Source organism: Streptomyces sp. NPDC003247 (assembly GCF_042888135.1).
Taxonomy (GTDB): domain Bacteria; phylum Actinomycetota; class Actinomycetes; order Streptomycetales; family Streptomycetaceae; genus Streptomyces.
In genome coordinates this window covers 692,077-733,479 of the sequence record NZ_JBIAPF010000001.1, presented here as the reverse complement: position 1 = coordinate 733,479, position 41,403 = coordinate 692,077, and the positions used below count along the sequence as shown (strand labels likewise).

Annotated in this window: 37 protein-coding genes and 1 pseudogene; 28 read left to right on the top strand and 10 right to left on the bottom strand. The window is 73.2% G+C overall.

Translation table 11 applies throughout. From position 1 onward, the window contains the following. Positions 1–644 precede the first annotated feature (644 nt). From ACFYWQ_RS03105 to ACFYWQ_RS03095, 3 genes are read left to right on the top strand one after another with little or no spacing between them, the layout of a single operon-like run. A complete protein-coding gene (locus ACFYWQ_RS03105; protein WP_385065081.1) occupies positions 645–998 on the top strand; it encodes a histidine triad nucleotide-binding protein in 354 nt (117 codons plus the stop codon). 6 nt (positions 999–1,004) lie between these two features. Next, positions 1,005–1,910: a ribonuclease Z gene (locus ACFYWQ_RS03100; RefSeq protein WP_389512237.1), complete on the top strand. Its 906-nt coding sequence runs from the start codon at positions 1,005–1,007 to the stop codon at positions 1,908–1,910. 20 nt (positions 1,911–1,930) lie between these two features. Then, positions 1,931–2,920 (top strand): adenosine deaminase, encoded by a 990-nt coding sequence (locus ACFYWQ_RS03095; RefSeq protein ID WP_389512235.1) that lies wholly within the window; start codon positions 1,931–1,933, stop codon positions 2,918–2,920. 63 nt (positions 2,921–2,983) lie between these two features. On the opposite strand, the gene ACFYWQ_RS03090 is transcribed toward ACFYWQ_RS03095, so the two are convergent. Continuing rightward, entirely contained in the window at positions 2,984–4,051 is a 1,068-nt protein-coding gene (locus tag ACFYWQ_RS03090) for a hemin ABC transporter substrate-binding protein (protein ID WP_389512233.1), read from the bottom strand. 83 nt (positions 4,052–4,134) lie between these two features. On the opposite strand from ACFYWQ_RS03090, the gene ACFYWQ_RS03085 reads away from it, so the two are divergent. The 4 genes from ACFYWQ_RS03085 to ACFYWQ_RS03070 all read left to right on the top strand — a co-directional run bounded on the left by ACFYWQ_RS03085 (position 4,135) and on the right by ACFYWQ_RS03070 (position 9,410). Further along, on the top strand, positions 4,135–4,938 hold the full coding sequence (locus ACFYWQ_RS03085; RefSeq protein ID WP_389512231.1) for a hypothetical protein: 804 nt from the start codon (positions 4,135–4,137) through the stop codon (positions 4,936–4,938). A gap of 32 nt (positions 4,939–4,970) precedes the next feature. After that, a complete protein-coding gene (locus ACFYWQ_RS03080; RefSeq protein ID WP_389512229.1) occupies positions 4,971–5,984 on the top strand; it encodes an HtaA domain-containing protein in 1,014 nt (337 codons plus the stop codon). A 182-nt stretch (positions 5,985–6,166) separates the two neighbouring features. Then, a complete protein-coding gene (locus ACFYWQ_RS03075) occupies positions 6,167–6,703 on the top strand; it encodes a hypothetical protein (protein ID WP_389512227.1) in 537 nt (178 codons plus the stop codon). A 91-nt stretch (positions 6,704–6,794) separates the two neighbouring features. After that, the gene (locus ACFYWQ_RS03070; protein ID WP_389512225.1) at positions 6,795–9,410 is read left to right on the top strand and encodes an immunoglobulin I-set domain protein; all 2,616 of its coding nucleotides are present in this window, start codon (positions 6,795–6,797) and stop codon (positions 9,408–9,410) included. Between the two features lie 79 nt (positions 9,411–9,489). On the opposite strand, the gene ACFYWQ_RS03065 is transcribed toward ACFYWQ_RS03070, so the two are convergent. Then, a complete protein-coding gene (locus ACFYWQ_RS03065; protein ID WP_389512223.1) occupies positions 9,490–10,836 on the bottom strand; it encodes an MFS transporter in 1,347 nt (448 codons plus the stop codon). 184 nt (positions 10,837–11,020) lie between these two features. After that, positions 11,021–11,812: an IclR family transcriptional regulator gene (locus ACFYWQ_RS03060; RefSeq protein ID WP_389512221.1), complete on the bottom strand. Its 792-nt coding sequence runs from the start codon at positions 11,810–11,812 to the stop codon at positions 11,021–11,023. 163 nt (positions 11,813–11,975) lie between these two features. Here ACFYWQ_RS03060 and ACFYWQ_RS03055 point away from each other — a divergent pair, with 163 nt between their 5' ends. The 8 genes from ACFYWQ_RS03055 (at position 11,976) to ACFYWQ_RS03020 (ending at position 19,891) form a co-directional block, all read left to right on the top strand. Continuing rightward, positions 11,976–13,265 (top strand): glucarate dehydratase family protein, encoded by a 1,290-nt coding sequence (locus ACFYWQ_RS03055; RefSeq protein WP_389512218.1) that lies wholly within the window; start codon positions 11,976–11,978, stop codon positions 13,263–13,265. 78 nt (positions 13,266–13,343) lie between these two features. Continuing rightward, positions 13,344–14,756: an MFS transporter gene (locus ACFYWQ_RS03050; protein WP_389512216.1), complete on the top strand. Its 1,413-nt coding sequence runs from the start codon at positions 13,344–13,346 to the stop codon at positions 14,754–14,756. A gap of 213 nt (positions 14,757–14,969) precedes the next feature. Next, positions 14,970–16,106, top strand: coding sequence for a carbohydrate kinase family protein (locus ACFYWQ_RS03045; protein WP_389512214.1), 1,137 nt, complete (start codon positions 14,970–14,972; stop codon positions 16,104–16,106). A 123-nt stretch (positions 16,107–16,229) separates the two neighbouring features. After that, on the top strand, positions 16,230–17,303 hold the full coding sequence (locus tag ACFYWQ_RS03040) for a PhoH family protein (RefSeq protein WP_389512211.1): 1,074 nt from the start codon (positions 16,230–16,232) through the stop codon (positions 17,301–17,303). A gap of 13 nt (positions 17,304–17,316) precedes the next feature. Beyond that, entirely contained in the window at positions 17,317–17,814 is a 498-nt protein-coding gene (ybeY, locus tag ACFYWQ_RS03035; protein ID WP_389512209.1) for an rRNA maturation RNase YbeY, read from the top strand. Further along, complete coding sequence (locus ACFYWQ_RS03030) at positions 17,811–19,115, top strand: hemolysin family protein (RefSeq protein WP_389512207.1); 1,305 nt, start codon at positions 17,811–17,813, stop codon at positions 19,113–19,115. Before ybeY ends, ACFYWQ_RS03030 begins: the two co-directional genes overlap by 4 nt. Next, entirely contained in the window at positions 19,112–19,471 is a 360-nt protein-coding gene (locus ACFYWQ_RS03025) for an MmcQ/YjbR family DNA-binding protein (RefSeq protein ID WP_389512205.1), read from the top strand. The genes ACFYWQ_RS03030 and ACFYWQ_RS03025 overlap by 4 nt, the downstream gene beginning before the upstream one ends. Positions 19,472–19,537: 66 nt before the next feature. Continuing rightward, positions 19,538–19,891 carry a cytidine deaminase gene (locus tag ACFYWQ_RS03020; RefSeq protein WP_389512204.1) on the top strand — a complete coding sequence of 118 codons (354 nt, stop codon included), beginning with the start codon at positions 19,538–19,540 and terminating at the stop codon, positions 19,889–19,891. 76 nt (positions 19,892–19,967) lie between these two features. Here ACFYWQ_RS03020 and ACFYWQ_RS03015 read toward each other — a convergent pair whose 3' ends face one another. Next, positions 19,968–20,306, bottom strand: a complete 339-nt coding sequence (locus tag ACFYWQ_RS03015) for a P-II family nitrogen regulator (RefSeq protein WP_389512202.1) — start codon at positions 20,304–20,306, stop codon at positions 19,968–19,970. After that, the gene (locus ACFYWQ_RS03010; RefSeq protein ID WP_389512866.1) at positions 20,303–21,622 is read right to left on the bottom strand and encodes an ammonium transporter; all 1,320 of its coding nucleotides are present in this window, start codon (positions 21,620–21,622) and stop codon (positions 20,303–20,305) included. The genes ACFYWQ_RS03015 and ACFYWQ_RS03010 overlap by 4 nt, the downstream gene beginning before the upstream one ends. A 162-nt stretch (positions 21,623–21,784) precedes the next feature. On the opposite strand from ACFYWQ_RS03010, the gene era reads away from it, so the two are divergent. Then, the gene (era, locus tag ACFYWQ_RS03005) at positions 21,785–22,738 is read left to right on the top strand and encodes a GTPase Era (RefSeq protein WP_389512200.1); all 954 of its coding nucleotides are present in this window, start codon (positions 21,785–21,787) and stop codon (positions 22,736–22,738) included. Between the two features lie 198 nt (positions 22,739–22,936). Here era and ACFYWQ_RS03000 read toward each other — a convergent pair whose 3' ends face one another. Both ACFYWQ_RS03000 and ACFYWQ_RS02995 read right to left on the bottom strand, forming a co-directional pair. Continuing rightward, positions 22,937–23,203 carry a protealysin inhibitor emfourin gene (locus tag ACFYWQ_RS03000; RefSeq protein ID WP_389512198.1) on the bottom strand — a complete coding sequence of 89 codons (267 nt, stop codon included), beginning with the start codon at positions 23,201–23,203 and terminating at the stop codon, positions 22,937–22,939. Positions 23,204–23,250: 47 nt separating this feature from the next. Further along, on the bottom strand, positions 23,251–24,321 hold the full coding sequence (locus ACFYWQ_RS02995) for a M4 family metallopeptidase (protein WP_389512196.1): 1,071 nt from the start codon (positions 24,319–24,321) through the stop codon (positions 23,251–23,253). 319 nt (positions 24,322–24,640) lie between these two features. On the opposite strand from ACFYWQ_RS02995, the gene leuA reads away from it, so the two are divergent. The 5 genes from leuA (at position 24,641) to ACFYWQ_RS02970 (ending at position 31,347) form a co-directional block, all read left to right on the top strand. Then, on the top strand, positions 24,641–26,362 hold the full coding sequence (leuA, locus tag ACFYWQ_RS02990; RefSeq protein WP_389512194.1) for a 2-isopropylmalate synthase: 1,722 nt from the start codon (positions 24,641–24,643) through the stop codon (positions 26,360–26,362). A gap of 184 nt (positions 26,363–26,546) precedes the next feature. Further along, the gene (locus ACFYWQ_RS02985) at positions 26,547–27,242 is read left to right on the top strand and encodes a TerB family tellurite resistance protein (RefSeq protein ID WP_389512192.1); all 696 of its coding nucleotides are present in this window, start codon (positions 26,547–26,549) and stop codon (positions 27,240–27,242) included. Positions 27,243–27,384: 142 nt separating this feature from the next. Beyond that, a complete protein-coding gene (locus tag ACFYWQ_RS02980; protein WP_389512190.1) occupies positions 27,385–29,454 on the top strand; it encodes an MMPL family transporter in 2,070 nt (689 codons plus the stop codon). A 46-nt stretch (positions 29,455–29,500) separates the two neighbouring features. Continuing rightward, on the top strand, positions 29,501–30,670 hold the full coding sequence (locus ACFYWQ_RS02975; RefSeq protein WP_389512188.1) for a sensor histidine kinase: 1,170 nt from the start codon (positions 29,501–29,503) through the stop codon (positions 30,668–30,670). Next, positions 30,667–31,347 (top strand): response regulator, encoded by a 681-nt coding sequence (locus tag ACFYWQ_RS02970; RefSeq protein ID WP_389512186.1) that lies wholly within the window; start codon positions 30,667–30,669, stop codon positions 31,345–31,347. Before ACFYWQ_RS02975 ends, ACFYWQ_RS02970 begins: the two co-directional genes overlap by 4 nt. Positions 31,348–31,598: 251 nt before the next feature. Here the strand turns inward: ACFYWQ_RS02970 and ACFYWQ_RS02965 are convergent, their stop codons facing one another. Then, positions 31,599–32,525, bottom strand: coding sequence for a dihydrodipicolinate synthase family protein (locus ACFYWQ_RS02965; protein WP_389512184.1), 927 nt, complete (start codon positions 32,523–32,525; stop codon positions 31,599–31,601). Between the two features lie 90 nt (positions 32,526–32,615). Beyond that, entirely contained in the window at positions 32,616–33,293 is a 678-nt protein-coding gene (locus ACFYWQ_RS02960; RefSeq protein ID WP_389512182.1) for a hypothetical protein, read from the bottom strand. Between the two features lie 260 nt (positions 33,294–33,553). On the opposite strand from ACFYWQ_RS02960, the pseudogene ACFYWQ_RS02955 reads away from it, so the two are divergent. Beyond that, positions 33,554–34,039, top strand: a pseudogene (locus ACFYWQ_RS02955) (protein-tyrosine phosphatase family protein); the annotation flags it as partial. Positions 34,040–34,058: 19 nt separating this feature from the next. On the opposite strand, the gene ACFYWQ_RS02950 reads toward ACFYWQ_RS02955, so the two are convergent. Further along, the gene (locus tag ACFYWQ_RS02950) at positions 34,059–34,592 is read right to left on the bottom strand and encodes a GNAT family N-acetyltransferase (RefSeq protein ID WP_389512180.1); all 534 of its coding nucleotides are present in this window, start codon (positions 34,590–34,592) and stop codon (positions 34,059–34,061) included. Between the two features lie 191 nt (positions 34,593–34,783). Between ACFYWQ_RS02950 and ACFYWQ_RS02945 the strand changes: the two genes are divergently transcribed. The 6 genes from ACFYWQ_RS02945 to ACFYWQ_RS02920 are packed head-to-tail and all read left to right on the top strand — an operon-like array spanning position 34,784 to position 41,403. Beyond that, a complete protein-coding gene (locus ACFYWQ_RS02945) occupies positions 34,784–35,557 on the top strand; it encodes an SCO2525 family SAM-dependent methyltransferase (protein ID WP_389512177.1) in 774 nt (257 codons plus the stop codon). A 50-nt stretch (positions 35,558–35,607) separates the two neighbouring features. Further along, a complete protein-coding gene (locus ACFYWQ_RS02940; RefSeq protein ID WP_389512175.1) occupies positions 35,608–37,470 on the top strand; it encodes an SCO2524 family protein in 1,863 nt (620 codons plus the stop codon). A 3-nt stretch (positions 37,471–37,473) separates the two neighbouring features. Then, positions 37,474–38,394: an SCO2523 family variant P-loop protein gene (locus ACFYWQ_RS02935; protein ID WP_389512173.1), complete on the top strand. Its 921-nt coding sequence runs from the start codon at positions 37,474–37,476 to the stop codon at positions 38,392–38,394. Then, the gene (locus ACFYWQ_RS02930; protein WP_389512171.1) at positions 38,391–39,377 is read left to right on the top strand and encodes an SCO2522 family protein; all 987 of its coding nucleotides are present in this window, start codon (positions 38,391–38,393) and stop codon (positions 39,375–39,377) included. Before ACFYWQ_RS02935 ends, ACFYWQ_RS02930 begins: the two co-directional genes overlap by 4 nt. A gap of 1 nt (position 39,378) precedes the next feature. Then, the gene (locus ACFYWQ_RS02925) at positions 39,379–40,356 is read left to right on the top strand and encodes an SCO2521 family protein (protein ID WP_389512169.1); all 978 of its coding nucleotides are present in this window, start codon (positions 39,379–39,381) and stop codon (positions 40,354–40,356) included. 60 nt (positions 40,357–40,416) lie between these two features. Continuing rightward, a complete protein-coding gene (locus ACFYWQ_RS02920; RefSeq protein WP_389512167.1) occupies positions 40,417–41,403 on the top strand; it encodes a DUF6879 family protein in 987 nt (328 codons plus the stop codon).

Genomic DNA, 41,403 nt, shown 5'->3' with positions numbered 1-41,403 from the left:
CGAAGGGGCGCGGGGAACTGCGCGCCCGGCCCCGTACGGCCCGCAGCGCACGACGGCCGCCCGCCCGGGGCGCCAGGGGCATGCGTCGACCGCTGCCCCAGTGCGCGTGCACGCCGTGAAGGGGCGCGGGGAACTGCGCGCCCGGCCCCGTACGGCCCGCAGCGCACGACGGCCGCCCGCCCGGGGCGCCAGGGGCATGCGTCGACCGCTGCCCCTGGGCGCGTGCACGCCGTGAAGGGGCGCGGGGAACTGCGCGCCCGGCCCCGTACGGCCCGCAGCGCACGACGGCCGCCCGCCCGGGGGCGACAGAGGCATGCGTCGACCGCTGCCCCAGTGCGCGTGCACGCCGTGAAGGGGCGCGGGGAACTGCGCGCCCGGCCCCGTACGGCCCGCAGTGCACGACGGCCGTCCGCCCGGGGCGCCAGGGGCATGCGTCGACCGCTGCCCCAGTGCGCGTGCACGCCGTGAAGGGGCGCGGGGAACTGCGCGCCCGGCCCCGCACGGCCGGCAGTGCACCACACCCGCCCGCCCGGGGGCCCAGGACGCACGCGTCAACCGGCCCCCGGGCCGACCGCACGCCCCCTCCCCGCCGGGCGACGGCGATAGCATGCCCCCGTACGCGATCACCACCCGGAGGAGGCCGCATGTCAGGTGAGCCGCAGGACGACTGCCTGTTCTGCAAGATCGTCGAGAAGCACGTCCCGGCGACGATCGTGCGCGAGACCGAGACGACCCTCGCCTTCCGGGACATCAACCCGCAGGCGCCCACGCACGTCCTGGTGATCCCCAAGGCGCACCACAAGGACGCCGCCGCCCTCGCCGCCGAGGCGCCGCAGCTCGCCGCGGACGTCCTGCGCGAGACGCAGGCGGTCGCCGACCAGGAGAACCTGGAGAGCTACCGCGTCGTCTTCAACACCGGCAGCGGCGCCGGGCAGACCGTCTGGCACGCCCACGCGCACGTCCTCGGCGGCCGGGGCCTGCACTGGCCCCCCGGATAGGCCGCAGTGTCCGTCCGTGAACTGGTGGTCCTGGGCACCGCCAGCCAGGTCCCGACCCGGCACCGCAACCACAACGGCTACCTGCTGCGCTGGGACGGCGAGGGCCTCCTCTTCGATCCCGGCGAGGGCACCCAGCGCCAGATGCTGCGCGCCGGGGTGGCCGCCCACGACCTGAACCGGATCTGCGTCACGCACTTCCACGGCGACCACTGCCTCGGCCTGGCCGGTGTCATCCAGCGCGTCAACCTGGACAAGGTGCCGCACCCGGTCACCGCGCACTACCCGCGCTCCGGCCAGCGCTTCTTCGACCGGCTGCGGTACGCGACCGCCTACCGTGAGACGGTCGGCGTCACCGAGGCGCCCGTCGACACGGACGGACCCCTCGCCGTCACGAACACCTACACCCTCGAGGCCCGCAGGCTCTCGCACCCCGTCGAGTCGTACGGCTACCGCCTCGTCGAGCCCGACGGCCGCCGTATGCTGCCCGACCTGCTCGCCGCGCACGGCGTCAAGGGCCCGGACGTCGGCCGGATCCAGCGGGAGGGCGCGATCGGCGGGGTGTCGCTGGAGGACGTCAGCGAGGTGCGGCGCGGACAGCGCTTCGCGTTCGTCATGGACACACGGATGTGTGACGGGGTGCACGCGCTCGCCGACGGCTGCGACATGCTCGTCATCGAGTCGACCTTCCTGGACGACGACAGGGAACTCGCCATCGAGCACGGCCACCTGACGGCCGGCCAGGCGGCGGGGGTCGCGCGGGACGCCGGCGTACGGCATCTGGTGCTCACCCACTTCAGCCAGCGCTACTCCGATCCCGAGGAGTTCGAGCGGCAGGCGCGGGCGGCCGGTTTCGAGGGCCAGCTGACGGTGGCGCACGACCTCCTCCGGGTGCCGGTTCCGAAACGGCGGTAAAACCCCCGTACCATGCTTTGATGCCCCTCCCCAAAGCTGAACTGCACCTGCACATCGAAGGCACCCTGGAGCCGGAGCTGGCGTTCGCGCTCGCGGCCCGCAACGGCGTCGCCCTGCCGTACGCCGACACGGACGCGCTCCGCGAGGCGTACCGGTTCGAGGACCTCCAGTCCTTCCTGAACCTGTACTACGAGCTGATGGCGGTACTGCGCACCGAGCGGGACTTCGAGGACCTGGCCGACGCCTACCTCGCCCGGGCCGCCGCGCAGGGCGTGCGGCACGCCGAGATCTTCTTCGACCCGCAGGCCCACCTCTCCCGGGGCGTGGGGATGGGCACCGTCGTCGAGGGGCTGTGGCGGGCGCTCGGCAGCAGCGAGGAGCGGCACGGCGTCTCCACCCGGCTGATCCTGTGCTTCCTGCGCGACGAGTCCGCCGAGTCGGCGCTGGAGACGCTGGAGGCGGCCCGGCCGTACCTGGACCGAATCACCGGCGTCGGCCTGGACTCCGCCGAGGTCGGGCACCCGCCGGTGAAGTTCCGCGAGGTGTACGAGGCCGCCGCGGCGCTGGGCCTGCGACGGGTGGCGCACGCGGGGGAGGAGGGGCCGCCGGAGTACATCACCGAGGCCCTCGACGTGCTCGGCGTGGAGCGCGTCGACCACGGGCTGCGGTGCATGGAGGACCCGGCGCTGGTGGAGCGGCTGGTGCGGGAGCGGATCCCGCTGACGCTGTGCCCGCTGTCCAACGTCCGGCTGCGCACCGTCGACACCCTCGCCGACCACCCGCTGCCGGCGATGCTCGACGCCGGGCTGCTGTGCACGGTGAACTCCGACGACCCGGCCTACTTCGGCGGCTACGCCGGCGACAACTTCGACGCCGTACGGCGCACCCTGGGCCTGGGCGAGGACCGGTTGCGCGAACTCGCCCGCAACTCCTTCACCGCCTCCTTCCTTGAGGACGACGAGGAGCGGCGGGCTCGCTACCTGGCCGAGGTGGACGCCTACGTCTTCTAGCCGGCCCTTCTGCCGGCCGACCGCCTTTTCAAGCCGACAGCCTCTGCCGGCCGACCCCCTCTGCTAACCGACCCCCTGATGGATCCGGTCCACCAGGAGGTCGATGACGAGTGGCGTGCGCGGGCCGTAGCCGAGAAGCACGCCGTCCTCCAGGTCGACGACCCGGCGGTTCAGGCCGGCCGGGGTCTGGGCGATGCCCGGGATCCGGAGGAGGCCGTCGATGCCGCCGACCGACTCCAGGCCCTTGGTCATCATCAGGATGACGTCGGGCTGCGCCTGGGCCAGCGCCTCGGTGGTGATCGGGGTGAACGGCTTGTCCAGGCCCGCCGCCGTGCCCGCGTCCACCGCGCCGGCCGCCGCGAGCAGGGAGTCGGCGCCGGAGCCCTTGCCGCCGATGAGGTAGACGGCCGCGCTGCCGCGCATGTACAGGAACGCGACCTTGGGCCGGCTGCCCTTCGGCACGGCCGCGCGGGCCGCCGCCAGGTCGTCGCTCATCCGCCGGTTGAGCGCCCGGCCCGCCTCCGGCACCCCGAGGGCCTCGGCGATCCGGGTGGTGCGGGTGGTGACGTCGGACAGCTTCGTCGCCGGGTCGAGGACGACGACCGGGATCCCGGCGTCCCGGATCTGCTGCACGGCCTCCTTCGGCCCGGTGTCGGTGTCGGCGAGCACGACCGTGGGCCGCAGCGACAGCACGCTCTCCGCGCTCACGTCGTGCGCCTTGGTGACCTGGGGGAGCTTCTTCGCCTCCTCGAAGGTCGCCGTGATGTCCCGGCCGACGACCCGGTCGCCGAGCCCGAGCGTGAACACGGTCTCCGCGACGCCCCCGTTGAGCGGGAGGATGCGCGAGGCGTCGGAGACGGTGACCCGGCGGCCGTCGGAGGAGTCGACGGTGACCGGCAGCTCCGGTGCCGGGGGCGCGCCTTCGAGCGGTACGACCGTGTTCTTCGCGAGCTGCGCCGCGGCCGCGGCGGCCCGCGCGCTCGCGGACGCCGGGGACGCCTGGGAGGCGCCGCCGGTCCCCGTGGTGCCGCCCGCGCACGCCCCGGTCAGCAGGGCGAGGGCCACTCCGAGGGCGGCGAGACGGCCCCGTGCGGGGCGTCCGCCGGACCGCTCTCTCCGGGATGCGCGCATGATCTTCCTTCCCCTCATCTGGCACACAGTCAGCGAATAGTTTAGGTTAGCCTTCCCTTAGTTTCTGGTGGTGGGGGTGTGCCATGACATCGGCAAGTGGCCTGCGCGGCCACGGAGTTGGCTGTTTCCTCGCGGTCGCCTCGGCGTCCGTCCTGCTGCTCACGGCCGCACCGGCCGGGGCGGCGGGCGCGTCGGCGACGGGCCCCGAGGGGCAGAAACTCACCGTGTCCCGGTCGTCCGGACTCGACCCGGCGGGCGAGACGGTCACCGTGACCGGCTCCGGCTACGACACCGAGAAGGGCATCTACGTGGCCTTCTGTGTGGACAACGGGGCCGGGAAGACGCCCACGCCCTGCGTCGGCGGCGTCGACATGTCCGGCGAGTCCGGCGCCTCCGTCTGGATCTCCTCCGACCCGCCCTCCTACGGCGAGGGCCTGGCGAAGCCCTACGGCGGCAGCGCGCACCAGGGCACCTTCAGCGTGCGGATCAAGGTGCGCGGCGAGGACGCCAACACCGACTGCACCGCCACCGGGGTCACCTGCGCCGTCATCACGCGCAACGACCACACCCGGGGCGGGGACCAGAGCCAGACGGTCCGCATCCCCGTGACGTTCGCCGCCGCGGGCGGCACGCGGAGCGGCTCCGGCTCGGGCTCCGGCTCCTCCGCGACGGCGACGCCGGGCGCGAGCGCGACGCCCACGGCGGGCACGACCGGCGGGTCCGGTGACGGCGGCACCACCAAGGCCTCCGACGGCTCCATGGCCGGCACCGGCTCCGGCCTCGCGCTGCCCCTCGGGCTCACCGCGGCCGCGCTGGTCGCGGCCGGCGCCGGGAGCCGGATCTGGGCCCGCGGGCGGCGGCGCTCCGCCGGCTCCTCCACGAACTGACACGACCCCATCTCCCGGAGGGAGAACCGAAGATGCTGAAGAGACCCGGCGCCGTCGCCGCCCTGGCGGCCGGCGCCCTGTTCGCGCTGGGCTGTCCGTGGACGGCGGCGGCGACGGCGGTGGCGGTGGCGACGACGGTGGCACAAGACGGGGCCGCCGGCGAGTCCCGCGAGGTGTCCGGCGGATACGTGAACTGGTCCGTGTCCGCAGGGGACCTGGCCGGGCGGGGCGTCTCGCTGGCGGTCACCGCGCCCGCCTCCCGGGCGGCAGGGCAGGCCCGGTTCCCGGCCGTGGACGGCACCGTCGCCGCCGAAGGCGGCTCCGCCGACGTCGGACTGGGCGGCGCGGCGCGTCTCGGCGGACCCGCGGACCGCCCGCTCGTCCTCGCCGGACTGCGTCTGGAACTGGCCGGCGGCGAGGGCGCGCTGCACGCCCGTACGGTCGTCGACGGGCGGGCGCGGGAGCTGGAACTGGCCGAGGTGGCCGCCTCCGGCGCCGGGCCCGCCGTACGGGCGGCCGGGGTGACCTGGACCGGTCTGCGGGCCGTGCTCACCGAGGAGGGGGCCGCGCTGCTGTCCGCCTGGAGCGGGAGCCCGTTCGCCGTGGGGGACGGACTCGGCGCGTTCGACGTGACGGTCGGCACCGCGTCCGGTGCCCCCTCCGGCACGGTGGCGAGTGACGCCCCCGGGCCCGCCTCCGGTACGGCGGCCGGCGGATCTCCGCAGACGGCGGCGGGCTCCGGGGCGTCGCAGCCCGCCGGGCAGGGGAAACCCGTGGCGCCCGCCGCCGCCGTGGCCCGCGCCACCCTGGCCGCGGGCGGGGAGCAGACCGTCACGGGCACCGGGTTCACGCCCGGCGCGGTGGTCCTCGTCGCGATCGACGGCGACACGCGCTACCAGGCGGTCGCCGACGCCGGGGGCGATGTCGGCCGGACCTTCCCCGTGTACGCCGGTGCCGTCGAGGGCGAGCACACGGTGGAGCTGACGGCCGTGAGCGGTGAGCGGGCCGTCGTGAGCGCCCGGTTCGAGGTCGAAGCGCCGCACTGACGGCCGTGGAAGCCGTCTGCACAGGCACACAGGAGCGGGCCGCCGGTCCGCTCCCCGGCATGCCCGGAAGGCGGGTTTCCGCAGGTGGGGGCGGGTTTTTGCGATCCGTTGACAAGCGCCCACAGCTCGTACTTAGGTATGCCTTACCTAAGTTCGGCTCCTCGACGGAAAAGGTTCCCGCCATGAGAGTCCCCACCGCCCGCACCGCCGCCCGTGCCGGCCTCGCCGCGGCCGCCTCCGCCGCGCTCACCCTGGGCCTGGCGACCTCCGCCTCCGCCGCCACCGCGACCCGCACGATCGTCGACGGCGGCACCACCTACACCCTGTCGGTGACCGCCCCGGGCACGGCCTCCGCGGCCGGCCAGGTCATCAACGTCACCGGCTCCGGCTTCAACACGGGCCAGGGCATCTACGTCGGCCTGTGCGTGGTCGACGGGGCGCCCGGCGCGAACAAGCCGACCCCGTGCCTCGGCGGCCAGGACGAGGACGGCTCGACCGGCGCCTCGCACTGGGTCAACAACCTCTTCGGCGGGCTCTTCGCCAACAGCTCCACGTTCGGCGCCGGCGGCACCTTCGACGTGGACATCTACGTCAAGGCCACCCTCGACGACGGCAGCGTCTGCGGCCAGGACGTCGAGTGCGCCGTCGTCACCCGCGCGGACCACTTCGACAGCGGCGACCGCAAGTACGACGTCCACGTCCCGATCACCTTCCAGTGACCGCCGGTTGACCGGCCGTCGGGCCGGGCCCTGCGCACCGGGGCCCGGCCCGACGGCGTCCGGCGGCACTCGACCAGTGAGGAACACTCCCATGCAGCTCAGACGCCCGGTGGCGCTCCTCGGCGCCGCCGCGCTCGTGGCCGCCGCGGCGACCGCCGTCACCACCGGCACGGCCGCCCGGGCCTCCGACACCCCGAGGACCGCCCTCGGCGCCCACGGCCAGAAGCTCACCGTGTCCGCCTCCGCGAACCTCGACCCGGACGGCGAGAAGCTCCGCGTCACCGGCTCCGGCTACGACGACTCCAAGGGCATCTACGTCGCCGTCTGCAAGGACAACGGCGACGGCCGCATCCCCACCCCGTGCCTCGGCGGCGCCGACCAGAGCGGGACCAGCGGCACCTCGGCGTGGATCATCCCCGCGGACGCCTCCGACGAGGGCGCGGGCACGGTCGCCGTCCGCTGGGGCGCGGGCGGCACCTTCGACGTCGAACTCGGCGTCAAGGCGCGGGACGGCGGCCTCGACTGCCTCCAGGTCGCCTGCTCGGTCGTCACCCGCGTCGACCACAACGCCGCCGGCGACCGCTCCCAGGACGTCCGGATCCCCCTCGCCTTCCAGGGCCAGGAACCCGGCGACGGCGGTGGCGGCGGTGACGGCGTGGACGTCCCGCCGGGCACCGTCAGCTATGTGCAGGCGGACGAGAAGGAGTTCGCCACCACCAACGCCGGCCGCCCGCTGGACCTCCTGCTGCACCCCGACTCGGGGAAGCTGTACGTCGGCGCGGACAACATCCCCGACACCTCCGACGTGGCCGAGCAGGGCCTGTACGTCCTGGACGCCGCGAACGGCACGGCCCTCGGCCACATCGCCCAGGCCCCCGGGGCGAACGGCGCGATGGCCGCCCGCGTGGTCCGCCGGATCGTCGCCCCCCTCCCCGGCGACGGCGTGGTCTTCCACTACCCGCTGCGCGGCATCGGCACCGCCAGGTCCGGCGACACGACGGCGCGGGGCATCTGGGCCGACGGCGCCTCGTACACCGGCGTCGGCCAGGACGCCGACACCTCCACCGTCCTGATCGCGGCGGGCCCCGAGCTGCGCCGCGTCGACCTCGCCACCGGCACCGTCGAGGACACGGTCACCCTGGAGGGCGGGAGCGAGCTCGGCGTGGACGCCGCCCACGGCGCCGCCTGGTCCGTCGGCACCGACGGGGGCCAGCCGGTGCTGCGCCGCGTCGACACCACGACCTTCGACGTCACCGCCACGGCCGAGCTCCCCGCCGACGTCCTCACCTTCGTCGAGCCGGACCCGGCGACCGGCAACGTCTGGGTGGGCAACGGGACCTCCGTGCTCGTCTTCGACCGGAACGCCGAGCCGATCGCCACCCTCACGGGCGAGGACCGTGCCATGGCGGCGGCCTTCGACCGGGCCACCGGACGGGCCTTCGTGCTGCGCGAGGACGTCTCCGACGGCACCACCGACGACACCGGATCGCTCGCGATCCTCGACAGCGCGACCTTCCGGCCGGCCGCCGACGCGGTCCCGCTGCCGGGCAGCGTCAGGGTGGGCACCTACGCCGGCGTCGCCGTCACCCCCGGCGCCACGTCCGTCTACCTCACCAGGGCGGCCGAGAGCAAGGTCCTCCGGTACGACCTGCGGATGTCCCCCGAGGTCACCCAGGCCCCCACCGACCGGACCGCCGCCCCCGGCGACGAGGTCACGTTCGTCGCGGCCGCCGAGGGCACCCCCGCGCCGACCGTGAGCTGGCAGGTCAGCCCGGACGGCGGCCAGACCTGGGCCACGATCGAGGGCGCGACGCAGAACGCGTACTCCTTCACCGCGAAGGCGGCGCACGACGGCTACGCCTACCGCGCCGAGTTCGGGAACACCGCGGGCACCACCCGCACCACGCCGATCACCCTGACCGTCACGGACACCGGCGGCACCGGCGAGACCGGCGGCGGCGACGGCGAGGACACCGAGCCGTCCGGCACCAGGACCGTCACCGGCACGGGTGGCCAGAAGCTCACCGTGACCCCGGTCAACAACCTCGCCACCGAGGACCAGGTCCTCAAGGTCACCGGCTCCGGCTACGACATCGAGAAGGGCATCTACGTCGCCCTCTGCGTCGACAACGGCGACGGCGAACTGCCCACGCCCTGCATCGGCGGCGTCGACATGACCGGCGGCTCGCACAGCTCGGCGTGGATCTCCTCCGCCCCGCCGGACTACGGCGAGGGCCTGGCGACCCCGTACGGCACCGGCGGCACCTTCTCGGTCGAGCTGACCGTCGACGCCGAGGACGCGTACACGGACTGCTTCGAGGCGACGTGCGTCCTGGCCACCCGTGCCGACCACACGCTCTCCGGCGACCGCTCCCAGGACGTGAAGGTCCCGGTCGCCTTCGTCGGCCAGGACCCGGTCGACACGGACGACGGCACGAGCACCGGCGGCACGTCCGCGGGCTCGTCGGGCGGCACCTCCGGCGGGACGTCCGAGGGCACGTCCGGCGGCACGGGGTCGGCGGCCGGCGGCACGGCCGCCTCCGGTGGCACCGGCACGACGGGCGGCACGTCCGCCACGGCCGCCACCGGCGGCAGCCTCGCCTCGACCGGCGCCACGATCGGTACGGCGGCCGCCGCGGCGGCCCTGCTCACGGCGGCGGGCTGGTACCTCCACCGCCGTGCCCGGGCACCCCGCCGCGGCCACTGACCCCGGCCGCCACCGCCCGGCCCCGGCACGGCACCGCCGTCCGGGGCCGGCCACGTGTCCGGTACCGGGGGAACGCCGTTCAGGCCCCGGGCCCCGCGCCGACCCCGGCCCGGCGTGGACCGGCCGTGTCGTAGGCGTCGCGGGCGGGCCGGGCGGGGGCGGGGACCGGGATGTCGACGACCTGCTGCTCGGGGGCGCCGATCTGGGGGACCGAACCGTGGGGGGTGCCGGTGGACGCGGCGACCACGGCGGCCGGGGTGCCGCCCCGGCGGCGGACCGTGCCCGGCAGCAGGGGGCGGCCCGCGGTGTGCAGGGCCACCGCGGTCAGCGGCACGGCCACGACCAGCAGCCCCGCACCCAGCACGAGCCCCATCACCGGGAACCCGGCCCGGGCCGACAGCAGGCTGCCGGTGAGCGGGCCCGCCGCCGTCCCCAGCGAGGAGGCCGAGCCGACCAGCACCGCCCAGCGCCCCCGCGGGTCGAGCGAGGCGGCCAGGCCGATGAGGTACGACAGGACGACGGGGTACAGCGCGTTCCAGGCGATCTCGCCGGCGGCGAAGCTCGCCAGTCCCGTCGCCGACGCGCTCACCGCGACGCACCCGGCGATCAGCACGGTCCCGCCGCCGATGGGCACGGCCCGCCCCAGCCGGGGCCCCAGCGCGCCCGCGCCGAGGACGCCCAGCAGTCCGGCGCCGAGCGCCACGGCGAACACGGCGCCCACGGTGGCCTCGCCGAGGTGGGCCTGCGTCAGGCCGATCCGCCCGCTGACGCCCCACAGGGCGTTCTGCACGAGGGACCAGCAGGGCATCGCCGCGACCAGGACCAGACCGGAGCGCAGGTGGGGCGGGCGGCGCGCGCCGCCGGTGCCGGACCGGGCCGGGACGTCGGCCGTGGCCCGCGGGAGCCGGCCGGTCAGCGGCCACACCGCGAGCGCGGTGAGCGCGATCGCGGCCAGCGGCTGCCCGTGGCCCCCGCCCAGGTGCGGGACCGTCAGATAGACGACGCCCGCGAGCGCGGAGACGGACAGCAGGCCGAGCGAGGAGGCGCGGTGCGGGTCGGGCTGGGCGGCGATGCGGGTGGCGGCGACCGTGGTGGCCGTACCGGAGCCGAAGCCGCCGAGGACGGCGCCCGCGACGACGGCCGGGACGCTCCCGGCGAGCGCGGCCCCGCCGTACCCGACGACGGCGAGCGCCAGTCCGGCCCGGGCCAGGGTCCGCGCCCCGATCCGTTCGACGCGGGAGGCCAGGGCGAAACCGGCGGAGGCCGAACTCAGCAGCAGCGCGCTGCCGACGGCACCGGCCTGTGTGGCGGACAGCGGCAGTCCGACATCCAGCCGGCCCACCACCGTGGGCAGCAGATAGGGAGCGAGGTACCCGGCCGTGAAGAGGGCGACGAGGGGCCAGGGAGTGGTGCGGGGGGAGAACACGGGCGTTCCAGGGCGTGCGAAAGGAGCGGCTCGAGACCGGAGGAAGGGGGAGGGCGCCGACCGTCGACGGACAGGAACGCGCGGGCAATTTGTATCAAGCACGTAGTGCGAGCAGAAGCGCGGGTCCCGTGATCTGGATCACTTCATGGTTTGCGGTGCGGAAGGGCGGGTAAACGTGCCGCGGCTAACGCCAGTTGACGGCCCCGCCCGCCCCCGGCGCCCTGGCCTCGATCTTCGCCCTGATCTCCCGCATCACCACGACGATCCGTTCCTCGTGCTCCGGCGTCAGCCGGGCCACCGGTACCGAGCAGCTGACCGCGTCCTGCGCGGGCACCTCGTAGCGCAGCGCGAACCCGAAGCCGACGATGCCGGTGACGCCCTCCTCGCGGTCGACCGCGTAGCCGCGCGCGCGGATCTCCGCGAGGTCCGCCGCCAGCGAGGCGCGGTGGGTGTGCGAGCGCGGGGTGAGCGCCTCGTACGGGCCCTCGGGCAGCTCCCCGTCGGGGCGTTCGGCCAGCAGCGCCTTGCCGAGGGCGCCCACGTGGGCGGGCAGCCGCCGGCCGACGCGGCTGATGGTGCGCAGGTACGCGTGCGACTCGCGCGTCGCCAGGTATGCCACGTCCCGCCCGTCCAGCCGCCCCAGGTGGATCGTCTCGCCCAACTCGTCCGACGCCTCGTCGAGGTACGGTCGCACCAGCCGGACCCGCGGGTCGGAGTCGAGGTAGCTCGTGCCGGTCAGCAGGGCGTGGATGCCGATGCCGTAGAGCGAGCCGGTGGCGTCCGTCCGCACCCAGCCCCGGCCGATCAGCGTTTGCAGCAGCGCGTACATCGAGCTGCGTGGCACGCCCAGTTCGTCGGCCAGTTCCTGCAACCGCGCCGGGCGGTCGCCCCGCGCCGCGAGCAGTTCCAGCAGCTCGACCGTGCGCGCGGCCGACTTCACCTCACGGACGCCGCCCCCGCCTGCCGTCTCCGCCATGCGCCGATCGTAAGCCGCCGCCTGGGACCCATTGACCGGGCGCGGTGCGCCTACCTACCCTCCATCTTCGTATGTGGATGGCGTCTACGTGGGGAGACGGACCCCGCTGGCCGCACCGGAAGAACCCGCTCACCGCCGGACCCGCCCTCGGAGGAGCCGCCCCGTGAACCTCACCGTCACCGACGTCCGCCTCACGCCGATCCTCGTCGCCGACCCGCCGCTGCTCAACACCCAGGGCGTGCACCAGCCGTACACCCCCCGGCTGATCGTGGAGGTGGAGACGGCCGACGGCGTCACCGGCGTCGGCGAGACGTACGGCGACACCAAGTACCTGGAGCTGGCCCGGCCGTTCGCCGAGCGGCTGAAGGGGCGCCAGGTCAGCGACCTCAACGGTCTGTTCACCGTCGCGGACGAGCTGGCCGTCGACCGGTCCCGGGTCCTCGGCCAGGTGGACGTGGGCGGCCTGCGCGGCGTCCAGACGGCCGACAAGCTGCGGCTCTCCGTCGTCTCCGGCTTCGAGGTCGCCTGCCTCGACGCCCTCGGCAAGGCGCTCGGGCTGCCCGTGCACGCGCTGCTCGGCGGCAAGGTGCGCGACGCCGTCGAGTACAGCGCGTACCTCTTCTACAAGTGGGCCGGCCACCCCGAGGGCGTGGCCGGCGAGCAGGACGACTGGGGCCCCGCACTCGACCCGGCCGGCGTCGTCGAGCAGGCCCGCAGGTTCACCGAGCGCTACGGCTTCACCTCCTTCAAGCTCAAGGGCGGCGTCTTCCCGCCCGACGAGGAGATCGCCGCCGTCCGCGCCCTCGCCGAGGCCTTCCCCGGACACCCGCTGCGCCTCGACCCCAACGGCGCCTGGTCCGTGGAGACCTCGCTGAAGGTGGCGCGGGAGCTGGGCGACGTCCTGGAGTACCTGGAGGACCCCGCGCTCGGCATCCCCGCCATGGCCGAGGTCGCCCGGGAGACCGGCGTGCCGCTCGCCACCAACATGTGCGTGACGACCTTCGCCGAGATCCAGGAGGCGTTCACCAGGGACGCCGTGCAGGTCGTCCTCTCCGACCACCACTACTGGGGCGGACTGCGCAACACGCAGCAGCTCGCCGCGGTCTGCCGCACCTTCGGCGTCGGCGTCTCCATGCACTCCAACACCCACCTGGGCATCAGCCTGGCCGCGATGACCCACGTCGCCGCCACCGTGCCGAACCTCCACCACGCCTGCGACTCCCACTACCCCTGGCAGTCGGAGGACGTCCTGACCGAGCGCCTCACCTTCACCGGCGGCAAGGTCGCCGTCACGGACACGCCCGGTCTCGGCGTCGAACTGGACCGCGAGAAGCTGCGGGTCCTCCACCAGCGCTGGCTCGACGACGACGGCGCGCTGCGCGAGCGCGACGACACGGCCGCGATGCGCGTCGCCGACCCCGCCTGGGTCACCCCCGCCGTCCCCCGCTGGTGAATTCCCCCCTCCGCTGCACTGCCCTGCCCACGATCGGAGCCGCTCGTGTCAGCAGTCCCCCCGGCACCACCCGCCCCCATGGAACACCCACCGGCCGTACGGTCGGCGATCCGCAAGATCTTCCGCCGCGTGGTCCCGCTGTTCTTCGTGATGTTCGTCGCGAACTACATGGACCGCGTGAACCTGGGCTTCGCCCAGGACGAGCTGCGGGCCGATGTCGGACTGTCGGCCGCCGCGTTCGGCCTCGGCGCCGGCGTCTTCTTCCTCGCGTACGCCCTCTTCGAAGTCCCCTCCGCCCTGCTGATGGAGCGGTTCGGCGCCAAGGTCTGGCTCACCCGGATCATGATCAGCTGGGGTGTCGTCGCCACCGCGATGGCCTTCGTCGACAGCGCGGGCATGTTCTACGCCCTGCGCTTCCTGCTCGGCGTCGCCGAGGCCGGCTTCTTCCCCGCCGTCATCCTCTACCTCACCCGCTGGCTCCCCGACTCCCACCGCGGCCGCGCCACCTCGGTCTTCCTGATGGGCTCGGGCACGGCGACCGTCGTCGTCGGACCGGTCTCCGGCGCGCTGATGGAGATGCACGGCGTCTGGGGCCACGCCGGCTGGCAGTGGATGTTCTTCGTCGAGGGGGTCTTCTCCGTCGTCCTCGGCTTCGTCGTCCACCGCTTCCTCGACTCCGGCGTCGACACGGCCGACTGGCTCACGACGGAGGAGAAGCGCGGCCTGGCCGAGGTCATCGACGCCGAGCAGGAGGCGCGCGGCACCGCCCGGTCCCGCGTCTCCCGCTGGAGACTGCTGGCCGACCCCCAGATGCTGCTCTTCCTGTGGATCTACTTCGCCATCAACGTCGCCCTGTACGCCGTCACCTTCTGGCTGCCGTCGATCGTGGCCGACATCGGCGGACTCAGCTCCTTCCAGGTGGGCCTGCTGACGGCGGTGCCCTGGCTGTGCGCGATCGCCTCGGTCCACGTCAGCGGCCGGGTCTCCGACCGCGTCGGCAAGCGGCGCCCGGTCCTCGTCACGCTCCTCGTCCTCGGCGGCTGCGGCACCCTCCTCGCCGTGTTCGTGTCGCCGTGGGCCGGCCTCGGCGCCCTCTGCCTGGCCGCCGTGGGCTTCAAACCGGCGTCCCCGATCTTCTGGACCATCCCGCAGAGCTGTCTGGACGCCCGCGCCGCCGCACCGGGCATCGCGTTGATCAACTCCATCGGCAACCTGGGCGGCTTCGTCGCCCCGACCGCCTTCGGCGTCATCGAGGACGCGACCGGCTCCACCCGCGGCGGCCTGGTCGGCCTCACGGTCGTCGGCTTCCTCGCCGCGCTCAGCGTCCTGCTGGTGCGGGGCGGCGGCCGCAACGACCGCGTCCGCACCCGCTCGGCGAGGACCCCGAAGGCCCCGAAGACCCCGGGGACCCCGGTGCGGGCCACGGACCCGGTGCCCGGCGCCGGCCCGGGCACCGCTCGCCCCACGCTCCCGAGCCCCGCGACCGGCTGACCCGGCACGCCCCGCCGCCACCGCTCCTCTCCGACGCCGCCACCGCGCCCGTAGCCCCCGCGACGCCGCCACCGCGCCCGCCTCCACCCCCCCCACCCCCCGCCCCGCTCCCGGAAGCGTCCCCCACGCGGCTCCCCGTCCGTGTGACGCACGGCGTGTCGTCACCGGCGTGGTGCACACTGGCCAGATCCCCACCACGCCAGGGAGCGCACCGTGACCGCGTCCACCACGTCCACCGGAGAGGGACACCACCACCACCGGACCCGCCGGGCCGCCCGGGTCGACCCGCTGGCCGCCCTGCGCGCCCCCGGCGACCCGCCCCGGGACGTCTACCTGACCGGCACCGTCTTCCTCGACATCGTCTTCACCGGGCTCGACTCCGCCCCGGTGCGCGGGACCGAGTCCTGGGCCCGCGGGATGGGGTCGAGCCCCGGCGGCGTCGCCAACATGGCCACCGCCCTGGCCCGCCTGGGCCTGCGCACCTCCCTCGCGGCCGCGTTCGGCGACGACCACTACGGCGAGTACTGCTGGGACGCCCTCGAACAGGGCGAGGGCATCGACCTGACGGCCTCGCGCACCGTCCCCGGCTGGCACTCCCCGGTCACCGTCTCCATGGCCTACGAGGGGGAACGCACGATGGTCTCGCACGGCCACGAGCCGCCCCCCGAGGAACCCGCCCCCGCGCACCCGCCGTTCGCCCGGGCCGCCGTCGCCTCCCTCACCCCCGGCGAGCGCGCCCCCTGGATCGCCCAGGCCGCGAGCCGCGGCACCCGGGTCTTCGCCGACGTCGGCTGGGACGACACCGGCGCCTGGGACCTCGCGGGCCTCGCCGACCTGGAGCACTGCGAGGCCTTCCTGCCGAACGCCGAGGAGGCCATGCGCTACACCGGCGCGAGCTGCCCGCGCGCCGCGGCCCACGCCCTCACCGAGCACGTACCGCTCGCGGTCGTCACGCTCGGCGCGGACGGCGCCTACGCGGTGGACCGCCGGACGGGCGAGACCGCCGAGGTCCCGGCGATCGCCGTGGAGGCCCTGGACCCCACCGGCGCGGGCGACGTCTTCGTGGCCGGCTTCGTCACCGGCACCCTCGCGGGATGGCCGCTCGCCGACCGCCTCGCCTTCGCCGGACTCACCGCCGCCCTCTCCGTCCAGGAGTTCGGCGGCTCCCTCTCCGCCCCCGGCTGGTCCGAGATCGCCGCCTGGTGGCGCAAGGTGCAGTCGGTCGAGGGCCAGGACCCCGGCGCGCTGCGCCGCTACGCGTTCCTGGAGGCCCTGCTCCCGCACGAGGAGACGGCACCCTGGCCGCTGCGCCGGGCGGTCCCGACGATCGGCTTCCGCCGCTCGGCATAGAAGCTGTCCGTACGAAAAGCCCTACGGCGTTGTCAGCCCCCTGGCGTACCCTTGAACTCGCCAGGCCGCCCTCGTGGCAGGCGAGACGCATCCGGGAGGACGTAGAGGCCTTCGGGCCGGCCTATGACTCAGACACCCACAGCTCACACGCCCGCGCAGGGCAAGGCGAGAGCACAGTTCACCGTTCCCGCCCAGCACCCCATGGTGACCGTGCTGGGATCCGGCGACTCCCTCCTGCGCGTGATCGAGACGGCTTTCCCGGCGGCCGACATCCACGTCCGGGGCAATGAGGTCAGCGCGGTCGGCGACCCGCGGGAAGTCGCCATGATCCAGCGCCTGTTCGACGAGATGATGCTGGTGCTCCGCACCGGGCAGCCGATGACGGAGGACGCAGTGGAACGCTCGATCGCCATGCTGCGGGCGAGCGAGAACGGGACGAGCGACGGCCAGGAGACCCCGGCCGAGGTACTGACGCAGAACATCCTGTCCTCGCGTGGCCGCACCATCCGCCCCAAGACCCTGAACCAGAAGCGGTACGTCGACGCGATCGACAAGCACACGATCGTCTTCGGCATCGGCCCCGCGGGCACGGGCAAGACCTACCTGGCCATGGCCAAGGCGGTCCAGGCCCTCCAGTCCAAGCAGGTCAACCGCATCATCCTGACCCGTCCGGCGGTCGAGGCGGGGGAGCGGCTGGGCTTCCTGCCCGGCACCCTCTACGAGAAGATCGACCCCTACCTGCGCCCGCTGTACGACGCGCTGCACGACATGCTGGACCCGGACTCGATCCCGCGCCTGATGGCGGCGGGGACCATCGAGGTCGCGCCGCTCGCATACATGCGGGGAAGAACCCTTAATGATGCTTTCATCATCCTGGACGAGGCTCAGAACACGAGCCCCGAGCAGATGAAGATGTTCCTCACCCGCCTCGGCTTCGACTCCAAGATCGTCATCACGGGTGACGTGACCCAGGTCGACCTGCCCAACGGCACCAAGTCCGGTCTGCGCCAGGTCCAGGACATCCTGGAGGGCCTGGAGGACGTGCATTTCTCGCGCCTGTCGTCCCAGGACGTCGTCCGGCACAAGCTGGTGGGCCGTATCGTCGACGCGTACGAGATGTACGACAGCACGCACGGCACCGAGAACGGCACCCACAAGGGCGGCCGGGGCAGGCAGTCCGGGCACAAGGGGAAGTAGACCGAGCACGACCATGTCGATCGACGTCAACAACGAGTCCGGAACCGAGGTCGACGAGCAGGCGATCCTCGACATCGCCCGCTACGCGCTGACACGGATGCGCATCCACCCGCTCTCCGAGCTCTCGGTGATCGTCGTGGACGCCGACGCCATGGAGCAGCTGCACATCCAGTGGATGGACCTGCCGGGGCCGACGGACGTCATGTCCTTCCCGATGGACGAACTGCGTCCGCCGTCGAAGGACGACGACGAGCCCCCGCAGGGCCTGCTGGGCGACATCGTGCTGTGCCCGGAGGTCGCCACCCGGCAGGGGGCCGAGGCCCCGACCAAGCACTCCATGGACGAGGAACTCCAGCTGCTCACCGTCCACGGCGTGCTGCACCTGCTGGGCTACGACCACGAGGAGCCCGACGAGAAGGCCGAGATGTTCGGCCTCCAGGCGGCCATCGTGGACGGCTGGCGCGCGGAGAAGGGCCTGACCGGCCCGTCCCCGGCCCCGACCGTGTCATGAGCGCGACCCTCGTGGCCGGGGCGATCGCCCTGGTCGTCGTCGCGTGGCTCGCCGCCTGTGCGGAGGCGGGCCTCGCGCGCGTCTCCAGCTTCCGCGCCGAGGAGGCCGTCCGCTCCGGCCGCCGCGGCAGCGCCCGGCTCGCCCAGGTCGCCGCCGACCCCACCCGCTACCTCAACGTGGCGCTGCTGGTCCGTGTGGCGTGCGAGATGGCGGCGGCCGCGCTCGTCACCTACGCCTGCCTGCGGGAGATCGACGGCACCGCCCCCGCCCTGCTGGCCGCGATCGGCGTGATGGTCCTCGTCAGTTACGTCGCGGTCGGCGTCTCCCCGCGCACCATCGGCCGCCAGCACCCGCTGAACACGGCGACGGCCGCCGCGTACGTCCTGCTGCCGCTCGCGCGGATCATGGGCCCGATCCCGTCCCTGCTCATCCTCATCGGCAACGCGCTCACGCCCGGCAAGGGCTTCCGGCGCGGCCCGTTCGCCTCCGAGGCGGAGCTGCGCGCGCTGGTCGACCTCGCCGAGAAGGAGTCGCTGATCGAGGACGACGAGCGGCGCATGGTCCACTCCGTCTTCGAGCTGGGCGACACCCTCGTCCGCGAGGTGATGGTCCCGCGCACCGACCTGATCGTCATCGAGCGCTACAAGACCATCCGCCAGGCCCTCACCCTCGCCCTGCGCTCCGGCTTCTCCCGCATACCCGTCACCGGGGAGAGCGAGGACGACATCGTCGGGATCGTCTACCTGAAGGACCTGGTCCGCAAGACGCACATCAGCCGCCACGCGGAGAGCGAGCTGGTCTCGACGGCGATGCGGCCCGCGGCCTTCGTGCCCGACACCAAGAACGCCGGCGACCTGCTGCGCGAGATGCAGCGGGACCGCAACCACGTCGCCGTCGTCATCGACGAGTACGGCGGCACCGCCGGCATCGTCACCATCGAGGACATCCTCGAGGAGATCGTCGGCGAGATCACCGACGAGTACGACCGTGAACTCCCGCCCGTCGAGAAGCTCGGCGAGGACCGCCACCGGGTCACCGCCCGCCTCGACATCACCGACCTCGGCGAGCTGTACGGCCTGGAGGAGTACGACGACGAGGACGTGGAGACCGTCGGCGGCCTCCTCGCCAAGGCGCTGGGCCGGGTGCCGATCGCCGGGGCGTCGAGCGTCGTCGAACTGCCCGACGGGCGCGAGCTGCGGCTGACGGCGGAGGCCGCGGCCGGCCGCCGGAACAAGATCGTGACGGTGCTGGTGGAGCCGGTGGCCCCGGTGGTGGCCGGCGACGGGGAGAAACCGGAGTGACCCCCGGGGAGCTGCGCGCCCGCTGCCTGGCCTTCCCCGCGGCCGAGGAGGACTTCCCCTTCCGGCCGGAGATCTCGGTCTTCAAGGTGCGGGGCAGGCTCTTCGCCCTGACGAGCCTCGACGCGCGGCCCCTGACCGTCAACCTCAAGTGCGACCCCGAGGACGCGGTCCGGCTGCGTGCCGAGCACCCCGGTCTCATCGTCCCCGGCTACCACATGAACAAGCGGCACTGGAACACCGTGACCGTGGACGGCGGCCTCGCCGACCGTCTGGTCCGTGAGCTGATCGAGGACTCCTACGACCTGGTCGTCGCCGGTCTGCCGCGCGCCGAGCGCCTCCGCCTCGACCGCCCCTGACCGGGCGGCGTGGCGGGGAGCACCCGTGCCCGGACGGCGGCCGCGCCGCTTTCGTATGCTCGGGGCATGACCGACACCCACGAGCTCGACCCCGAGGACCGCAAGATCGTCACCCTGGCCCGTTCGGCACGGGCCCGCAACGGTGTGCCCGAGGGCGCCGCCGTACGGGACGAGACCGGCCGTACGTATGTCGCCGGGACCGTCGACCTGCCGTCGCTGAAGCTGAGCGCGGTGCAGACGGCGGTGGCGATGGCCGTGGCGTCGGGGGCGAAGGCGCTGGAGGCGGCGGCGGTCGTGACGGACGCCGGCACCGCGTCCGACGCGGACCGGGCCGCCGTCGCGGACCTGGGCGGTCCGGGCACCCCGGTGCTGGTGGCCGGGCCCGACGGAGTCGTCCGGCTGACCGTGACCGCGGGCTGAGGACGACCGAGGGCTGAGGGCGACCGAGGGCTGAGGCGACCGCGGCCCGGAGCGCGTCAGCCCGCAGCGCGTCGGCTCAGAGCGCGTCGGGTCCGCGCTCGCCGGTGCGCACCCGTACGACCGTCTCGACCGGCAGGGCCCACACCTTCCCGTCGCCGATCTTCCCCGTCTGCGCGGCGCGGACGATCGCGTCGATCACGGCGTCGGCGTCCGCGTCCTCGACGACGACCTCGATGCGGACCTTCGGCACCAGGTCGACCTGGTACTCGGCGCCGCGGTACACCTCGGTGTGCCCGCGCTGCCGGCCGTAGCCGCTGGCCTCGGTGACGGTCAGACCCTGCACGCCCATCTCCTGGAGGGCGGTCTTGACCTCGTCGAGGCGGTACGGCTTGACGATCGCGGTGATGAGCTTCATGCCTGCGTCTGTGCCTTCTGGGCGGAGGGGAGGGGGTGGGCGCCGACCGGGGCACCGTGGCCCAGGACGCCGTGATCGTATGCCGTCTCGGCGTGCACCGTAAGGTCCAGGCCGGTGTGCTCCTGCTCCTCGTCCGCGCGGAACCCGATCGCCTTGTCGAGCAGCTTGCCGATGCCGTACGTCACGAGGAAGGCGTACGCCCCGACGACGGCGACGGCCACCAGCTGCTTGCCGAGCTGGGCGAGCCCGCCGCCGTACAGCAGGCCCTCCGGGCCGCCGGTCATCGACTCCACCGCGAAGACGCCGATGAGGAGGGTGCCGATGATCCCGCCGACCAGGTGGACGCCGACGACGTCCAGGGAGTCGTCGTAGTTCAGCTTGAACTTCCAGCTCACCGCGTACGAGCAGACGGCGCCGGCGGCGAGGCCGACGACCAGGGCGCCCAGCAGGGAGACGGAGCCGCAGGACGGCGTGATCGCGACCAGGCCGGCGACGGCGCCGGAGGCCGCGCCCAGGGTGGTGGGGTGCCCGTCGCGCTTCTGCTCGACGAAGAGCCAGCCGAGCAGGCCGGTGCAGCCCGCCGCGAGGGTGTTGAGGAACGCGGCCGCCGCGAGGCCGTTCGCGCCGAGGGCCGAGCCCGCGTTGAAGCCGAACCAGCCGAACCAGAGCAGTCCCGCGCCCAGCATGACCATGGGGAGGTTGTGCGGGCGCATCGCGTCCTTCTTGAACCCCAGGCGCGGGCCGAGGACCAGGCACAGCGCCAGACCGGAGGCACCCGAGGTGATCTCCACGGGGAGGCCGCCGGCGAAGTCGAGGGCGCCGAGCCGGCTCGCGATCCAGCCGCCCGGGCCCCACACCCAGTGGGTCACGGGAACGTATACGAGGAGTGCCCAGACGGGGACGAAGACCAGCCAGGCCCCGAATTTCGCCCGGTCCGCGATCGCGCCGCTGACCAGGGCGGCCGTGAGGATCGCGAAGGTGAGCTGGAAGGTGGCGAAGAGCAGGGTGGGCACGGTCCCCTGGACGCTGTCCGGTCCGATCCCGGCCATTCCGGCGTGTTCCAGGCCGCCGATGAGACCGCCGCCCGCGTCGTCGCCGAAGGCGAGGGAGTAGCCGGCCGCCAGCCACACCACCGTGACCAGCGCGATCGACACGAAGCTCATCATCAGCATGTTCAGGACGCTCTTCGTGCGGACCATGCCGCCGTAGAACAGGGCGAGGCCCGGCGTCATCAGCAGGACGAGGGCGGTGGCGGCGAGCAGCCAGGCGGTGTCGCCGGTGTCGATCGGCGCGGCGAGGGTCACGGTCGTCTCCAACGGGGTGGGGGCTCGTCCGAGACTCACGGCACGGCGTTTCCGGATGTGTACGGGTGTGTTTCCGTGACGTTTCGTTGCGTACGGGTTTCCGTCACCTCACGCCCGGTGACGGGTCCGGGCGGTGGTGCGGCGGGGCTTCGGGGATCAGGGAGAATGGGCGGCATGAGCGTTCGTACCCAGTCATCCGAACAGCCGGCCGAGGCCGCCCACCGGGCCGGTTTCGCCTGTTTCGTGGGCCGTCCCAACGCGGGCAAGTCCACCCTCACGAACGCTCTGGTCGGAAAGAAGGTGGCGATCACCTCCAACCGTCCGCAGACGACCCGGCACACCGTGCGGGGCATCGTGCACCGGCCCGACGCCCAGCTGATCCTGGTGGACACCCCGGGCCTGCACAAGCCGCGCACGCTGCTGGGCGAGCGGCTGAACGACGTCGTCCGCACCACCTGGGCCGAGGTCGACGTGATCGGCTTCTGCCTGCCCGCCGACCAGAAGCTCGGCCCCGGCGACCGCTTCATCGCCAAGGAGCTGGCCGGGATCAAGCGGACGCCGAAGGTCGCGGTCGTCACCAAGACCGACCTGGTGGACGGCAAGGCGCTGGCCGAGCAGCTCATCGCGATCGACCAGCTCGGCAAGGAGCTGGGCATCGAGTGGGCGGAGATCGTGCCCGTCTCGGCGGTCGGCGACCGGCAGGTCGAGCTGCTGGCGGACCTGCTGATCCCGATGCTGCCGAAGAGCCCGCCGCTGTACCCCGAGGGCGACCTCACCGACGAGCCCGAACAGGTGATGGTGGCCGAGCTGATCCGCGAGGCGGCGCTGGAGGGCGTGCGCGACGAGCTGCCGCACTCCATCGCGGTGGTCGTGGAGGAGATGCTGCCGCGCGGGGACCGTCCGGCGGACAAGCCGCTGCTCGACATCCACGCGAACATCTACATCGAGCGCCCCAGCCAGAAGGGCATCATCATCGGCCCGAAGGGCCGCCGGCTGAAGGACGTGGGCATCAAGTCCCGCAAGCAGATCGAGGCGCTGCTGGGCACGCCCGTCTTCCTGGACCTGCACGTGAAGGTCGCCAAGGACTGGCAGCGGGATCCCAGGCAGTTGCGCAAGCTGGGCTTCTGAGCGCGGTTCTCGCCCACCCGCCCGCCCGTCTCGGTCGGCCGAGCGGTGACCGTCGCCCCGGGGCTGCGCCCCGGCCCCCGTGCGGGGCTGCGCCCCGCCTTTGCCCACCCGCCCGTCTCGGTCGGCCGAGCCGTGACCGTCGTCCCCGGGCTGCGCCCGGCCCCCCCCGCGGTCACCCGGGTACAGGAGGGCGGCCGGTCACGCTCCCTCCTTCAGTACCCGGGAGATCAGTCTCCGCTGTTCCTGGGTGAGCCGGGGGTCGGCGGTGTACACCGTTCTGCCGTCCACGGTGATCTGGTAGCTGAAGCCGTCCGGGACGCCGACGGGGGGCGCGCTCCGGCCGGCGGCGACCGCCTGTTCGGCCAGGGCGTGCCACTCGGCGGCGTCGGGCCGGCCCGCGGTGTCCACCTCGGCCCGGCGCTCGACGCCCGCGAACCCGCCCGTACGCCTCACCTGAATACGCATGGGTCCTGTCTAGTACGGAACGGTCCCGCCGCCCACCGGAACTCCGGTCACAGGGTCCGTACCCCGACCTGTTCCCAGGCCTTCTGGACGGCCCGGAGCTCCCCGCTGCCGTCGCCGAAGCGCTCCCGGGCGGCCTTGACGGTCAGCTTCGCGAAGTCGGTGAACAGGGCCCGCTCCGGCAGTTCGCCGCCGGTCAGCACGTCGTACCAGACCTGGCCCGCCTTCTCCCAGGCGAAGCCGCCGAGGGCGGTGGCGGCCAGGTAGAAGGCGTGGTTGGGGATGCCGGAGTTGATGTGGACGCCGCCGTTGTCGCGGCCGGTGCGGACGTAGTCGTCCATGGCGGCGGGCTGCGGGTCCTTGCCGAGGACGTCGTCGTCGTAGGCGGTGCCCGGGGCCTTCATGGAGCGCAGGGCCTGGCCGGTGACGTCCGGGGCGAGGAGTCCGGCGCCGATCAGCCAGTCGGCGTCGCCGGCGGTCTGGCCGAGCGTGTACTGCTTGATGAGCGAGCCGAACACGTCGGACATCGACTCGTTGAGGGCGCCGGGCTGCCCGTAGTAGGTGAGGTTCGCCGTGTACTGGGTGACGCCGTGGGCCAGTTCGTGGCCGATCACGTCGACGGCGTTGGTGAAGTCGACGAAGATCTCGCCGTCGCCGTCGCCGAACACCATCTGCTCGCCGTTCCAGAAGGCGTTGTTGTAGTCCTCGTCGTAGTGGACGGTGGCGTCCAGGGGCAGGCCGTCGCCGTCGATGGAGTGGCGGCCGTAGGCCTTGAGGAAGAGCTCGAAGGTGGCGCCGAGCCCGGAGTAGGCGCGGTTGACCGTGGCGTCCCGGCCGGGGTCCTCGCCCTCGCCGCGGACCTCGGTGCCGGGCAGGTCGGTGCCGTGCTCGGCGTCGTAGACCGTGCGCAGCGGCTGGTCCGACGGAGCCTTCACGGCCGGGGCGGCGGCCAGCCGGAACTCGGTGGTCACCCGGCGGCGGGAGCGCAGCTCGCTGTCGCGCACCAGGGTGCGCCGGGCGGGACCGGAGAGCGCGGGGTCGTCGTGGTGGGCCAGCCGGTCGAGGACGTGGGGCGGTACGACGGTGCAGAAGACGGGCTCGAAGCCCCCGTGAGTCGTCATGCCGGGCACCCTTGCACTGTGTGACCGCCCTGTCACCGGTGGCAACCATGATTGGTGAAAAACGGCGACATGGGGCCCCGGGCGGCCTCGGTGAGTGGTATGGCGCACGTTTTGCCCTGTTCGTCCCCGCGGTCCCGCATACTGGAACAGGCCCGCGTGCCTGATGCGGCTCGGCTAGAGTGCAGAGCACTATGCGTTTCGGGCTGCTTCTCCTTAGCTGCCGCGGCGAGGGCCTGTAGTCGAGGCCGACTCCCTCCCCGCGGAGCTTGGCGTTGCGTTGTCGGCCGTCCTTCCGGACATCCTGAGGAGCCACCGCACCATGGCGAACCGCCAGCAGCCCAGCACTATGCCGATCCACAAGTACGGCCGGTACGAGCAGGTAGACCTCCCCGACCGGACCTGGCCCGAGAAGCGGATCACCGCCGCTCCCCGCTGGCTCTCCACCGACCTGCGCGACGGCAACCAGGCCCTGATCGACCCCATGTCGCCCGAGCGCAAGCGCCGGATGTTCGACCAGCTGGTCGCGATGGGCTACAAGGAGATCGAGGTCGGCTTCCCGGCCTCCGGCCAGACCGACTTCGACTTCGTGCGCTCCATCATCGAGGAAGAGGGCGCGATCCCGGACGACGTCACCATCTCCGTGCTGACCCAGGCCCGCGAGGACCTGATCGAGCGGACCGTGGAGTCCCTGAAGGGCGCCAGGCGGGCCACCGTCCACCTGTACAACGCCACCGCGCCGGTCTTCCGCCGGGTCGTCTTCCGCGGCTCCAAGGACGACATCAAGCAGATCGCCGTCGACGGCACGCGGCTGGTCATGGAGTACGCCGAGAAGCTGCTGGGCCCCGAGACCGAGTTCGGCTACCAGTACAGCCCCGAGATCTTCACCGACACCGAGCTGGACTTCGCGCTGGAGGTCTGCGAGGCGGTGATGGACGTCTACCAGCCCGGACCGGGCCGCGAGATCATCCTCAACCTGCCCGCCACCGTGGAGCGTTCGACGCCCTCCACGCACGCCGACCGCTTCGAGTGGATGGGTCGCAACCTCTCCCGCCGCGAGTACGTCTGCCTCTCCGTCCACCCCCACAACGACCGCGGCACCGCCGTCGCCGCCGCCGAGCTGGCGCTGATGGCCGGCGCCGACCGCGTCGAGGGCTGCCTGTTCGGGCAGGGCGAGCGCACCGGCAACGTCGACCTGGTCACCCTGGGCATGAACCTGTTCTCCCAGGGCGTCGACCCGCAGATCGACTTCTCCGACATCGACGAGATCCGTCGTACGTGGGAGTACTGCAACCAGATGGAGGTCCACCCGCGCCACCCGTACGTGGGCGACCTGGTCTACACGTCCTTCTCCGGCTCCCACCAGGACGCCATCAAGAAGGGCTTCGACGCCATGGAGGCCGACGCCGAGGCCAAGGGCGTCACCGTCGACGACATCGAGTGGGCGGTGCCGTACCTGCCGATCGACCCCAAGGACGTCGGCCGCTCCTACGAGGCCGTCATCCGCGTCAACTCGCAGTCCGGCAAGGGCGGTATCGCGTACGTCCTGAAGAACGACCACAAGCTGGACCTGCCCCGCCGGATGCAGATCGAGTTCTCCCGGCTCATCCAGGCGAAGACGGACGCCGAGGGCGGCGAGGTCACGCCGAAGGACATCTGGGCGGTCTTCCAGGACGAGTACCTGCCCAACCCCGACAACCCGTGGGGCCGCATCCAGGTCAGGACCGGCCAGTCGACCACCGGCTCCGACGGCGTGGACACCCTCACCGTCGAGGCCACCGTCGACGGCGAGGACACCGTCCTGACCGGCTCGGGCAACGGTCCGATCTCGGCCTTCTTCAACGCCCTGGAGTCCGTCGGCGTCGACGTACGCCTGCTGGACTACCAGGAGCACACGCTGAGCGAGGGCGCCTCCGCGCTGGCCGCCTCCTACATCGAGTGCGCGATCGGCGACAAGGTCCTGTGGGGCATCGGCATCGACGCGAACACGACGCGTGCGTCGCTGAAGGCGGTTGTCTCGGCCGTCAACCGCGCGAGCCGCTGATCACCCTGACGGGGAGTTTGAGGCCCCGGTCGCCGGAGACGGCGGCCGGGGCCCGTCGTATATCGGCCACCCCTTCGTGGAGGTCACGGAAAGGTCTCGTCCTGGGTGCTGACTCCGCCCGCGTGATGTGGCTAACATCACGCAGACGCACGGCGATGTTGCCGCGCGGTGACGGAGGTGCGACGTGCTGCCAGGACGGGGACGAGACGGCCGGGCCGGCGGGCTTGCCCGCATCCTGGGCACCCGCACCGCGTGGACGCCCGTCGGGGACGGCGAGTTCTTCTGCCCCGGCTGCGGCGGCGACCGCAACTACCAGCGGCTGACCGGCCGGCGCCGCCTCACCGTGCTGGGCCTGCCCGTGCTGCCGCGCGGCGCCAGCGGCCCGATCGTCGAATGCGTCTCCTGTCTGCGCCACTTCGGCACCGACGTCCTCGACCACCCCACCACCGTCCGCTTCTCCGCCATGCTCCGCGACGCCGTCCACACCGTCGCCCTCGCGGTCCTCTCCGCGGGCGGCACCTGCACCCGTACGTCCCTGGAGACGGCGGCCGTGGCGGTGCGCGCGGCCGGCTTCCCGGAGTGCACGCGCGAACAGCTCGCCGCCCTCGTCGACGCCCTCGCCGCCGACACCGGCCGCTCCTACGGCCCGCCCTGCGCCCCCGGCCTGGCCATAGAGCTCCACGAGGCCCTCGACCCGCTCGCCCCGCACCTCGCCCCGGCCGGCCGCGAATCGATCCTGCTCCAGGGCGCCCGGATCGCCCTCGCCGACGGCCCGTACACCGCCGCCGAGCGCGAGGTCCTGGGCACCGTGGGCGCCGCGCTGACGCTCCGCCCGGACGACGTGACCCGGCTGCTGGCCACGGCACGGACCCCGTCCTGATACTCCCGGGGGAGTAGTCCACCGGGCCGGCCGCCCGCCGCAGTACCCCCGAACTCGCCTTCACGCGCGACGATCCGCGCCGCCGGGGCCGGAAGTCTGGAAGCCGCAACCGGACATCCGCGCCGAAGGGAGGGCCCGACTCATGGGGGCCGGGACAACGAAGGGCACACGCGCCATCCCCTGGGTGGTGCTCGCACTGTGGGTGGGCGTGCTGGCGATCGCCTCACCGTTCGCCGCGCGACTCGCCGACGTCCAGCACGACCGGATCACCGACTACCTGCCCGCGAGCGCCGACTCCACCGAGGCGGCCGAGCTCCAGCAGCGGCTGCCGGGCGGCGAGACCACCGAACTGGTCCTCGTCTACCACCGCGACGGCGGACTCACCGCGGCCGACCGGAGCACCGCCGCGGAACAGGTCGCGCGGGTCGCGGGGGAGCACGCGCTGACCGGGACACCCGAGGGGATCCCGTCCGAGGACGGCACGACCCTCATGTACCCCGTCGTCAGCAACGAGCCCGGCACCGACGAGAAGAAGCGGGACGCCTTCGTCGACGCCGTACGCGACGTCGCCCACGACGAGGGCGGGATGACGGTCGAGGTGGGCGGCGCGGGCGCGCTCTCCGCCGACGCGAGCAAGGTTTACGACTCGCTCGGCGGGCCCCTGCTCTACACCACCGTCGGCGTAGTCGCCGTCCTGCTGATCCTGATCTACCGCAGCCCCGTGCTGTGGCTGGTGCCGCTCGCCGTCGCCGGCGTCGCCGACTACCTCTCCATGGGCGTGGCCTACGGCCTGAACCAGGTCTTCGGCACCTCGGTGTCCGGCCAGAGCTCCGGCATCATGACCATCCTCGTCTTCGGCGCCGGCACCGACTACGCCCTGCTGCTCGTCTCCCGCTACCGCGAGGAACTGCGCCGGATCGAACGGCCGTACGACGCCATGCGGGCCGCCCTGCGCGGCTGCGGGCCCGCCGTGCTCGCCTCGTCGGGCACCGTGGCCGCCGGACTGCTGTGCCTGCTCGCCGCCGACCTCAACTCCAACCGGGCGATGGGCCCGCTCGGCACCGTCGGCATCCTGTGCGCGCTGGCCGCGATGCTGACCCTGCTGCCCGCCGTCCTCGTCCTGCTGGGCCGCCGGGTGTTCTGGCCGCTGGTCCCCGCCTACGGCAGCACGCCCCGGGCCCGCCGGTCGCTGTTCGCCGCGATGGGCACCTCCGCGGGCCGGCGCCCGCTCACCGTGCTCGCCGGGGGAGCGGTCCTGCTCGGCGCGCTCGCCCTGGGCGTCCTGAACCTGCCCGGCACGGCCAAGCAGGAGGACGCCTTCGTCGACCGGCCCGAGTCGGTCACCGCGATGCGGACCCTCGCGCGGGCCTACCCGGAGGGCTCCGCCCAGCCCATCGACGTGCTCACCCCCACCGGCCGCGCCGACGCCACGCTCGCCGCGGCCCGGGGCGTCGACGGAGTCGACGACGTGCGCCGGGGACGGACCGGGGGAGGCTGGACCGAGCTCTCCGTGACCGCGTCCGCGCCACCCCAGTCGGCCGCCGAGACCGCGACCATCGAACGCCTGCGGGACCGCCTCGACGGCTCCTACGTCGGCGGGGCCAGCGCCCAGCAGCTCGACCTGAAGGACACCAACGCCCGCGACCGGCTCGTCGTCGTCCCGCTCGTCCTGCTGTCGGTGCTGCTGATCCTGGTCGTGCTGCTGCGCTCCCTCGTCGCGCCGCTGCTCCTCACCGCCGCCGTGGTCGCGGTGTGGTGCGCCGCGCTCGGCCTCGGCGGACTGCTGTTCGGACCCGTGTTCGGCTTCGAGGGCACCGATCCGGGGCTGGGACTGCTGTCCTTCGTGTTCCTCGTCGCCCTCGGCGTGGACTACGGCATCTTCCTCATGCACCGCATGCGGGAGGAGTCGCTGCGGGGCGCCGAACCGTCCGCCGCCGCGCTCACCGCGCTGCGCACCACCGGCGGGGTCATCGCCTCCGCCGGACTGGTCCTCGCCGCGACCTTCGCCGTGCTGACGAACATGGGGCTCGTCCAACTCGTCGAACTGGGCTTCGTCATCGCCGTCGGGGTGCTGCTGGACACCTTCGTCGTCCGCACCTACCTGGTGACCAGCGCGAGCGTGGCACTGGGACGCAGGGTGTGGTGGCCGGGGCGGCTCTCGCGGGCACCGGAGCCGGACCGGACGCGTGAGCGCGAAGCGGTCGCCGGCTGATCCGGAGGGCGCCCTTCTCTGCCGGAGGGGCGCCCGCTCCGGCAGGATGGGGACGGGGAGAGGGGGAGCGGTGGGACGCTGGGTGTCGGGAGGGCGCGCCGATGTGTGGCTCGCCGCCGGATCCGCCGCCGTGGCCGCCGTGCTGGGGCTGTTCGTCGAGGACGGGCGGCCCCCGGACGCGGCCGGCTGGGCGCTGCTGCTGTCCGCGCAGGTCCCCCTCGTGTGGCGGCGCCGGCATCCCATGGCCGCGCTGCTCGCGGTGGTGTCGTGCGTCGCCCCCTACCACGCGCTCGACTACACGCACAGCGCGGCCGTGCCGGTCGGCATGATCGCCCTGTACACCGTCGCCGTGACCGGCGGCGCCCGCCGCACCCTGCTCACCGGCACCGCCGTCGTCGGGATCATGCTCGTCGTCAACGCTCTCGTCAGCCCGCACCAGCTGGCCGAGGTCCTGCGCATCTCCGGCTGGATCGTCTCGGTGCTGCTGTTCGGCGGCTACACCCGGGTCCACCGCGAGATGGCCGCCGCCGCCCTGGACCGGGCCGAACGCGCCGAACGCACCCGCGAGGAGGAGGCCCGCCGCCGCGTCGCCGAGGAGCGCCTGCGCATCGCCCGCGACCTGCACGACCTGCTCGCGCACAGCATCACCCTCATCGGGGTCCAGACCTCCGTCGCCGCCCACGTCCTCGCCGCCGACCCCGGCCGGCTCGACCGCGCGGCCGTCGCCAAGGCCCTCGACGACATCGCCGGCACCTGCCGCAGTGCCCGTGGCGAACTCCGCACGACGCTGGAGGTGCTGCGCGACCCCGGCGCGCCCGAGACCCGGGGCCCGCTCCCCGGACTGCACGGCCTGCCCGGCCTCGCCGACACTGCCCGGGCGGCGGGCGCGAGCGTCGCGCTGACGGTACGGCACGGCGAGGTACCGCCCGCGATCGGCGCGGCCGCCTACCGCATCGTGCAGGAGGCCCTCACCAACGCCGTCCGCCACGGCGGCCGGGACGGTCTGGACGTACGGGTGAGCGTCCACGACGACGGGGGCGCCCTGCGGGTGACCGTCACCGACGACGGTGCCGGCGCCGGATCCGGGGCGCCTGGCTTCGGGCTGGTCGGGATGCGGGAGCGGGCCCGCAGCGTGGGCGGCACCCTGGAGGCGGGACCGCGACCGGGGGAGGGCTTCGAGGTGACTGCCGTACTGCCCATGGGGGAGAACCGATGAGTGCGATCCGGGTGCTGCTCGCCGACGACCAGACGCTGGTGCGGGCCGCGTTCGCGATGCTCGTGGAGTCGGCGCCGGACATGGAGGTCGTCGGACAGGCCGGCACCGGGCGGGAGGCCGTCGAGCTGGCCCGCCGCGAGCGCGCCGACCTGGTCGTGATGGACCTGCGCATGCCCGATCTCGACGGTATCGAGGCGACTCGGCTGATCGCCGCCGACGAGGACCTCGCCGGGGTGAAGGTGCTGGTGCTGACCACCTACGACACCGACGAGGACCTGGTCGAGGCGCTGCACGCGGGCGCCTCCGGGTTCCTGGTGAAGGACACCCGGCCCGCCGACCTCCTCGACGCGATCCGTACCGTCGCGGGCGGCGAGGCGCTGCTGTCACCGGGGCCGACGGCCCGGCTGATCGCCCGTTTCCTGCGCAGCCCCGCCGTACCGGCCGCCCACGGCGGACCCGAGCGCCTGTCGGCACGGGAGCGCGAGGTCCTTGCCCTGGTCGCGCGCGGCCTCACCAACACCGAGATCGCCGAGACCCTCGGGCTCAGCCCGCTCACCGCCAAGACCCACGTCAGCCGCATCATGGGCAAGCTGGGCGCCCGGGACCGGGCCCAACTGGTCATCATCGCCTACGAGTCGGGGCTGGTGACACCGGGCACGGCCGGCACCCCCGGCTGACCCGTCTCCCGGCGGGCTGTCGGGTTTCCTGCCGGGTTGTCGGGTTTCCCGCCGGGCTGTCGCGTTTCCCGTCGGGCTGGTCCGTCTCTTGTCGGGCTGCCCCGTTCCCCGCCGGGCTGTTGCGTCTCCCGCCGGGCTGTCCCGTCCTCCCGGCCGACCCGTCCCCTCCCGGCCGACCCGTCCCCTCCCGGCCGACCCGTCTTCCCCCGGCCGGCCCGTCTTCCCCCGGCCGGCCCCTCCCCTCCCGGCGGTCAGAGCAGCCCGGCCTCGATCAGCCGCTGCTGCACCCGCTCCACCTCCCGCGGCGACAGCGGCACCTGGGGCTCCGCCGTCGCCGGGCAGGCGATCACGCCCTGGAGGTGCAGCGCCGCCTTGAACGCGCCGATCGCCGCCGAGCTGGCGCCCATTCGGGCGGGGTCACCGGCGCCCACGATGCGGAACAGGGCGCACAGCCGCTCCTGTTCGGCCCGCGCCGCCTCCAGGTCGCCCGCACGCCACAGACGGTCGAGACGGACGTAGGCGTGCGGGTCGACGTTGGCGAAGCCGGGGACCGCCCCGTGCGCGCCGAGCGCGAGGGCCGCGTCGACGAGCAGTTCGGAGCCGGTCAGGACGCTGAAGCCGGGAATCGTCCGGGCGCCGGCGACGACCTCGCGGAAGCCGGCCAGGTCACCGCTGGAGTCCTTCAGCCCGGCCAGCACCCCGTCCGCGGCCAGCTCCAGGACGACGTCCGCGGGGAGCTCGGTGTGGACGGCGGCGGGCAGGTCGTAGGCGAGGACGGGGACCGGGCTCGCGGCGGCGACCAGCCGGTAGTGGCGGGCGATCTCCGCCGGGTGGGTCCGGGTGTAGAAGGGCGAGATCACCACCACCGCGTCCGCGCCCGCCTCCGCGACGGACGCGACCTGCTCCAGCACCCGGGGCGTCGTCATGTCGATCGCCCCCGCCAGCACCGGGAGCTGTCCGCCCACGTGCGCCACGGTCGTCTCCACCACCAGCCGGCGCCGGCGGTCCGTCAGGTACGCGGCCTCCGAGGTCGTGCCGAGCACGAACAGCGCGTGCACCCCGGCCGCCACGAGATGGTCGACCAGCCGCAGCAGCGAGTCCACGTCCACCTCCCCCTCCGGCGTCAGGGGCGTGCACAGGGGCGGGACGACACCGGTCAGCGGGGCGGGGAACGGCATGAGGACTCCCTGGCGGCTGGACGTGCGGGCGACGCACGGGCGGGGCGCGGGCGGGGCGCGGGCGACCAGGGAAGTGTCCCCCCGCACGTCCTACGGAAGCGTCTTCTCGTACGTCGCGTCGGTGTCGGAGTCGTAGACCAGCTTTCCGGCGGCGTCGTAGCCCTTGATGTGCGGCGCCGCCGTGACCTGCCGGCCCAGGACGCCGGCGGCGACGAACCAGCCGTGGTCCAGCGCGGCCGTGGCGCTGCTGTCGCCGTAGGACACGGTCACCTTCGCCACCGAGGACTCGACCCGGCCGACGACCTCCCAGCGGAACGGCAGCTTCCAGGCCCCCTTGTCCAGGAACGACTGCTGGTGGAGCTTGCCGCCGTTGATGTCGGCCATGACCGGCCCCGCCCCCTCGGCCCCGGCGTCGGCGGTGCCGGTGTTGATGCCGGACGCCTCCCCGTTCTCGACGTTGCAGATCACCCGGAAGCCCGCGGGTTCCTCCTTCACCGCGACGACGTACGCGCCGTCGCCGGGGGAGTCGGTGTCCCCGGTGCTCCGCATGGCCAGGACGATCCGGTAGTCCTCGGCGCGGCCCAGGTGGCTCTTGTCGATGCCGCCCGACGCGTGCGCCCTGTCGTAGGCGAGGCACTTCTCCAGACCGTCCGCCGCCTGCTGGTACGTCACCCCGTCCAGCAACTGCCCGTCCGTGGCGGGCCGGGCGGGCCCGTCGGCGTCCGGCGCCGGGGTCGGGGTCGCCTCCGTGCCGCGCGGGGCGCTCACCGACGCCATCGGCGTCGCCGGGCCGGTGCCCCGCCCCCCGTCCCCCCGGCCACGGCGTACGCGCCCACCGGCACGACGGCCAGCGTCGCCAGTGCCGCGCCCGCCGCCGGCGCTCCAGCACGCCCCGCCGCCGGATCTCCGGGTAGGGCGCGGCCGCGGGCCTCTTGTTCGGCCTGCATCAAGCACCCCTCCTCGCCCTCCAGACCACCGTGCGGACCGAATCGGTTGCCCGTCCGCCGCGGCCGCGTTCGAATGGGGGCATGGCGGATGGGGGCAGGGCGGAGGAACCGGAGCACGCGGACCGGGGCGGGCGGCTCGCCGAGAGGGCCTGGCGGCCCGGACGGCCCGGTGTCCTCGTGCTGCCGTCCGGACGCCTCGTGCGCGGCCGCGGCCTGCGCCGGCCCCTCGACCCGGCGGCGCCCCTCCCGTCGTACGGCCTCTACCTCCTGGGATCCCGGCCGCCGCGGGTCTCGTGGGAGGCGCGCTGGGTCCGCTGGCCCGACTTCCGGCTGCCCGCCGACCGGGCCGACGCGCGGGCGGCGCTCGCCGAGGCGTGGCGGCGGGCGGCCGAGGAACCGGTCGAGATCGCCTGTGCCGGCGGACGCGGCCGTACGGGGACGGCGCTGGCGTGTCTGGCGGTGCTGGACGGCGTACCGGCCGGGGAGGCGGTCGCGTTCGTGCGCCGGCACTACGACCGGCACGCCGTGGAGACGCCCTGGCAGCGGGCCTACGTACGGAGGTTCGGCCGGGCGGGTGGCGCGGACGTCACCGGGGAGTCCGCGGACGGGACCGGCGGAACCGCGGAGTGGACCACGGGCGGGACAACAGGCCGCGGCGGCGCAGGCTGAGCGTCATCAGCAGGCGGTGCTCGCCGGGCCCGAAGTAGTCCTTGCGGGGGCCGTCGGGGTCGGGCACGAAGCCGAGGGAGCGGTAGAGGGCGACGGCCGAGTCGTTGCCGGGTTCCACGGAGAGCGACACGGACCGCACGCCCGCCGCGCGCAGATGGCCGAGAATGCGGGTCATCAGCCGCCTGCCGAGGCCCTGTCCGCGCAGTCCGGGGGCGATGCCCAGGCTGAGGATCCAGCTCCGGGCCGCGTCCGGCGGGGTCGACAGCACGTAGCCGCCGAGGTCCGTGCCGTCCTCCAGCACGAACACGAAGTGCGGGAACGAGGCGAGGAGCTGGCGCAGCACGAAGTACGGGTACGGGTCGCCCGGGAACGCCTCCGCGTCGAGACGGACGATATGGGGGAGATCTTCCTCCGTGGCCGCTCTGATCCGTAAGCGCCTTTCTCCGGACACCTGACTGTCCGTCGAACCGGCGGCCGACGGAAAACGATCTCCGGGAAGAGGAGTCATACCGTCCCCTTGTGAAGGATCGACAAAATGAATGGTCCGTGCGCTGCTTCTTGTGCGATATGCATACCTGATCGTCCATCATTGCCCGGTGCATCCACGCCTTCAAGACCTCCGCGTGCTGCTAGGCTGAACCAATGACCCCGGAGTCGCCCGCCGCCGACGTAAAGAATGCCGATGTGTCCTGGGACGCCTTCGATCCCGAGGAGTACATCAAGCACAATTACATCGCGATCCAGCCGGTGGACCGGGAGATCCTCACCCGTGTGCGTGATCACTTCCGTGATCATTTCCGAGGCTCGACGGGCCGGGTCCGCGCCGGTATCGACGTCGGCGCGGGACCCAATCTCTATCCCGCCCTCGCCATGCTCCCCTGGTGCGACCGGATCACCCTCCTGGAGCGGTCCGCGGCCAACCTCGGCTACCTCGAGAGCCAACTCCCCGGCTACGACGCGAACTGGGACCAGTTCTGGGACGTCCTGCGCGAGCGGCCGGAATACGCCGATCCCGGCCTCGACCCCCGCACGCGGTTCGCGGAAGCCGTCGGAAAACCCGTGGCGGGAAGCCTCTTCGACCTCTGCGGCGGGGACGAACGCTGGGATCTCGGCACCATGTTCTTCGTCGCGGAATCCATCACGGCCTCGCTCCGGGAATTCCGGGACGGGGTGGGCTGCTTTCTGCGTTCCCTGAATCCGGGCGCCCCCTTCGCCGCCGCATTCATGGAACATTCCGAGGGGTACAGCGTCGGCGCGGAGAAATTCCCCGCCCGAGACATCGACAGTGCCGAGGTGACCAGCGTGCTGGCCGATTACGCGGAGGGTGTCAGGATCCACCGCATGGCCAATCCGAAGCACCTGGTGCGCACCGGATACACCGGAATGATCCTGGCCTGCGGACGACGGAAAGACTGACTCCCGATCCGTTTGTTCCATGGTGACGGGCCTGTGCGAGGGGAATGGGCATGCAGATCAAGCCGAGACAGAATCTGCTCGAAGTGTGGCAGGCCGTCGCCCGCCATTCCTTCGACGGCGGAGAATGGGACTGGGGTGCCTGGGGCGGCCGCAGCAGCGTCGCCGACGCCGAGCGGCTGCTGTGCCTGCTCTACCCCGCCACCGAGATCACCGCGCTCCGTCTCGACGACCCCGACACCACCCAGCGGGACGTGGAACGGTCGCTGAGGAGCGCGGGCGACGCCGCCGAGATCCCCGGCAACCTCGTCCAGGTCCTCTCCGAGTTCATGGAGCAGCACCGCGGCGACGAGGGCCCCGCCTTCGCCGGCGGCTACTACTTCACCCCCGAGGACCCCGACCAGGAACTCTCCAAGGAACAGCGGGACGTGGGAGTCGTCGACTCCTACTCCATGTCGGTCACCCTGTGCCTGGCCACCCTCGGCTTCCTCAAGGTCTACCGGGGCAAGACCCAGCGTGCGAGCACCCGCGAGCGCATCGACCGGCTCCAGGAGGCCACCAGCGCCCGGCTGACCGCCGCCATGGTGAGCCTGCTGCGCTCCTTCACCGTCAACGTCGTCGACGTCTCCTCCGACCAGGGGCAGGCCCTCACCCGCCTCCTCGGCCAGGGCCGGCTCTCCGAACGGCAGGTCCTGCACCGCTTCCAGACGCGCTTCAAGGCGCTGCGCGCCGTCATCAGCGAGAGCGTCACCCTCGGCCTCGACAGCGACGTCACCGACGAACTGCGCAACGAGAACCGGCTGTTCGAGTGCGGCTGGGCCTGGAGCCTGGTGAAGGGCTCCCCCGAGATCGATGTCGAGGAGGAGACCGCCGCCGGCATCGGCAAGCAGCCCGCGGGCGTAGCCCACCCCACGCCCTACCTGTACTTCACCGTCGTCGCCCTCGACGGCATCCCCGACCTGTTCTCCGAGCGCACCCTCGTCCTCGGTCTGCTCGACGCCGAACAGCAGAGGCTGGCCGACGCGCTGCGGCTGCGCTGGGAGATCACCCAGCAGTACTGGTCCGCGATCGCCCGTTTCGGCGACGGCACCTGGCCGCTGGAGGAGATCCCCTGGCGGACCACCCTCCAGCAACTGGAGTCGGAGTACTTCTCCCTCTCCGTCGCCTCCATCCTCGTCCACGACCTGGTCCGCCGCCGCGCCACCGACGACGACCTCACCCGCACCGTCAGGGTCATGGAACGCCTCGCCGAACGCGGCCGCATCACCAGCGGCATGACCCGCGACGACCCGGCGATCGTCCTGCACGCCCCCGGCGTCAGCCTGCCCCTGCTGGGCAGCGACGCCCTCGGCCCCGCCATGAAGTGGACCATGGCGGACTTCTCCGCCCAGCTGCTCAAACGGACCATCCAGCTCTGCTCGCTGTCCCGGAACATCACCTCCCAGGACCGCCTGCTGCGCCTCGCCGAGGACATCCTCGACCACCTCTGGCAGCGTCGCATCGGCGAGGGCGACGGCGTCGGCCTGTGGGACGACGCGCACGCCGTCTACCCCGACGCACCCGTCCGCCGCGGCCCGCTGTCCTGGAGCGTCACCGAGCGCGTCACCGAGTGCATGGTCGCCGCGCACGCCCTCTACGACCAGCCGCCGATCCGCAGCGCCGAACTCTCCGCGCTCGCGCGGGCGCTGATCAGCGAGTCGGCCCACCTCTTCGGCAAGGAGCAGATGGAACAGCCCGCCCCCACCCCCAGGAGCCCCCAGGGCGAGGAGATCAAGGGGATCGAGGCGGACCTGCGCCGCGCCCGCCACCTGGTCGACGAGCAGCCCGGCACCGCCTACGCACTGGCCCTCGGCGTCCTCACCCGGCTGGACACCCTCGCCCGCGCCCGGGGCGACAACGGCCCCCAGGGGGTGTGAGACGTGCTCGTCTTCGCCGCCTCCGACAAGGGGGGCACCGGCCGCTCCGTCACCAGCGCCAACCTCGCCTACCACCTCGCGCTCGACGGGGACGACGTCTGCTACCTGGACTTCGACTTCGGCTCGCCCACCGCGGCCGCCGTGTTCGACCTGCCCGACATCCTCACCGAGGCCGAGGGCCGCGGCCTGCACGCCTACCTGAAGGGCAAGACCGGCGAGCCCCTCCGGGTCGACGTCTGGGCCCGCACCGAACACCCCCAACTGCGCAGCCGGCCCGGCGGATCCGGACGGCTGGTGCTGCTGCCCGGAGACCGCACCGGCGGGGAATTCGTCACCGACGAGGAGAACCTGCACCGCTGCGTGGACCTCGTCCTGCGGCTGAAACGCGAATTCGACGTGATCATCGTCGACCTGAGCGCCGGACGCAGTTATGCGATGGACCTCGCACTCGCCGCGACCTCACCGCGCGGCGGCCTCGGACGCCTGAAAACCCGATGGCTCGTCTATCACCGCTGGACCCGGCAGCACGTGATGGCGGCCGCCGAACTCGTGTACGGCAGACAGGGCATTGCGCAGGCCGGTGCGGCCATGGGCCACGACACCGATGCGCTTTCCGCCGCGATCCGCTTCGTGCGGGCCGCCGTACCGAATCTCGACTCGCCGCTGTGGTCGCAGGTCTCGCCCGCGCAGTACGCGTGGATGCGGCAGTGCGACACCCAGCTCGAGGAAATCGCCGCCGGCCGCGGTATCGGCAGGACACGGGTGCTGGCGTCCATTCCGCTGGAACCCGTCCTGCAATGGCAGGAACGCCTCATCACCGACGAGGACGTCCACGACCGCCGGATCGCCAACGCCGAGACCTGGAAGGCCATGGGCGAACTCGCCCGGCGTCTCACCGACGACAAGTACTGGGGGCAGCTGTGAGCGGGCCGGAGACCGTCTTCCGGGAGACCAGCGCGCAGCCGCGCACCGAATCCGTGCCCTATTCCCATCTCTCCCTGGAATTGGGCCACTTGTACATGGAGGACTTCACCGAGGGGCCCGACCGGCTGCGCCGCCACTTCGCCGCCGTACGGCCCTGGGTGGAGGCCGCCCGGGCCGGCGTCGGCCCGCTGCCGGCCGGCAAGCGGCCCCGGATCAGCACCTGCTTCCTGATCGACGACTACTTCAGCCGCCTGTCCACCCCCGCCGAGCTGATACCCCCGCTGCTGGCGGCGGCCGCCGAGGCGGGCCTCACCCTCGACTACCTGGCCCGCGAGTCCGGTTGCGCCGCCGCCGAGCCGGGCCGGCGCGACCGCGCCGCACTCGCCGAGTCCGTCCTGCACCGGCTGGTGGAGTCCCCGCCGCCCGGCAGCAACGGCTTCCGCCCGCCCGTCAGCCGCACCGGCTGGCTCACCAACGGCCGGCGCGCCCCCACCCGCCGCACCTCCGCCGCCCTGGACGCGGCCGGCGGCGTCTGGGAACCGCCGAGCGAGACCGGAGCCCGCGGCCACTCCGTCTTCATGGACGTCGAACTGTGGAGCGGCACCGAGGACGAGCGCACCTGGTCCTGCGCCTTCCTCGCCTCCGTGTGGCAGCTCGTCCGGCTCGGGCTGCTGCGCGACAACGGCCGCGCGGTGCTCACCCCCGCCCCGTGGGACGCCAAGGCGTTCCCCTCCGAGTGGGACGCCCTGCCGCCCGTCGTCCGCCTCAACCCGCTGGCGGCGCCCTTCACCGCGTACACCACGTGCAGCGTCCTGCCGGCCCGGTTCCTGCCCGTGGAGCACGCCGTCCGGGTCGTCCTCGACCAGGTCCACGTGGAGGCCGAGGCGCTGCGCCAGGTCGCCGAGCGGTCCGCCGGCGAGGGCTTCCCCGTCCCCGCCGGCGTCGTGGACCGCACCTCCTACGTGTTCCCGCCGGGGCTGTGACATGGCCGCTCCCGGCACCACCACGGACCCGGTCCTCACCTGCGGGGAGGTACGCACCTGCCTGCTGCCCACCCGGGAGGCGGTGGACGAGCGGACCGCCGAACGGCTGCTGCGGCTGCGCCCCGACGAACGGGTCCGGCTCTCCCGGCGCCCCAACCGGCACGCCGTCTCCCCGGACGTCCTCACCGGCGTCGACTGCCGGCTGCCCGGCGCGGGCGGGGCCAAGGTCCGCGCGGTCGGCACGGTGACCGCCCGCGCGGCCCTCGTCGAGGGGCGGGTGCTCCAGGCCACCGCGTACTTCTCCGCCCCCGCCACCGGCCCCGACCGGCGCCGGCCCTGGGGCTACTACCTGGTCCGGCCCGGCGTGCTGGTCCCGGTCGGCACCCTGTCCCCCCGGGCGGTCGCGGAGGGGTTCCTGACCCGCCACGCACCGGACGAGCTGGACGTCGGCTCGATCGCCGAGGGCCGGCTGTCGAGCATCTCGCGCCTGCTGCTGGACTCCTTCGACCCGCCGCTCACCACCACCGACACCCGGGTCCGCTGGACCGCGTCGGCCGCCTCCGGCGGCACGGAGCCGGCCCTGCGCTTCACCGTCGCCGACGACGGTCTGCGCACCCTCGAACTGCGGCTGCCGCCCGGCACCGCACCGGCCGCCGCGGCCGCCCTGTGCGAGGACCTCGCCCTGCACGACTGGCTGCTGACCACCGTCGTCGACAAACTGGACGGCCTCCGGCTCGGCTCCGCCGACGGCCGGGCCGCCCTGAAGGTCCTGCGCCCGCTCGTCGACCACCTGCTGCACCTGTGGCTGCCCAAGGCCCGCGTCGAGCGGTCCCTGGAGGCCCTGTGGGACCTGCTGGAACAGGAACCCGGATTCAGCCGCCAGTGGGAGACCCAGGTGCGGCGCGTCCGCGACCAGCTGCTGCTCCAGGCCATCCTCACCCAGCGCGAGGCCCTGGGCGCCTCGCTCACCACGTCCTGAAGACGTCCGGCACCATCCCTGCGACACCAGTCCGCGCATCATCCCGACGGGGGGAAAGAGATGAGCACACCGACACGGTCCGACGGTGACAGCGCCCGGCAACTGACCCTGAAACTCCTGGTCACGATAGTGACGGGCGGTGTCGTCTACGTCCTGACCAACGTCCTGCTGCCGAGGGAGGAGGGGCCCTGGCAGCTGGTGCTGTCGGTGCTCTGCGGCGGCACGGTCCTGATCGTGCAGTACATGGCCTCCTTCGTGAACCAGCTCAGCGACCTCAAAGACGTGGTGGAGAAGCGCTTCGCCGACATCGGCGAGGCCACCAAACTCTTCAACGAGGTGGAGAAGCTGCGCGGGGACGGCGTGCCCCGGCTCGCCGAGCACGCCACCAAGGTCGTCTCCACGGGGCCGGACATCCTCCACGAGTTCGCGCACGAGGAGATCAACCGCCTCGCCCGGCAGATGGAGAAGCTGACCAACCTGAGCGCCGACTGCGCCGGGGAGAACCACGACTGGCTCATCAACCTCACCCAGGGGTCCAGGACGAGCATCGACGCCGTCAGCACCACCGTCGTCGACGACGACTTCTGGAACAGCGAACCGGCGGGCCGCTACCTCACCGCGCAGCGCGAGGCGATGCAGGAACGGCACGTCACGGTCCGGCGGGTGTTCATCATGAAGGAGGGCCAGGACCGCGACTCCCTCGCCGCGCTCGCCGCGACCTGCAAGGAGCAGGGCGAGATGGGCATCCAGGTCCGGGTGGTGCCCCAGGAGCGGATCGCCCGCCGCATCGGCCGCGGCAAGATGATCGACTTCATCGTCTTCGACGAGGCGATGTCCTACGAGATCCAGGCGGACCTGGACGGCGGGATCTCGTCGACGGCGGTGAACGCCGGCCTGAGCGAGGTCCAGACCCTGATCCGCCGGTTCGGCATGATCTGGGAGGCCGCCAAGGACCCGAACGACGACCCCGCGCTGAACGGCCTGCTGAACGGCGTGCCCGACGGCGTCCCCGTCCTCCCCGACGGCACCGACCCGGACGGCGGGTGA

Bases quoted from the DNA above. Each gene is read 5' to 3' on its own strand.
- ACFYWQ_RS02940 (WP_389512175.1), top strand. From the start codon at position 35,608: ATGCAGATCAAGCCGAGACAGAATCTGCTCGAAGTGTGGCAGGCCGTC.
- ACFYWQ_RS02925 (WP_389512169.1), top strand. From the start codon at position 39,379: ATGGCCGCTCCCGGCACCACCACGGACCCGGTCCTCACCTGCGGGGAG.
- ACFYWQ_RS03095 (WP_389512235.1), top strand. From the start codon at position 1,931: ATGCCCCTCCCCAAAGCTGAACTGCACCTGCACATCGAAGGCACCCTG.
- ybeY (WP_389512209.1), top strand. From the start codon at position 17,317: ATGTCGATCGACGTCAACAACGAGTCCGGAACCGAGGTCGACGAGCAG.
- ACFYWQ_RS02945 (WP_389512177.1), top strand. From the start codon at position 34,784: ATGACCCCGGAGTCGCCCGCCGCCGACGTAAAGAATGCCGATGTGTCC.
- ACFYWQ_RS02965 (WP_389512184.1), bottom strand. From the start codon at position 32,525: ATGCCGTTCCCCGCCCCGCTGACCGGTGTCGTCCCGCCCCTGTGCACG.
- ACFYWQ_RS03000 (WP_389512198.1), bottom strand. From the start codon at position 23,203: ATGCGTATTCAGGTGAGGCGTACGGGCGGGTTCGCGGGCGTCGAGCGC.
- ACFYWQ_RS03085 (WP_389512231.1), top strand. From the start codon at position 4,135: ATGACATCGGCAAGTGGCCTGCGCGGCCACGGAGTTGGCTGTTTCCTC.
- ACFYWQ_RS03070 (WP_389512225.1), top strand. From the start codon at position 6,795: ATGCAGCTCAGACGCCCGGTGGCGCTCCTCGGCGCCGCCGCGCTCGTG.
- ACFYWQ_RS02970 (WP_389512186.1), top strand. From the start codon at position 30,667: ATGAGTGCGATCCGGGTGCTGCTCGCCGACGACCAGACGCTGGTGCGG.
- ACFYWQ_RS03015 (WP_389512202.1), bottom strand. From the start codon at position 20,306: ATGAAGCTCATCACCGCGATCGTCAAGCCGTACCGCCTCGACGAGGTC.
- ACFYWQ_RS03030 (WP_389512207.1), top strand. From the start codon at position 17,811: ATGAGCGCGACCCTCGTGGCCGGGGCGATCGCCCTGGTCGTCGTCGCG.
- ACFYWQ_RS02995 (WP_389512196.1), bottom strand. From the start codon at position 24,321: ATGACGACTCACGGGGGCTTCGAGCCCGTCTTCTGCACCGTCGTACCG.
- ACFYWQ_RS03060 (WP_389512221.1), bottom strand. From the start codon at position 11,812: ATGGCGGAGACGGCAGGCGGGGGCGGCGTCCGTGAGGTGAAGTCGGCC.
- ACFYWQ_RS03050 (WP_389512216.1), top strand. From the start codon at position 13,344: ATGGAACACCCACCGGCCGTACGGTCGGCGATCCGCAAGATCTTCCGC.
- ACFYWQ_RS03105 (WP_385065081.1), top strand. From the start codon at position 645: ATGTCAGGTGAGCCGCAGGACGACTGCCTGTTCTGCAAGATCGTCGAG.
- leuA (WP_389512194.1), top strand. From the start codon at position 24,641: ATGGCGAACCGCCAGCAGCCCAGCACTATGCCGATCCACAAGTACGGC.
- ACFYWQ_RS03020 (WP_389512204.1), top strand. From the start codon at position 19,538: ATGACCGACACCCACGAGCTCGACCCCGAGGACCGCAAGATCGTCACC.
- ACFYWQ_RS03075 (WP_389512227.1), top strand. From the start codon at position 6,167: ATGAGAGTCCCCACCGCCCGCACCGCCGCCCGTGCCGGCCTCGCCGCG.
- ACFYWQ_RS02980 (WP_389512190.1), top strand. From the start codon at position 27,385: ATGGGGGCCGGGACAACGAAGGGCACACGCGCCATCCCCTGGGTGGTG.
- ACFYWQ_RS02975 (WP_389512188.1), top strand. From the start codon at position 29,501: ATGGGGACGGGGAGAGGGGGAGCGGTGGGACGCTGGGTGTCGGGAGGG.
- era (WP_389512200.1), top strand. From the start codon at position 21,785: ATGAGCGTTCGTACCCAGTCATCCGAACAGCCGGCCGAGGCCGCCCAC.
- ACFYWQ_RS02920 (WP_389512167.1), top strand. From the start codon at position 40,417: ATGAGCACACCGACACGGTCCGACGGTGACAGCGCCCGGCAACTGACC.
- ACFYWQ_RS03080 (WP_389512229.1), top strand. From the start codon at position 4,971: ATGCTGAAGAGACCCGGCGCCGTCGCCGCCCTGGCGGCCGGCGCCCTG.
- ACFYWQ_RS03040 (WP_389512211.1), top strand. From the start codon at position 16,230: ATGACTCAGACACCCACAGCTCACACGCCCGCGCAGGGCAAGGCGAGA.
- ACFYWQ_RS03090 (WP_389512233.1), bottom strand. From the start codon at position 4,051: ATGCGCGCATCCCGGAGAGAGCGGTCCGGCGGACGCCCCGCACGGGGC.